This is a genomic window from Paraburkholderia ginsengiterrae (assembly GCF_001645125.1).
Taxonomy (GTDB): domain Bacteria; phylum Pseudomonadota; class Gammaproteobacteria; order Burkholderiales; family Burkholderiaceae; genus Paraburkholderia; species Paraburkholderia ginsengiterrae.
Genome location: NZ_LXKA01000055.1, coordinates 1 through 57425, shown reverse-complemented (window position 1 = coordinate 57425; position 57425 = coordinate 1). Strand labels below are relative to the sequence as shown.

Below are 57425 nucleotides of genomic sequence, written 5' to 3'. Positions count from 1 at the left end.
CGGCCGATCCGCCTCGCCTGGTATTGCCTCGCGTTGCCGGCGCTCACCGTCAGCTACCTGGGGCAAGGCGCATTGCTGCTGCGCGATCCGAGCGCCGCAGCCCGTCCGTTCTATACGACCGTGCCTCCGTCGCTGCTGTATCCGATGGTGGTGCTGGCCACGCTTGCCACCATTGTGGCGGCTCAAGCGCTGATCTCGGCGGTGTTCTCCCTGACGCGGCAGGCCGCGCAACTCGGCCTGTCGCCTCGTGTGACGATCAGGCACACCTCGTCCAGCACCGCCGGGCAGATCTATCTGCCGGGCCTCAACTGGGTGCTGATGATCGGCACCATTGCCGTCGTGTTGGGGTTCCGTACCTCGGATAGCCTGGCGGCCGCGTTCGGCATTGCCGTGTCGACAACCATGGCGATCACCACCATGCTGTTTGCCGCCTATGCGCGCGTCCGGCTGCAGTGGCCGGTGTGGCGCATCGCACTGGTCGCCGGCGTGTTCATGGTGGTGGATCTGGCGTTTGTCGCGGCGAACGCCATGAAATTCGCGGATGGCGGCTGGCTTCCGCTCAGCATCGGCGCAGTCACGTTCCTCGTGTCGACGTCCTGGCTTATAGGGCTGAGGGCGTTGCAAGAGGCACGCCGGGATTCGGGGCTGCCGCTGGACGCATTCATTGCGAGCATCGCCGCTGCCCCGCCCCATCGAGTGAGCGGCACGGGCGTGTTTCTGATGGCCGCGGGTAACTCGGTCCCCGTCACCTTGCTGCATCACCTCAAGCACAATCAGATACTTCACGAACAGGTCGTGCTTCTCACCTTGCTGACCGAGGAAATCCCACGCGTTGAGCCCGCCGAACGCTTCACGGTGAAGCGGCTGGAACAGGGCTTTGTACGGATCGAAGGCCGTTACGGCTACCTCGAAATGCTCGACGTGCCGCAACTGCTCGCGCAGGCCCTGCAGTGCGCGGGATGTCCGGCCTATGAGGCGATGATGACCACGTTCTATCTGGGGCGCGAGTCGCTTGCGGTACAGACGAAGCAGCGCCCGTTACGGCACATGCTGTTGAGCCTGTTCAGCCGGCTGCGCAAGAATGAGCTGGATGCAACGGCGCACCTGGGCTTGCCGCCCAACCGTGTCGTCGAGATGGGAGGGCGGCTGGATCTGGTCTGAGGGTGCGGTGAACGCCCGCCTCCTCTGGTTTGGTCTTGTATGCCTATTCCTGTATCGGCTCGACGAGGTCCGGCCCATCCGGACCGGGCCGGTTAACCTTGCGTGACACAGGAAACCAGATGAACGCCTCAGGCGGCTGCGCCTTTGTTTCCGCAAGTTGAACCGCACGTTCCGCAGACGTTTCAGGATTCAGGTACTCGCGAGCGACATCTGCCGAGAACACGACTGGCCGCCGGTCGTGGACGTCCACCAGACCGGCGCCCGCCTCCGCTGTCACGATCACGAAACCGTCGAATTCCCGTGGCTCCCTGTCCGGGAGAACATTTGTCAGACCGGCGACATACAGCGGTTCGCCGCTTTTCGCTTGAATGGCATAGGGCTGCTTGCCGTTGCTCTCGGTCTTCCATTCATACCAGTAGTCGGCCGGCACGAGGATGCGCCCGTTTTTCCACATCGCCGCCCATGCCGAACTCCCCGCTTTTTCGAGCTTGGCATTGACCATCTGCGGAATGCCCTTTGCGACGGCCCATGCGGGTCGATAGCCCCAATGCACCAGTCTGACGATGCCGTCGGGATAGATAACGGGCTGCCGGCTACCCGGCGCGGCATTCCAGCTTGGGGTATCAGCGGGCGGCGCGTCGTTCAGGAGCGGCCAGCGATTGTCGCGGTCGCTTGCAAGGGGAATCAGGTAGTCGATCCCGTACCGGGCTCGAGCGTAACGGCCGCACATGGGTGCACTCCTGGTGTCGGGTAGTGCCGGTCAAATGCCCTGCATGGATGATCCTACCACCCGGCGCTTGCCGTCGGCGTCGCGCCTTTTCGGTCTTTCATGCGTCGGTCTGGACAAACTGCCGGCGGTACTCCGCCGGGCTGACACCGACTTTCCTGCGAAAGTGATGACGCATGGTGGTCGCTGTTCCGAGGCCCGCGCGCGTCGCGATCTGCTCGATCGAAAGTTTTGAACTCTCCAGGAGTTCACGGGCGACATCCAGGCGCGTGCGAGTTATCCATTCCGCCGGCGTCAGGCCAGTCGTTGCCTGAAAGCGGCGCAGGAACGTCCGCTCGCTCATCGCGGCCAACCGGGCGAGATCGACGATCCGCATCGGCTGATCGATCCGGGCCCGCATTGAATCCAGCAACGGTGACAGCGATCCGGCATCACGCCTGTTGACCGGCGTTTCCACAAACTGCGCCTGTCCGCCGTCACGGTGAGGAGATATGACCAGCCTGCGCGCCACCTGATTGGCGCGCGCGGGCCCGAAATCGCGTCGAACGAGATGCAGACAAAGATCCAGGCCGGCCGCACTCCCCGCCGATGTCAGGATCTGGCCTTCGTCGACATAAAGCACGTCCGGGTCCACTTGAATCAGCGGGTAACGGCGTCGCAAGGCTTCGGCGTATCGCCAATGGGTCGTCGCGCGCTTGCCGTCTAGCAGACCGGTTGCCGCCAGCACGAATGCGCCTGAGCAGATGGATAGCAGACGTGCGCCGCGGCTGTGTGCTTCGCGCAGCGACTCGATGACCCGCGTCGGAACGGGATCGTCGGGACTTCGCCATCCCGGGATGATGATCGTGCCCGCCGTGACCAGCCGATCCGCGGCGCCGTCGCTCTCGATGGTCAGGCCATACTGGCTCTTCACCTTCTTTCGGTCGACTGAACAGCTTTCGAAGCGGTACCAGTGCGGCTCGAACTCCGGCCGGGGCAAGCCGAACACTTCCGCCGCACAGGAAAATTCAAATACGCACAGGCCGTCGTAAACCAACGCGGCCACGAGCGGATTGAAGGCTGCGGACTGCTTGACTCGCTTTGGCATGATTTGATCGTTAAACGGCGATTTCGCCAATTGTGCACGCCGGGCCCTGTTGAAACAATAGTGACCGTCAGCCACCCAGGAGATACACCATGTCCAACGCGGTAACCCTCGTTCCAGCCGCACCGTCGGAGCTTGCCATTCAGCACTTCGAGTCGGAACTCATGTTCGAAACCGATTGCTGGGATACGCATGACGCCATGCGCAGTCCCGAACCCGGATTCATCCTGCTGGACGTTCGGAGTCCTGCCATGTTTGCCAGGGGACACGTTCCCGGTGCAATCAATCTTCCGCGAGGGAAGATTGTCGCGTCCCGCATGGGCGCTTACCCAAGCGACACGTTTTTCGTTACGTACTGCGCCGGCCCGCATTGCAACGGTGCCGCGCGTGCCGCTGCGCAACTGGCGCGGCTGGGATTTCCGGTGAAGATCATGGCAGGCGGGATAACCGGCTGGATCGATGAAGGTTTCGAGTTGGAGTCGGATGACGTTGCCTGAGCGGCGTCATCCCAACACCTTAGGTCTGTGCGGCTCCCCCACCGGGCGCCGCACAAGACGCACAACCTGACAAAACCCCACTCCCACCTTACAAATTGCCGTGATATGATGCGAATCATTCTCATTTACAAAGACGCCACATCAACCGGTCTGGCGCACACGGCAAGCCATGTCGGCAAACCCTTCGACTCTGCATCACGAGATGCAGGCGCTCTACAGCGATCATCACGGCTGGCTTCACGCCTGGCTGCGCAAGAAGATCGGCTGCACGCATCGCGCCGCCGACCTCGCGCACGACACGTTTCTGCGCCTGCTTGCCCGTGACGAGCCGCTCGTCTTGCACGAACCGCGGGCCTTCCTGACCACGGTCGCGCAACGTGTGATGGCCAATCACTGGCGCCGCGAGCAGATCGAACGCGCGTATCGGGAGGCATTGGCCCACGTGCCGGAACAGTTCGCACCGTCACCGGAGGAGCGCGCGCTGCTGCTCGAAGCACTGTGCGAGATCGACAGCTTGCTGGAGCGCCTGCCGGTGGCCGTCAAGCGTGCGTTCCTGCTCGCCCAGCTGGACGGTTTGAGCCACGCCGACATCGCCGAGCAACTGAAAATTTCCATTGCCACGGTAAAGCGCCACCTGGTGCGCGCCGGCGCGCAGTGTTTCTTCGCGTTGAGCGTGGCGTGACGCGCGTGCCGCATGAACGCTAGCGTGCGCCCCGACATTCCGCGGCACATCGCCATGCGCGCCGTCGAGTGGTGGATGGAGCTGCAATCCGGCCGGGACATGCGCGCGCAACAGATAGCGCTCGCGCAGTGGCGCGCCGAGCATCCCGATCACGAACGCGCCTGGCAGCATATCTGCCATGTCGGCGGCCGTTTCCGCGGTCTCGCCGACGCCACCGGCGACCATCATGGCCCGGCCGCCGCACGCGCTGCACTCACGCACGCTGGCACGGCTCGGCGCCGTTCCAGCGTCAAGGCCCTCGCGACGCTTCTGCTCACCGGTGGCGCGGCATGGATGGCGAGTGAACACGTGCCGTGGCGCGCATGGAATGCCGATGTACACACCGCGCTTGGCGAACGCCGCACGCTCACTCTCGCGGACGGCACGCGCATCACGTTGAACACAGACACCGCAATCGACGTGCGCTTTACCGCGACCCAACGGCGCTTGCGTCTCGTCAGCGGCGAAATCATGGTCACGACCGGACATGCGGGCGGCGAGCAGCGGCCATTCATCGTCGAGACCGCGCAAGGCAATCTGCAGCCGCTCGGCACGCGCTTCGCGGTCAGACAGCAAAGCATGCTGTGCCGTCTCGACGTATTCGAAGGCGCGGTCCGGATCGAACCAGCCGACGCACCCGGTCTCGCACCGATCGTGCGTGCCGGGCAGCGCGTCCGCTTCACGCGCGCCGTCGTCGGCGCGCCGAAGTCGATCAGCGAAAACGAGGCGGCGTGGACCGACGGCCTGATCGTTGCGAGCGGCATGCGGCTCGGCGATTTCGTCAGCGAACTCGGGCGCTATCGCGCGGGGCACCTGAGCTGCGAGGAGGCCGTGGCCGGTCTGCGCCTGTCGGGCACCTTCCCGCTCGTGGATACCGGCCGCGTGCTCGACACCGTTGCCCGCACCTTGCCCGTCGAGGTCGTATTCATCACGCGCTACTGGGTCACCGTGCGCGCGGCTTGAGACTCACGGGCACCGCTCTCGCGTCACCCGCGCAAAAAATTCAAAGAACTGTGAGCTGTTTTCGAATCTCGCGTGACAAGGGAGATGAGAGCAACACATCGTCTATCTTCCTGCGAGCTTTGAACATGGGACAGTATCGAAAGACCGGCGCCGGCCGAGGCAGGCGCGGCAGTCGTGGCGCGTTACGCATGCGGCCGCCGGCCCGCTTCGCACGGCAACTCGCAACGGCTGCGCTGCTTTCGACCGGGCTGCCGTTCAACGCGACGCTCGCGGCCGAACCCACCGCCAATGCTCCGGCAGCGAACGGAGCACCGCAGCGCAGGAGCTACGACATTCCGGCCGGACCGCTGGAAGGCGCGCTCAATCGCTTCGGCCGTGAGACCGGACTGCTGCTGTCGTTCCCGGCCGCGCTGACGGCGGGGCGCACGAGCGAAGGCCTGCATGGCGATTACGCCGTACCGCAAGCGCTCGAGCACCTGCTGCGCGGCACGGGACTCGGCGCGGTGCAACAGCCCAACGGTGGTTTTACGCTCGTCGAACATGCCCCCTCAGCGGCGAACGATAGCCCGGACAACCCGGGCACCACCCTCCCCGCCGTGGCCGTCACCTCGCAACTGGTGAAAGCCGGCAGCTACCGGCCGCCCGCCGAAGCCAACGTGACGCGCTCGGACACGCCCGTGCTCGATACGGCACAAGCCGTCAACGTGGTGCCCGCGCAAGTGCTGCGCGACCAGCGTCCGCGCAATCTCGACGAAGCGCTCGCGAACGTGAGCGGCATTGTGCAAGGCAATACGCTCGCGGGCACGCAGGACACGCTGCTCAAGCGCGGCTTCGGCGGCAATCGCGACGGCTCGATCATGCACAACGGCATGCCGCTCGTGCAGGGACGCGGCCTGAACGCGGCGGCCGACAGCGTCGAGGTGCTCAAGGGGCCAACTTCGCTGCTGTACGGGATCATGGACCCCGGCGGCGTCGTCAACGTGGTGAGCAAGCAGCCCCTGCTCACGCCCTATCACGCGATCTCCGTACTCGGTTCGACCTACGGCCACGGCCGCAACGGCGCGGGCGCGACGCTCGACACGACAGGCCCGATCGGCGGTTCGGGCCTCGCCTACCGGCTGATCGTGGACGAAGCCGAAGACCAGTACTGGCGCAACTTCGGCGAGCATCGCGAGACGCTCGTGGCGCCGTCGCTCGCATGGTACGGGCGCGATACGCAGGTGGTCGCGTCGTATGAATATCGCAACTTCATGTATCCGTTCGATCGTGGCACCGCGCTCGATCCGAAGACCAACAAGCCGCTTGCGATCTCGAGCCGCGAACGTCTGGACGAGCCCTTCAACGAGATGGACGGCGAATCGCATCTTGCACAGCTCAGCGTCGATCATCAGATCAACGCAGACTGGAAGGCGCATGCCGGCTACAGCTACAACCGCGAAACCTATGACGCGAACCAGCTGCGCGTGCAGGGCATCAACAGCACCACGGGCGCCGTGTCGCGCAGCAACGACGCGACCCACGGTGCGCTGAGCACGGACAGCTATGCGATTGCCTATGTGGACGGTCATTTCGACATCGGCGGATTGCGCAACGATCTCCAAGTTGGCGTCGACGATGAATACCGGCGCATCTATCGCCGCGACCTGCTGCGCCAGGCCACGAAATACCCCTTCAACTATTTCAATCCGATCTACGGACGGGAAAGCCCGGCGACCACGGTGTCGGCGAGCGACAGCGATCAGACCGACACGCTGCACGACCGGTCGATCTTCGTCCAGGACAGCCTGCATCTCACCGACAAGTGGATTCTGATCGGCGGCGCACGCTTTCTGAGCTACAACCAGATCGCGGGCAAGGGCCGGCCGTTCGTCGTCAACACGGATATCAACGGCAACAAGTGGCTGCCGCGCGCGGGCGTGGTGTACAAGTGGACCGACACGGTGTCGCTGTATGGCAGCTACACGCAGTCGCTCAAGCCGACCTCGACCATCGCGCCGCTTTCGTCGGGCGTCGTGATCGACTCGTCGGTGCAGCCTGAGGAAGCTACCTCCTGGGAGTTAGGCGCGAAAATGGCGATGCCAGGCGGCCTGACCGGCACGCTGGCGCTCTTCAATATCGACAAGAAAAACGTGCTGGTGCAGCAGTACAACGACACGACCAAGCAGACCGACTGGCGCACCGCCGGCCGCGCGCGATCGCGCGGCGTGGAGCTCGATGTGGCCGGACAGATCGGCCAGCACTGGAGCGTGATCGCGAGCTACGCCTACCTCGACGCGAAGACCACCGAAGATCCGCTCTATGCGGGCAACCGGCTCTGGAATGCGCCGAACCAGACGGCTTCGCTCGCGGCGGTCTATGACTTCGGCGCGATCCTCGGCGGCGACCAGTTGCGCGTGGGCGCGGGCGCACATTACGTCGGCGCGCGGCCGGGCGACTCGGCCAATAGCTTCACGCTGCCTTCGTATACGGTCGCGAACGCCTTCGCCACCTACGACACGAAGCTCGGCAACCGCCATCTATCGTTCCAACTCAACGTGAAGAATCTGTTCAATACAACTTACTACCCGTCGAGCGTCAACAAGTATTTTGTCTCGGTCGGCGACGCACGCCAGGTGTCGCTGCTTTCCACGCTCGAGTTCTGAGCCACGAGAACCGTGCGCAACAACTGCGCGTTCGATCGATCAACCTGGAATGGGACATGCCATGAAGCTTCTGAAGTGCCGCACCGAGCCCGGCCTTGCGTTCACCCGCCAACGCCGCCGCTTGCTTACCGTTGCCGCTGCGGGCCTCGGCGTCTTGCTCACCGTCACGCCACCAGCCGCACGGGCAGCGTCGCGCGGAAGACCCGGTGCGGGCAAAGCCGTTGTGATGGTCATTCAACTGAATGGCCCAAACCTCGCCGTCGATCAGAAGATCGCCGCACACCTCGGCGCACGCGGTTACAGCGTGCGCCTGATCGATCAGGCCGCGCCGCCCGAAGCGGCAGGCGATGCGGATCTGGTGATGATCTCGTCGACGGTATCGTCCAAACAGGTGGCGAGCGGCTGGCGCTATCTGGCCAAGCCACTGCTGACCTGGGAAAACGATCTGCTCGACGACTTCGCGATGACGGGCAAGCGGCACGACGTCGATTTCGGCGAGGCGGACAAGGAGCGCTACCTGTGGCTCGTCAATGCGCCTCACCCGATCGCGGCGGGCTTGCCGGCGGGCGTGACGAACGTCTACGGCAAACAGGCCGCGGTGAGCTGGGGCAAGCCCGGCCTCGGCGCGGCAATCATCGCCACTCTCTACGGTCAGCCGGAGAAAGCGGCGATTTTCGCGTACGAGAAAGGCGCGACGATGGACTATGAGTCACTGGCGCCGGCACGCCGAGTGATGTTTTTCCTGAACAACGACACGTTCGGCAACCTCTCGCCGGCCGGGACGAGCCTGTTCGATGCGGCGCTGGACTGGGCCGTCGACGCCGCATCCTCGCACAGCTGAGGTCCGCTGAGCGGATCAATTGGCAGCCGAAGCCGGATTCGCCACCGGCACGCCGGCTGTGCTGACCGCGCTGGCGCCGTCCGTGTGATGCTGGATCGCATAAATCTCCCGGTTACGCGCGATCTCGGCATCCGAGGGCGGATAGTCGCTCTTGGACGTCGGCACCAGCCCTTCGGCCTGGGCCTGCTGCAACTGCTGGATCACTTCGGCGTGCGTGAGCCCCGACGAGGTGGTTTGCGCGAAGGCATTCGCGCCGAACGTCAAACTGAGTGCGGTAATGGCAAAGGCGGTAAACAGTTTCATGATGTCTCTCCGGTAATGTGCAAGAAATGAGTGGGCTGAACAACGCTTCCCATTCTTGTCATTTCACCTGTCCGGGTACTGACCCGAAGATTACGGTTTTGTTATCCAGCCCTCGCCTCGTCCAACTCCCCGCGTTCCACCGCCCGTTCGCACCGCCATTCAGATGACAAAACGGTAATCTAGCCGTCCGCAGCCCGTAAGCGCCTCCCCGCCACACTCCTGACTCAAGAAGCACGCGTCACGCATTCCGGCCACGCCGGACCGACGCCCGCCTCCACCCGCCTCTCATCAGGAAATCGTCATGTGGATCGTCAAGCTCGCGCTGCGCCGCCCCTATACCTTCGTGGTCCTCTCCGTGCTGATCTTTATCGTCGGTCCGCTCGCCATCTTGCGCACGCCGACCGATATCTTTCCGAACATCGATATCCCGGTGGTCAGCATCGTCTGGACGTATAACGGCTTTTCCGCGCAGGACATGGCCAATCGCATCACGTCCAACTACGAGCGCGCGCTGACCTCCGACGTCGACGATATCGAGCACATCGAATCGCAATCGCTAAACGGCGTCTCGGTGGTGAAGATCTTTTTTCATCCGGGCGCCGATATCAATCGCGCGATCGCCGAGGCCGCCTCCAACTCCGCGTCGATCCTGCGCGTGCTGCCGCCGGGCACGCTGCCGCCGAACATCATCACGTATAACGCCTCGACGGTGCCGATCCTGCAGCTCGGCCTGTCCAGCGACACGCTCTCCGAACAGCAGCTCTACGACCTCGGCAACAGCCAGATCCGCACGCAGCTGGCGACGGTGCAAGGCGCCTCGGTGCCGCTGCCGTTCGGCGGCAAGGTGCGGCAGATCATGGTCGATATCGATCCGGCCGCGTTGCAGGCCAAAGGCCTCGCGCCGCTCGACGTGGTCAACGCCGTCAATGCACAGAACCTGATCCTGCCGGGCGGCACCGCGAAGATCGGCACGAAGGAATACAACGTGCAGATGAACGGCAGCACCGACACCGTGGCCGCGCTCAACAATCTGCCGATCAAAACCTCGGCCGGCGGCGTGGTGTATGTGCGCGACGTGGCCCACGTGCGCGACGGCTACGCGCCGCAGACCAACATCGTGCGCAGCGACGGCAAACGCGCCGCGCTGCTCACGGTGGAAAAATCCGGCAGCACCTCGACGCTCACCATCATCCAGCAGGTCAAGGCGATGCTGCCGCATATCGCGGCCGGTCTGCCGAGCGCGCTGCATATCACGGCGCTCTCGGATCAATCGGTGTTCGTGAAGTCAGCGGTTGCGGGCGTGGCGCGCGAAGCGGTGATCGCCGCCGCCCTCACCGCGCTGATGATCCTGCTGTTTCTCGGCAGCTGGCGCGCCACGCTGATCATCGCGGTGTCGATTCCGCTCGCCGTGCTGACCTCGCTGATCGCGTTGTCCGCGCTCGGGCAGACCATCAACATCATGACGCTCGGCGGCCTCGCGCTTGCCGTGGGCATATTGGTGGACGACGCCACGGTCGCCATTGAAAACATCACGCACCATCTGGAGAACGGCGAGCCGCTGCACGACGCGATCCTGAACGGCTCGGGTGAAATCGCGGTGCCGACCTTCGTCTCCACGTTGTCGATCTGTATCGTGTTCGTGCCGATGTTCCTGCTCTCCGGTGTCGCGCGTTATCTGTTCGTTCCGCTCGCCGAAGCGGTGGTGTTCGCGATGATCGCGTCGTACTTCTTTTCGCGCACGCTGGTGCCGACGCTCGCGATGTACCTGATGCGCGCACGCAGCAACGCGCCGGTGACCGGCAACGGGCCGATTGCGCGTCTGGTCCGCTTTCAGGCCGGCTTTGAACATCGTTTCGAACTGCTGCGCGCCCGTTATCGTGGTGTGCTCGGTGCGGCGATCGCGAGCCCGCGCCGCTTCGTCGCGATCTTCCTGCTGCTGTGCATCGGCTCGCTCGCGCTGGTGCCCTTCGCGGGCCGCGATTTCTTCCCCGCCGTCGATACCGGCGAAATCCGCCTGCATCTGCGCGCGCCGACCGGCACGCGTATCGAAGACACCGCGCGCATCACCGACGAAGTTGAAGCGCGGGTGCGCGACGTGATTCCGAAACAGGAACTGGCGGCCATGCTCGACAACATCGGCGTGCCGGTGAGCGGCATCAATCTGACTTACGACTCATCCGACCCGATCGGCCCGGAAGACGCCGAAGTGATGATCACGCTCGCGCCGAAGCACCGCCCTACCGCGCAATACGTGGCGACGCTGCGCACTACGCTCGCCAAGGATTTCCCCGGCGTGACGTTTGCGTTCCTGCCGGCCGACATCGTCAGCCAGATTCTCAACTTCGGCTTGCCCGCGCCGATCGATATCCAGATTGTCGGCAATAAGCTCGACGCCAACCGCGCCGTGGCGAACCGCCTGCTCGAGCAGCTGCGCGGCGTGCGCGGCCTTGTCGACGCACGGATCCAGCAGCCCGGCGACGCTCCCGCGATCAACGTCAACGTCGACCGCACGCGGGCGATTCAGGCCGGCCTGTTGCAGCGCGACGTGTCGCAGAATCTCCTGACCGCCTTGTCGGGCAGCTCGCAGACTTCGCCGAACTTCTGGCTGGATCCGAAAAACGGCGTGAGCTATCCGCTCGTGGCGATGATGCCGCAGTACGACATCAACTCGCTGCAGTCGCTCGCCAACATTCCGGTCGCACCGAGCGGCGGCGCCAATGCCGCGGGCACGTCGGGCCCGGCCATTCCAGGCGCCCCGGCGCCGCAGAACCTGCTCGGCGCGCTGAGCACGCTGAACCGCGGCACGCAGCAAGCGGTCGTCTCGCACTACAACGTGCAGCCGGTGCTCGATATTTTCGCGTCCGCACAGGGCCGCGATCTCGGCGGCGTGGCTACGGACGTGACGCGGCTCGTCGACCAGATCCGGCCGCAACTGCCGCCGGGCGCGTCGATCGTCGTGCGCGGCCAGGTGCAGGCCATGCACGATTCGTTCAGCGGCCTCGCGAGCGGGCTCGTATTCGCCATCGCGCTCGTCTATCTGCTGATGGTCGTCAACTTCCAGTCGTGGCTCGATCCTTTCATCATCATCAGCGGCTTGCCGGGCTCGCTCGCCGGTATCGCGTGGATGCTGTTCAGCACCGGCACGAGCCTGAGCGTGCCGGCGCTCACCGGCACCATTCTGTGTATCGGCATCGCCACGGCCAACAGCATTCTGGTCATCAACACCGCGCGTGAATTCCACCACGGCGGCAAGCCGCCGCTGCAGGCCGCGCTCGAAGCCGGGTTCAGCCGCTTCCGTCCCGTGCTGATGACCGCGCTCGCCATGCTGATCGGCATGCTGCCGATGGCGCTCGGCCTCGGCGACGGCGGCGAACAGAACGCGCCGCTCGGCCGCGCCGTGATCGGCGGCCTCGCGCTCGGCACCGTGTCGACGCTGTTGTTCGTCCCCGTGGTCTACGGGATGGTGCATGCGTGGCTGGACAAACGCCGCGCGGCCCGCGCTGATAAACACGAATCCGGCCTTCCGGCCCGCACCCTTTGATTACGACGAGACCCTGTCCATGAACGATTCATCACTTCCGCCGGAGCTGGACGAGCGGACCGCCGAGGCGGCCGGATCCACCACGCAATCCAGTGCTCAACCCGGTACCGAGCCCGGCACCCAGGCACCGCGCCGCCGGCTCTGGCCGTTCGCGCTGGCCGGACTCGCCGCGGCGTTGCTGATCGTCGGCATCGTGCCGCGTCTGCATGCCAGCGCCGCACTGACTCAGCAAACGCAGGCGCAAAGCATGGTCAGCGTGTCAGTCGTCACGCCGCGCGCCGCGCCGACCTCCAACGAACTGCTGCTGCCCGGCGCCGTCACGCCATTCGCGGATGCCTCGATCTACGCGCGCACGAGCGGCTATCTGGCGCACTGGAACACCGACATTGGCACCGAGGTCAAGAGCGGCCAGACCCTCGCGACGATCGAGGCGCCGGACCTCGACGCGCAACTGCGCCAGGCCCGCGCCGACGAAGCCACCGCGCAAGCCAACTTCGACTACGCGAAGACCACCTCGGACCGCTGGCAGGCGATGCTGAAAACGCAGTCCGTCGCGCAGCAGGACGCCGACACCAAAGTCAGCGACATGGAGGCGCGCCGCGCGATGCTCGCATCGGCGCAGGCCAATGTCGCGCGTCTCGCAGAACTGGTCTCGTACGAGAAGATCACCGCGCCGTTCGACGGCGTGATCACCGCGCGCAACGTCGACGTCGGTGCGCTGGTCACGGCGGGCGGCACGCCGGGCACCGCGGGCATGACGGGCGAGCTGTTCCACATCCAGCAGACCGCCGAGCTGCGGGTCTTTGTCGACGTGCCGCAGAACGAGGCGCCGTACGTCACGCCGGACACCCAGGTGTATCTCACGGCGCAACAGTATCCGGGCCGCCATATCGCCGCGAAGGTCGCGCGCAGCACCGGCTCGATCGATCCGTCTAGCCGTACGCTGCGCGTCGAGGTGGATGTCGACAACAAGGATCACGCGCTGCTGCCCGGTGCTTACGTGCAGGTGCATCTGCAGTTGCAATCGGCCACGCCAGCGCTCGATCTGCCCGTCAGCGCCCTGCTGTTCCGGCCGGACGGTGTGACGGTCGCCGTAGTCGACAGCCAGGGCCGCGCGCAGTTGAAGACCGTGCATATCGGGCGCGATTTCGGCACGCACGTGGAGATCACCACGGGCCTCGCCGCCACCGACCGCGTGATCGACAACCCCGGCGATTCGCTGAGCTCCGGTCAGATGGTGCAGATCGCGCCCGCCACGCACAGCCAAGTGCGCCGTTAAAAGGAGGATCCGGCGATGTTTTCCCTGTCTTTTTCACGGCCGATGGTGCGCCGCACGCTCGCCGCCGCGATTATCGGCACGCTGCTCAGCGCGTGCACGACCCTGCCGCCCTATCAGCGTCCAAGCGCCGAGATCCCCGCGCAGTACGCAGGCACGGCGGCCGGCTGGACCCAGGCCGCACCGGCCGATGCGGCGCCGCGCGGCCCATGGTGGACGATCTTCGGCGACCCTGTTCTGAACCAGCTCGAAGCGCGCATCGACGTGTCGAATCAAACCGTGCTCAAGGCGGTCGCACAGGTTCAGCAGGCGCGTTCGATGGTGGACTATCAGCACGCCGGCTTCGTCCCGACGGTGACCGCCGGCGTCGGGGTGGACCGCACGCGGCTTTCGCAGAATGTCGAAGGAAAATCGCTCGCGGGCCAGACCGTGCCGGATTATTCCGCCGGCGTGGCGGCGAGCTGGGAGCCGGATCTCTTCGGCCGGATCCGCGACAGCGTGGCCGGCGCGAAAGCCGACGCCCAGGCGAGCGAGGCGGACCTCGAAGGCGTGCGCCTCTCGATGAGCGCCGATCTTGCCATCGACTATTTCTCGCTGCGCTCGCTCGACACGCAGAAGAAGCTGCTCGACGACAGCGTGAAGGCCTACGCTGCGGCGTTGAACCTGTTGCAGCAGCAGCTAAAGAACGGTGCCATCGACGCTTCCGCCGTCGCCCAGGCCACGGCGCAACTCGAAGCGACGCGCACGCAGGATACCGACATCGACGTGACACGCTCGCAAATGGAGCACGCGATCGCCACGCTGATCGGCGAACCGGCGTCGACTTTCACGCTGCCGCCGAACGGCTCGGCTGTCGCGGCGCCGATCATTCCGGTTGGCGTACCGTCGCAACTGCTGGAACGCCGCCCCGATATCGCCGCCGCCGAACGGCGCGTGGCGTCGGCCAATGCCCGTATCGGCGTGGCGCACGCGGCGTTCTATCCGAATCTGGTGCTGTCGGCGAGCGCCGGGCTGGAAAGCACATTTTTTGCGCCTTGGCTGACGGCGCCCAGTCTCTTCTGGTCGCTCGGCTCGCAACTGGCCGGCACCTTGTTCGACGGCGGTCAGCGCAAAGCGACCCTGCACGGCGCAACGGCGCAATACGACGGCGCGGTGGCCGACTATCGTCAATCGGTGCTGGTGGCGTTCCAGCAGGTCGAGGACAATCTCTCCGCGCTGCACGCGCTCTCCGATGAAGCCGCCAGCCAGCAGCGCGCCACCACCGCCGCCGATCTGTCGTTGAAGCTCACGACGAATCGCTTCAACGCGGGCGCCGTGAGCTATCTCGACGTGGTGACCGCGCAGACGATTGCGTTGACGAATGAGCGCACCGCGGATCAGATCGCCGCGCGGCAACTGGAGTCAAGTGTGTTGCTGGTCAAGGCGCTGGGCGGAACGTGGGGTGCGTAGTTACCCCCCTCGGCACAACCGGAGGCACACTGGCCGTGTGCGCGGCAGGCGTCACCCGCCGCGCCGGAACGTCAGCACGAAGCGCGTACTCTTCGCGTCGCTCTGTGCCTGCACCGAGCCGCCATGCAGCTCCATGATCGATCGCACGATGGCAAGCCCGAGCCCCGTCGATCCCGTCGAGCCTTGCGACAGGCCCGATGACGGCAGCGCACTGCGTGACGGATCGACCCGGTAGAAGCGGTCGAAAATGCGCTCGAGATGTTCGGCGGGGATCGGCTGCCCCGGGTTCTCCACGCTCACGCGCACCTGGTCGACCGTGGCGCTCGCGTCCAGCACAATCTCCCCACCCTGTGGCGTATAGCGAATCGCATTGGCCAGCAGATTGCTCACCGCCCGGCGGAACAGTTCGAGATCCGCCGTCACGCTCGCCGTGCCGCTGACACGTAGGCGCACACCGGCTTCGTCCGCGATTCCTTCGAAGTAGTCGGCGATATGGTGCAACTCCTGACCTGCGTCGAACTCGCGCATGTGCTTGACGAACTGCGGATGCTCGGCGCGCGCGAGAAACAGCACGTTTTCGATCATTCTCGACAGCCGGTCGCATTCCTCCACATTCGAGGCGAGCAACGACTCGTATTCGTCGACGGAGCGCGGCCGCGCGAGCGCCACTTCGGCGGCGCCGCGCATATTGCTAAGCGGCGTGCGCATGTCGTGCGCCAGATCGGCGGTGAAGCGCGACAGGTTCTGAAAGCCGCGCTCGACCCGCGCGAGCATCGCGTTCAGCGACTCCACCAGCGCCTCGAGCTCTTGCGGCACGCGCGCCACCGCAATGCGCGTGTTGAGGCGGTTCACGGTCACGAGGCTCGCGCTTGCCGCGATGTCCCGTACCGGGCGCAGCGCGGCGCGGATCAGCAGGTAGCCGAGCAGCATGGACAGCAGCACGCCGGACACGCCCGCGATATGGAGTTTGTCGCGGTACTGGTCCAGCAGCCGCCAGCGGTCGCTCATGTTGCGCGCCACCAGCACGCTGGCCGTTTCGCCGTTGCCGAGGCGCGCGTCCGTGAGAATGCCGCGAATCGGCGCACCATTGCGGCCGGTCCATTCGCCGATGTCGGCTTCGGTAATACGGTCGGCTGCGGCCACGCGCTTGAGCTGCGGCAATGCCGCAAACGTGGTGGTGAAGGTCGCCGCGCCGCTGGCCGTAGCGGGCATCGCGAACGACGCCGCGATATTGTGTTCGAGCGCGCGGTTGCCGCTGGGATCGAACACTTCCATCGACATGGCTGCGTTGCCGAGCACGATGCTGCTCAAACGCTCATCATGCTCGCGAATGCCCAGAGGCGACTCCAGTTCTTCCGCGAGGCGCCGGGCGTGGCGCGCGGCGAGCACGATGTCGAGATCGTCCTGCGCCTTGATCTGCTTCTCGAGCGCGAGGTACAGGAAGCTGCCGACGAGCACGAAAACCGCCAGGGTAGTCGCGCCGAACGCCAGCGCGAGCGCCGCGGCGAGCGAGCGGCCGCGCATCAAGCCGCGTCCTTCAGTTCGAGCACGTAGCCCACGCCGCGCACGGTGTGGATCAGCTTCACGTCGAAGTTATCGTCGATCTTGGTGCGCAACCGGCGGATTGCGACTTCGACCACGTTGGTGTCGCTGTCGAAATTCATATCCCACACATACGAGGCGATCTGCGTGCGGCTCAGCACTTCGCCCTGACGGCGCGCCAGCAGTTGCAGCAGCGAAAATTCACGCGGCGTGAGATCGATGCGCGTGCCGCCCCGCTTCACGCGGCGGCGATTCACGTCCATCTCCAGATCGCCTACCTTGATCAGTTCGCTTTCGCGCGGCGGGCCGCGGCGCGCGAGCGTGCGCACGCGCGCCAGCAATTCGACGAAGGCAAAGGGTTTGACGAGATAGTCGTCCGCGCCGAGCTCGAGGCCGCGCACGCGGTCGTCGACGTCGTCGCGTGCGGTCAGGAACAGCACCGGCGTGGTGCGCGTGCTGCGCAACGTTTTGACGATCGTCCAGCCGTCCATGCCGGGCAGCATCACGTCGAGCACGATCACGTCGTAGTCTTCTTCCTGGGCGAGGATCAGCCCTTGCGGGCCGTCATTCGCCACGTCGACCGCGTAGCCGGATTCTTCCAGACCTTTCTTCAGGTACGCCGCTGTTTTCAGCTCGTCCTCGATCACCAGGATACGCATCGATTGCTCCGCCGTTTCTTGACGGTGAAATGATACCGTCAAGCACGCCGGCGGATGGTAACGATCCCGTAAGGAAAGCGGCTGGCGCAGCGCGCCACCTGTGCCGCGGATGTTCTGGGTGTCAAGCCGGCTGCGTCGGCTGCGTCGTTACGCTCTGTGGGACGGCATGGCCGGCGCGTGAGACGAGCCTGGCTCATCTGCGTGCGGCGCCGCAGCGCCGGGCCGCCACGGCGTCTTTGCGTGCGCGATGAGACCCCGCACCGCATTGCGCGCATGCGCCGCCAGCAGGCCCCAGTGCGTATTGATGGTGCGCACGGTCCACGCGGTGCTGGTCTGACCGCGAGACCAGTAAATCTTGAAGTCCTCGTTGCCCACGCCGAAATCGAGGTCGTAGCCGCTCTCGAAGGCCCACTTGACGCATTGCTCGATCGTGATCAGTCCCGGGCAGCATTTACCGTAGTGCGGATCGAAGCCGGCAATGACCGCGCTGGCACACGGATTCCCCAAGGTCACGACAATCGCGGATACCGGCGTTTCGTCGAGCGTGACCACGATCAGGCGCGCGATCGACGGCACCTCGCTGGAATAGATCAGTTTGCCGAGGAAGCGCTCGAACTCGGGCGAATCGAGCCACTCGCTCCACTTGCCGGTTCGCTCGCTCCAGACGCGCTTGCATTTGAGCATCCATTCGATAATGGCCGCCGTTTCGCTTTCTTCGGCCGGATCGAGCATGCGCACGGCAACCGTGCCTTCCTTGGACAACTTCTTCGCGAAGCCGCCGGGCCGCTTGCCAAACAAGGTGCCGAGCGTCCGGCAATAGTCGTCCCAGCTGCCCTGCCCGCGCAATGTCGCGGCGGACACGGTGTACGGCTCGGCAACCAGCACCCTGCGCTCGCGCGACACCAGCGACCACAGTTCGAGCCCCTCGCGCACGTAGGACAGGTGAATGAAATCGGCGCCGCAACGCTTGCGCGCGACGTCCCACGCGCCGGCCACGAGTTCCCCGGTTAATTCGTTGTCCTCGACGAGCACGCTCGTCAGGTCGCCGCCCTCGGGTCCGAGCGGCACGAGACAGCGCCACAGCAGGCGCCTGATGGTGGCGAGCGGCCAGACCAGCACCAGCTTGCCGTCGTCGCGGCAGACGATGCACTTGAGCTTGCGCCCATGCGGCTTCGACACGTACTTCCATGCCAGCCAGCAAAAGCCGAATGACTGATAGGCGTAACCGTGAGCCTGCGACCACAGCGCATCCCATTCGGACTGCAAGGCGCGAAATTCAGCTTCGCCGCTGATCACCTCGTAGCGCCGCGCAGACTGGGTTGTCCCGTCCATGTTGCCTCGCATCATGCCGTGTCCGCTTGCGTGTCTTCGAGCAGGACGCCGCCGGCGCGGACAGAAACGGATGATAAAAGCATGCGCCGAGCCGGCATTGCGCTGTGTGCGGCGGCGTACGCTGTGCGTCGGCGTGGCGCCGGATTCGCCGTTGCGGCGTCAGTCTCGCGGCTGAAATGGCCTGCTCACCCGAAGCTGCTATTCTTGCGTCTCTCCCGACCGTCAACCGGTCGCCTGCCGCCTCCGGGCGGCGCTCCCAAGCGGTGCTTGCGCGCTCGGCACTCGCGAAACAGGAATTGGCATGTTCGGCTTTCTGCGCGGCTTTTTTTCCAACGACCTGGCCATTGACCTCGGCACGTCGAACACCCTGATTTACATGCGCGGCAAAGGCGTCGTGCTGGACGAACCGTCGGTGGTGTCGATTCGCCAGGAAGGCGGCCCAAACGGCAAGAAGATCATTCTGGCCGTCGGCAAGGAAGCGAAACAGATGCTCGGCAAAGTGCCGGGCAATATCGAAGCGATCCGCCCCATGAAAGATGGCGTGATCGCCGATTTCAACATCACCCAGCAGATGATCAAGCGCTTCATCCAGATGGCGCACGAAACACGCATGTTCGCGCCGTCGCCGCGCATCGTCATCTGCGTGCCGTGCGGGTCCACCCAGGTGGAGCGGCGCGCGATCAAGGAGGCCGCGCACAGCGCGGGCGCCTCGCAGGTCTATCTGATCGAGGAGCCGATGGCCGCGGCCACCGGCGCGGGCTTGCCGGTCTCGGATGCGACCGGTTCGATGGTGGTCGATATCGGCGGCGGCACCACCGAGGTGGGCGTGATCTCGCTCGGCGGTATCGTTTACAAAGGCTCGGTGCGCGTGGGCGGAGACAAGTTCGACGACGCGATCGTCAACTACATTCGCCGCAACTACGGCATGCTGATCGGCGAGCAAACGGCTGAAGCGATCAAGAAGGAAATCGGCTCCGCGTTTCCGGGCTCCGAGATCAAAGAGATGGAAGTCAAGGGCCGCAATATGTCCGAAGGCATTCCACGCAGTTTCACGGTGTCCAGCAACGAGATTCTCGAAGCGCTGACCGATCCGCTCAACCAGATCGTTTCGGCCGTGAAGATCGCGCTGGAGCAGACGCCGCCGGAACTCGGCGCCGATATCGCCGAGCGCGGCATCATGCTGGCGGGCGGCGGCGCGCTGCTGCGCGATCTCGACCGCCTGCTGGCTGAAGAGACCGGCTTGCCGGTGTTCGTTGCCGAAGAGCCGCTGACCTGCGTGGTGCGCGGCTCGGGCATGGCGCTCGAACGTATCGAGAAGTTCGGCGGAGCGTTTTCGTACGACTGAGCCTGGAACGGGCAAGGCACTCGCGCTGCCTTGCCCGTTCCCGCCCATTCCCATCCATTGCACGCCGGCTGCTAAGAATCGGCCAAATACTTCGTTGCTCGCGGCTTGCCTCCTCCCGTACCGTTCTCTGATTGCGCCCCGCGCGCTCTATTTTCGGAGAACCCATGTCCGCAGTTGAATCGCCCACGAACCCGGCTCACACCGTCGCCGACGCCGCGCAACTTTTCGGCGACGACCCGCTGACCCGCCGCTTCGCGCCGGTCTTCGCCCGCATTGCCGAAGGCGCGGTCAAGCGCGAGCAGGATCGCGAACTCGCTTACGCACCGGTGGAGTGGCTCCGTGAAGCGGGCTACACCAGACTGCGCGTGCCCAAACAGTATGGCGGCGAAGGCATCTCGCTCACGGAGTTCTTCGCGCTCGTGACCCGTCTCGGCGAAGCGGATTCGAATCTGCCGCAAATTCTGCGCGTGCATGGCGCCTTTATCGAATCGCTGCTCGAACAGGACGATGAAGCGCTGCGCGAGCGCTGGCTCACGCGGATCGCGCAAGGGGCGATTATCGGCGGCGCGGTGTCCGAGCGCACCGAGATCACCGGCAACAGCGTGCGTCTCACGCAAACCGGCGATGCGTGGCATCTCGACGGCGAGAAGTACTACACCACCGGCACGCTCTACGCGGATTGGGTCGACGTCACCGCGCACGACGGCGTGAGCGACGTGCGCGTGCTGGTCAAAACCGACGCGCCGGGGCTCGAACGCATCGACGACTGGGATGGTTTCGGGCAACGCCTCACCGGCAGCGGCACCACGCGCTTCACGCACGTGCCGGTCTCGCAAGAGAATCTCTACCGCCGGTATGACGCGTCCGAGCCGCGCCGCAACAGCCTGCTCACCGCGTATTACCAGGCTTTGCATGTGGCGAATCTCGCGGGCATCAGCCGCGCGGCGCTGCGCGATGCGGTCGCCTTCACGCAAGCCAAAACCCGCACCTTCGGCATGCCGGGTGAATCGAGTCCGCGCGACAACCCGCTGGTGCAGCGCGTGATAGGCCGTCTGGCGAGCCTCGCTTACTCGACGCAGAGCGTCAGCGCGTCACTTGCACAGGCGCTCGAAGACGTGACGGTGGCGCGGCAGGCGGGCCGCACCGGCGAGCAGACTTATATTCACCTCGATATCCAGACCTTCCAGGCTCAGCAGATCGCCATCGAGCAGACGCTGCAGGCGGCCACCCTGCTGTTCGAGGTGGGCGGCGCCACGGCCACCAGCGAGACGCGCCGCTTCGACCGCTACTGGCGCAACGCGCGCGTGCTCGCATCGCATAATCCGGCCATCATCCGCGAGGCCGCGATCGGCGGCTTCTATCTGAACGGCAAGGCGCATGACGAGCGCTTCGGCGTGGCACGGCAAGCGGCGCCGGTGCAGTAGCGCCAACGCTATGGCGGCGCGCGGCGCGCCGTCTTCATGTGGCACAGTATCGTCAGACGCATGCGCCAAGCTTGCGCCACCCAACAGCCCTGACGAGCGACATGAAGAATCTGCCGGCCTACGCGCCCCCGGTTGACGAAAACGAGCTACTGCTGAAATGGATCCGCCGCGCGCGCGAATCCCAGATGAGCCACTACGACATGGCCGACCTGCTCTCGGCGCGCGACCGCCAGGTCGGCTGGCTGGTGACCGCGCTGACCGCCTTCGTGGGAACGGCGGTGTTTGCCTCGCTGAATTCGGCCGCGGTCTCGCCGCAACTGCGGATCGCGGTCGGACTCGTGAGCGTGACGGCCACTGTGTCCGCCGCGCTGCAGACGTTTCTGCGCTACGCCGAGCGCGCGGAGAAGCACCGCGCTGCCGGCGCGCGCTACGGCGCCGTGCGCCGCAGACTCGAAGCAATCTACTCCGGCGACGCCGATGCGCGCGACGGCCACTATCTCACCGCGATCCGCGACGAACTCGACCGGCTCGCCGAAGACTCGCCGAACGTGCCGCCGCGCATCTTCCATCGCACCCAGCGCACGCTCTCCACGAACCCGCAGCGCAGCCGCGACGTCTGAGCCCACCCTTCCGCTCGCCGTGCCGGCTGCCCGCATTCAGGCCTGGCGGCAACATCGCCGGGCGGTCGCTTAAGCGTTACTTAAGGTAACGTCCCGCACCATCGGCTATGGTCGGATGGCCTCATTTCATTCGCGCGCCGGCCGTTATCCAATCGAAAGGCAATATTCGCGCTCCTGAACGCGTGAAGTTACAGCTGCCTTGCCATTGCATTCAAGTGCTTATGGTATTGTCCGACCTGCGCTTTAACGCGCGTGTCACACTCAATCGGGCAGCGTCATTGCGCCCTTAAAAAAATATCATGGAAGTACAAAACGCCCGACGCTGGGCACCTCGGGGAACGCGCGCCTGGCTCGCGGCAGCCGCTGCATTGGCGATTGCCGGCGGCTTGCGCCTGTTGCTCCACCCGTTTATCGGCCCGTTCCTGCCGGGCACCGCGTTTTGTATCGCGGCCTCGTTGATCGAGTATTTTTTTGGCCTGGCGCCGGCGCTGGTCGTCATGCTGCTCGGCCTGTGCATTGCCGACTATCTGTTCGTGCCCCCTTACGCGGTCATCACCGTGTTCGATCGCGCGGATCTGGTTCTGCTGATTTCCTATCCGCTGGTCACGCTGCTGGTCATCGCGTTGATCGAGCGGTTGCGGCGCTCGCAGTTTCGCGCGGAACTGATCGCCTCGGTGGCGCAGTCGCGCTATGAAATGCTGCTGCGCCACGATAACGAACGCATGCTCGCGCGCCGCGCGGTGGACGAAACGCACCGCCTGCTGCGGCACCTCTCGCATCACCACCGGACCTTCATTTTCATTCAGGCGCTCGAGCGCAATGCATTGCAGCCGTCGGCGGAGGGCAAACCGCACGGCGCGCTGCCGCGCCTGCCCAACGAGATCGCCCCCGGCCCGCGCTTTGCGGATGTGCATCCCGACGACATTCACCGCCTGAGCAAGGCACTGTACCCAGGCAGCCATCGCGTGCGCCTGAAAACCGGCGACGGCGCATTGAAGCTGACCGATTGTATGTGCGAGCGGTTCACGACCCATGCGGGCGACTTCCTCGTGCTGCGGATCGGAGCCTGACAACGTGAATCAACCGAGCCCCCTCTTCCTCGACGGCGATGGTCACGCCGTGCTGATGTTGCACGGCCTGTCGAGTTCGCCGCTGGAATTGCGTTTTCTCGCGCGCTTTCTGAACGCGGAAGGTTTCACGATCTGCGCGCCCCTGTTGTCCGGCTATAGCGCGGGTTCCGACGAAGCCGCGATGGAAGTCTGGATCGAGGCCGCCGTGCGCGAGTACGACGCGCTCGCCGCGCGGTTTGAGCGCGTGTCGATTTGCGGGCTGTCGATCGGCGCGGCGCTCGCGCTTGCGCTGGCACAGCGCCGGCCACAGGCGCAGTCGCTCGTGCTGCTGTCGCTCACGCTCTCGTACGACGGCTGGGCGATCCCGTGGTACCGCTTCCTGCTCAACTGGGCGTATTACACGCCGATGCGCAAGCACTGGCGCTACCGCGAGCAGGCGCCGTTCGGCCTGCGCAACGAGGCGCTGCGGGCCAAGATCGCGCGCGCGATGCAGCGCAGCGACTTCAGCGAAGTCGGGCCGTCCACGATCTCGCTGCCGGCGTTGCATGAGGCGAGCCGCCTCGCGTCGAAGGTGCGCACGCTCGTGCATGACGTCAGGACAGACTGCCTGATCGTCCACGCGATCGACGACGAAACCTCGAGCCCGCGCAATGCCCGCTTCGTGGCCCGCCATATCGGCGCGGCCTTCTTACGCACAATCTGGCTGGATGATTCGTATCACATGATTACGTCGGACAACGAGCGCGAAATCGTCGCGCGCGAAACCGCGCTGTTCCTTCGCGAAAGTGAAGCCGCCCGCAGCGGCGACGACAACGGCAAGCAGGTCGTTTCGAAGGCGCTCGCGCGCCGCCTCCGGCAGCTCGCCGCGCTCGGCAAGGAGCGCGCATGAGGGCGCTCACGCAGTACAAGGCGGTGCGCGGGGCGCAGGTGTCGAGGCTGTCGTTGCTGGTGGCCGCGGCGCTGGGTCTCGGCGCCGCGCAAGCCGCCCATGCGGACGATGCAGCGGCGGGCACGAATGCAGGTACGAGCACGGACTCGAGCCCGACCACCGGCACGGGCGCGTCCACCGAGAGCAAATGGAAAATCGGTGTCGGCCCCGGCCTCGTGATCACGCCGAGATATCCGGGCTCGCGGCAGTTGAGCTACATACCGTTCCCGGCGCTCGACATCTCTTACGACGACCGGTTTTTCTCGCAAGGCCCGGACGTGCTCGGCGTGAATGTGCTGCGCGGGCCGGCGTATCACGTGGGCGCTTCGCTGAGCTTCGATTTCCAGTCGCGCAAGGAGTCGGACGATCCGCAGCACCTGCATGGTCTCGGCGATGTGGACGGCGGTCCCAAGCTGCGCCTGTTCGCCGACTATACGTGGTGGGCGTTCACTGGCTCGGTGCAGCTGTATCAGGACATTGCGGGGAATCACCAGGGCACGACGGTCAGTACCGACCTGGTGGCCTCGGCGCCGGTGGGCGGCTGGCTGTTTTCCGTCGGCCCGGGTGTGACGTGGGCGAACGGCACGTACACGCGGACGTTTTTCGGCGTCTCGGGACAGCAAAGCGCGGCCTCGGGATTGCCCACGTACAACACCAGCGCCGGAATACGGGACGTTCATCTGAACGCCCAGGTGACGTATGATTTTTCCCGCCACTGGAACGGCTCGGTGGCCGCAACTTTCGGGCGCCTCGAACATAACGCGGCGAATAGCCCGATCACCGAAAAGCGCTTCGAGCTGAATACGATCGCTTCCGTGAACTACAAGTTTTAAGCCGCGACTTTCTGTTGGCGATTCGCCTTTTGCGGGTTCAGTGTGAGCAAAAGGCGAAGGAGGTCTTATTCGGCGGCTGATTCGCCCGCCGTGAGATCGCTCGCGTCGATCCCCAACTCTGCGGCCATGCGGCGCACCACGGCCTGAAGCCGGCTCACTTCGTCGGCGAGCCGTTTCTGTTCGGCCTTCACTGCCTCGAACGCGGACAAAGGCACCTCCTCGTCTTCACCCCCTGGCTGCGCCAGCTCGGCCGCGCTGACTTCCCCGCAGAGCAGATGCATCCAGCGATTCTCACGCTCGCCCGGCGTGCGCGCGAGCTTCACGACTCGTGGCGGTTCGTTGGCGGCGAGTTCGTCGAGAAAGGCTTCGACCGATGAGATATCGGCAAAGCCATGCAGCCGCGCGCTGTTCAGGCGCAGTTCGGCAGCCGTTTGCGGCCCGCGCAGCAGCAAGGTGGTGAGCAACGCCGCCGACTGGCTCGGCAAACCCAGCACCCGGTTCAGGTTGTGCTCGAAGCGCGGCACGCGGCTGCTGCTGCCCTCCATCACCAGGCTCAGCCGCTTCAAGCCGTCGACGGCTGTCAGCACTTCGGCTTCGGTGGCGTTCATGACCGGCGAGCGGCCGGTTTTCTGATTGCAGCCCAGGGTCAGCGCGTTCAGCGACAGCGGATAACTGTCCGGCACCGTGTGCTGCTTTTCGACGAGCACGCCGAGCACGCGCCCTTCAAGCAAGGTCAACGCGCGAATCGAAGGACGGGAGGTGGCGTCAGGAGTGGAATTCATGGATGACGTTGCGGCACAGTCGCCGGAGCTCGTGGATGATGGGCCGGGCGGCGCCTTCTGATGGGTGGGCTCTATCATAAACGGCCCGAGCCGTGGCCGGGCACGAATCTGCGCAACGGCGCGGCGCACGGCCGCGGTTGCGTCGTCATCGTCCTGACGCGGTAGCATGGGAACCGGCACGGCAACTCGCTGTGCGCTTTGCACCCGCCTGGGCGCGGATTCTGGAGAGCAGAGATGATCAAACATGCATTGTTTGCACGGCTCGAAGCAAAACCCGGCAAGGAGCAGGCCGTCGCGGACTTTCTCGCGGCCGGTCTCGATCTGGCCAATCAGGAGGCCACCACCCCGATCTGGTTCGCTTTGCGCCTCTCACCCACCACCTTTGGCATATTCGACGCGTTTTCCTCCGAAGCCGACCGGCAGGCACACCTGAACGGTCCCATTGCGCAGGCACTGATGGCGCACGCGGGTGAATTGCTTGCCAGCCCGCCGGTCATCGAGCCGATCGACGTGCTCGGTCTGAAGAACCAGGCGGTACAGGGATAACCAGGGAGAGAAAGCATGTTCGAGCAGGAACTGTTCGCCGGCTGGGGGGACATGGACTTCAATTCGCACATGAAGAACACGGCCTATCTCGACAAGTCCGCCGACGTTCGAATGCTTTACTTCGCGGAGCAAGGGTTCTCCATGACGGAGTTCATGCGGCTGCGCATCGGTCCCGTCGTCATGAAAGACGAGATCGAATATTTTCGCGAATTTCACCTGCTCGATCGCATGACCGTACGCCTGACGATGGCGGGTCTTTCGAACGACGGCAGCCGGATGGTCATCCGCAATGAGTTCTTTCGGGGTGAGACGCTGGCCGCGCGGGTCACGTCCACAGTAGGCTGGCTCGATCTGACCAACCGTAAGCTCACGTCCCCACCCGAACCCTTGCTGCGGGCGCTCGACAAGATCGACAAGATCGAAGACTTTGTCGTGCTGCCGGGGAGCGTCAGGTAAAGCGCGCGACGAGGCCTGTGACCGACTTATGGCGGATGCGGTTTGTGTAGGGGACGTGCAATCAGACGTCCTGCCAAAGAATCGAACTGATCAGCCAGCGGTCATCGATCCGACAAAGCTGGATGAACTTGCGCCCCTCGCCACCGTAGGGTGCGCCATTCAGCATGCCCGCTTTTCTGTAGTGAGAGCAGTGGCTGGCAATGCTGTCGAATGCGGTTGTCTGGCCATCGACTTCCCACTCGTGGAATTCCGTGAGCGTCCCGTCTGAAAGCATGGCGGCGCGTGGCGCGATAAAAGCGTCTGTCGTCCATGTTTCGATGCGATCGGGCGTCAGGCGTGTAATCGTGGCCTGGGCGGTGAACATTTGGCGAAGTTCCGCGATCGCCGGCGGTCGCGAATTTCGATTGTCGAAGGCGGCATAGAACGTTGCGATCAATCTTTCAATCTCAGGCAAGGAACGGCTGTTCACTCGAATCTCCATCCGTTGTTGTTATATCGCTGGCGCGGCATCACACAGCGTAACAGAGCAGGAACAGACAGCCGGTATCGCTACGGAACCGCTCGTCGACCGTGCCTTGCGCCGCGACACCGCTCCAGCCGCCCGCCAACACGTGCCCGTTCTGAATCGCCTCGCCTTCCAGCATGAAGATAAACTCGGGCCCATCATGCCGATGATCCGGAAAGACCACGCCAGGCTCGAAGCGTACTAACTGCATTGCGCGTCCATTCACCTTGCCGAGATTTTTCACCGTGACCCCACGGGCTGCTTTCGAGTCCAGCCATGGCGCGACGTTGCTGTCGGTGAAGGTGAATGCCGCTTCTTGTTGCGCGCTCATGATCGCCGCTCCGGGGCCGGGATTCCGGCGAGTATGCTCCGCCCGGCTCCGCTACGCGGCAAGCGCCGCGTCCACCGCGGGCAGATAGTTGCTGAACCCGGCTTCGACGAGCGCCACGCGTGCCCGCGCGAGTTCACTCAGCGCATCCTTGCTCGAACCGTCCTGCAGCACGTGGGCCAGCGCGCGGCCGCGCATGACGAACAGTTCCGCCCACGGCAGCGGCTCGACGCGGGTGTAATCTTCGAGCGCCGCGGCATAGCGCAAGGCGCCTTCCGCGTCGCCGGCGGACAACGTCGCTTCGATCGCGTCGCGGTAGTACCACAAATGATTGTGGCCCACCGCGCCGCGCTGCAACATCCGCGCGCCTTCGGCGAGCAGGCTTGCGCGCTCGCCGTCGTCATCGACGGCACGGCTCAGTGCGCTCACCGTCTTGGGTGCGCTGAACTGCGGCCCCACCTCGTGGCAAATCTTCAGCGCTTCGCGCAGCAATTCGGCCGCCTCCCGCAGACGCCCGCTGTCGAGCAGCACCCGCGCGCGCATTTCCAGATTCTGCGCCTCGAAACGGCGCGCCCCGAGTTGACGGATGATCTGCGTCTCACGCTCGAGATGGATCAGCGTAGCCGGCAGATCGCCCATTTCGCAGCAGACAAAAACCCCTAACGTTTCGCACAGCATCTGCGCCCGGGGCTGACCGACCAGCGCCGCGGCGCGCGCGGCGGCATTGGCTTCCTCGCGCGCGGCGCGGGCCTGATTGAGATAGATCCGGCTGAAGCCGGTCATCGAGCGATTGGCGACCTCGATGCGGCCGAAGCCGTGTTCGCGGCTCAACGCAACGCATTGGCTGAAATGTTCGAAGGCGGTGCGCATGCGTCCTTGCGCGTAGGCGGCGTCCGCAAGACCGCCGAGCGCACGCGCCTCCGCTTCCGGCAAGCCGAGGCGCCTTGCATAGGCGAGTCCGCGCTCATGTTCGGCGCGGCAATCGTCGATCCGGCCAAGCGGAAACAGGATGTTGCCGCGCAGGTGATGCAGCCGCGCGAGTTCCGGCACGCGATCCAGCCGGTGCGCCACTTGCTGAGCCGCGTCGAGCAGCGTAAGCGCTTCCGCGAGGCCTTCGCTGACCCGCAGCCCTTCGGCGAGCCCAAGCTGGGATTGGCAAAGACTGGCTTCGTCCGGCGCGCCGGCAACCGCTTCACGGTAAGTCGCGATCGAGGCGGCAATGTCGCCCAGATCGCGCTGCAATTCGCCCTTGATGCAAATCAGCGCGTGGCGATCCTCATCGCCTTGCACGATTTGCAGACCGCGCTCGACCAGCCGGAATGCCGCGTCGGTGAAATAGGCCGCGCGTTGCGCTACGGCTGCGTCCAGATACGCGCGAGGCGCCCGCTCGTCTTCGGCGCGGTCGAGATGCTGGGCACGCAGCACGGGATCGGTCGCCGCAAACCAGTCGGCGGCGAGGCGATGCAGGTCGCGCCGGCGCGAGCGCAGCAGCGTCGAGTAGGCACTCTCCTGAATGAGCGCGTGGGCGAACAGATAATCTTCGCCTTCCGGCAAGACGAGCGCGTTGGCGACGAGTCCGTGGCACACGTAGTCCGGCTCATTGATCAAGCGCCGCAGCAAGGCAAGTCCGAAACGCTGCCCGATGACCGCGGCGGCCTGGAAGGCTTCGCGGTCGCGGGCCGTCAGCCGGTCCATGCGCGCCAGCACGAGGCTCTGGATCGTCGCGGGAACCGCCTCCTCACTGCCCTCCTCGGCGTTGTGCAGCAGCTGCTCGAGGAACAGCGGATTGCCGCCGGCTCGCGCGACGCAGGCAAGCGCGACACGCTCGGTGGCATCGATATACGTGCCGGCGAGGCTCAGCGCTTCATCGCCGCGCAGCGGGCCGAGGTCGATCGTGGCGAAAGGAGTGCCACGGCAACCTGCGCGCCATGCCGCGTCGAGCGGATCGCCCTCTACGCGCGAGGTCATCACCAGCAGCCCCGGACCGCCCGCAATCGCCGCGGCGAGCGCGCCCAGATCGCCGAGCACCTGCGGATCGGCCCAATGCAGGTCCTCCACGACGATCATGATCGGCCTGCGCCGGCATACGTCCGCAGTGATCGCCGCGATGACCGCGCGCTTGCCGCGTGTGCGCGCGGCGTTGTCCATGGCGTCGTAGAGCGTGCGCCATTCGCCGGTTTGCGCGAGGTCGAGAATGTCGTGGAGAAACATCAGCTGATCGGCGCCGACGGCCCCCGATGCGGCAAGCCGTGCGGCAGCCGCGCGCTGTTCATCCGGCCCGTCCGCGGGCCGCAGGTCCAGCAGGCTGCCGACAATGGCGCGCACCGGATCCTGGCCCTTGCCCACGCCGAAATCCAGCACGAGCGCGCGGTGGCTGGCAAAGCCCAGCGTTTCGACGAAACGGCGCATCTCATCCACGAGCCGCGTCTTGCCGATGCCCGCTTCGCCTCGGACATAGACGACATGGCCCGCCCGCTGTTCGAGGCACGCGCGGGCGAGGCCCTTGAACTGCTCGAGTTCGGCCTTGCGGCCGACAAACACGCTGCGGCTTGCCGTGACGGGTTCAAAGGCGAGACCGCGCAAGCGCCACACGCGCACCGGCGAATCGATGCCCTTGAAGCTCATCGCGCCGCCGGCGTCGCACAGCACGCCCTCACCGAGCGCGCGATGCACGCTCTCCGAGAGCAGCGTTTCTCCGGGACCGGCGGCGGCAACCAGCCGGGCAGCCAGATTCACGGAGTCGCCCAGCACCGTGTAGTCGCGCACGTCCGCCCGTTCCAGCGGCCCCGCCAGAACTTCGCCGCTCGCGATGCCGACGTGCGCTCTCAGCTGCGGCGACGCGCGCTCGCACAGTCCATTAAGTGCCTCATGAATCTCCAGCGCGGCACGCACGGCGCGCAGCGGATCGGTGTCGTGCGCGCGCGGTGCGCCGAAAATCGCCATCACGGCGTCGCCGATGTGCTTGTCGATCGTCCCGCCATAACCGAGGACGATCCCGTCGACGAGTGCCGTATAACGCCCTGTCAATTCGCGCAACTCTTCGGGATCGAGCGTTTGCGACAGCGCGGTAAAACCGCACAGATCGGCAAAGAGAATGGTGACTTGCCGGCGCTCGCTCGCGGGTGAATTCACCGCGGCCGGTTGCGCGCCCGGCGGAGCGCCGTGCTGCGCGGCGATCGCCGCCAGCAGGCGTTTGCGGTGCCCGAGCGAGAGAACGCCGAGCTCTTTCAGATCGGCGTCGTCGAGCTGCGCCAGCATCGCGAAGTCGATGTCGTTGTCGGCAAATGCCGCTGCGTATTGCTCGAGGCCCAACGCCTGCAGCCACTGACCGATATCCATCGCCGCCGCCCAATCCGGTACGCTCGACCACCCATACCGGGCAGTGTACGTCCAACGTGAAGGAGGCGGATACGGGGTACCGGCGACGACGTGGATGCCGATTCGGCCAAAACCACGGTGGCTTGCCGCAGCACACCAGACGCCGGGTTTGACACTGGTTGCGGCGACGCCGGATACTGCATCGTGTACCGGCCATGGTGTCCGGAGGCGCACACTCGAGTCGCGAGACGCAACGTGCAGTCGTTCGTCCTCCGGAACGATCGGTGAGGGTCGACCAAGACCCAACGGCAGCGCGCCACGCGAACCGCACGGCCGAGGCGAGATTCCGTCCGCCCTTACCGGGGAGCACTGTGAAGCCAGCCACGACAGTTCCGTCACCCGATGCCCGCGCCGGGCCGCGCATGACGGGCCTGCTCGGCGACCTGTCGGCCGGCATGGTATCGACCCTGGTCATGCTCTGCTACGCCATGAGCCTGGGCACGCTGATCTTCAGCGCGGATCTCGCCCGTTACGCCGGGCTTGGTGTTCCCACGGCGTTCATCAGTTGCGTGGTGACGGCGCTGGTGATCTCGCTGACGAGCTCGATGCGCGTGAACATCGGCGGACCCGACGGCAACGCAACGGCGTTTCTTGCCGGTGTGGCGGCCGGTGTCGCCAGCAGTGTGCGGGCCGACGGCGGGACGCCGCAGACGATTCTGCTAACGGTGCTGATTACCATCGCGCTGTGTTCGGTGGTGACGGGAATCATTCTGTATGCGGTTGGTTCTTCGAGGCGCAGCCGTTCGCTGCAATTCCTCCCCTACCCGGTGCTGGGAGGCTTCCTCGCCGGCACCGGCTATCTGCTGATGGCGGGCGCGTTTCGCGTCGTGACCGGCGAGCCATTGAACTGGCACAGCCTGGCGCTGGTGACGCATCTGAACTGGCTGATGTGGACACCCGCCGTGCTGGTCTGTGCGTTGGCCACGCTGCTGGCGCGCACCTCGAAACACGCCGCTGCCCTGCCGATTACGCTGGCATTCGGCGTCGCGCTGTTTTACCTGCTACTGCCTGTTGCCGGCCTGTCGATCGACGACGCCCGCAGCGCCGGGTTACTGCTGCCGCGCGTGGCGGCACATCCGTTCCGTCTTCCTGAGTTGCATCTGCCTACATCGCTGGGATCCCTGGCACATGGCGGCGTCGACTGGTCAGCCATCGCCGCGCACTTGCCGGAGACGCTCATGGTCACGTCGATCTCGGCGATCACGATCCTGATGAATTCGACGGCGATTGGCGCGGCCACCGGCGAAGACATCGACCTGAACCGCGAGATGCGCGCGGCCGGCATCGCCAACATCGCGAGCGGAATGTTGGGTGGGATGGTCGGCTACCAGTCGTACAACCGGTCGATGCTCAACGCGCGCGCCGGCGCGTCGAGCCGCATGGCGGGCGTATTCGCCTCCCTTGCGTGCCTGCTCGTGCTGGCCGTCTGGCCCGGCCTGGTTGCGCTTTTTCCGGTGCCGGTGCTGGTTGGGCTGCAGTTATTCATGGGACTGCGGCTGCTGATCCAGTGGCTGGTCGGTGCGTATAGCAAGCTCAACTGGCACGAGTATCTGCTCGTGCCGCTCATTCTGGGCGCCATTGCGTTCTACGGCGTCGTCGCCGGTGTGATAGCCGGCATCATTGCCGCATGCGTGATGTTCGCACTCTTGTATGGCCGCGTCAGTTGCGTGCGCATGGAGTTCGACGGCAGCACGCGCACGTCGAATGTCGAGCGCAGTATCGAAGCAACGCAACGGCTACGCGAACTCGGTACGCAGGTGTGTGGAACGTGCCTGCAAGGATTCCTCTTCTTCGGCACGGCCAATTCGATCTTGCAGCGCGTGCGCGAAAGGCTGACCGCACACGGTCCGAAACGCATACGTTTCGTTGTCCTCGACTTCGCTTCGACCTCCGGCATGGACGCGTCGGTATCGCTCAGCTTCGTCAAGCTCAGGCAGCTATGCGCGACGCGCGACGCGGACCTGGTGCTGATGGGACTGCCCGCACGCTCGCGTGAGTTGCTCATGAAAACCGGCACGCTGAACCTGCGGATTCACGAATTCGCTACGCTGGATGCGGGACTGGAATGGGTCGAAGATACGTTGCTGGCGTCGGACCCTCTCGCTGCGCCCGATGTCAGCGAGGGCAATATGGACTTCGAGGCACTTCTCGCGCCGCATTTCACGTCAGAAGCGCTAAACAAGTTGTTGACCCTTCTGGAGGTGCGCGAACTCGATGCGGGGCAAGCGGTGTTCCGTCAAGGCGAACCCGGCGATGCGATGTACTTTGTCGAGCGCGGCCGGGTGACGGTGTTATTGCCGCTTGCGCGCGGCCGGTCTCTCAGGCTGCGCTCGTTCGGACAGGGGACGATAGTCGGCGAAATGGCGGTGTACACGCAGCAGGCGCGCAGTGCGGATGTGCTCGCCGAGGGGCCCGCGCGCGTCCGGCGTTTGACGCTCGAGTCGCTGCATACGCTCGAACGCGACGATCCGGTGACCGCCCAGCAGATTCATCGCTTTGTCGTCAAGGTCATGGCTTCCCGGCTGGCGGTGGCGGACGAGGCGTTGCGCGCCGCTCACTAGTTGGTCCGGCATCCCCCGCGTCAGCGCCGCGGAATTTGACGTGGTCGATGAACGCGCGCAGTTTGGGCAAGACCTGATTTCTGCCAGAGTGGTACAGAAATACGCCTGGCGTGATCACCGCGAAGGGCGTTAGCAACGCCTGCAAACGCCCGTCCGCAAGCGCCGCGGCGGCAACCGGGCGCGGCACCTGTGCGAGCCCCACCCCTCGAATCGCCGCGCCGACGAGTGTCGGATAGTCCTGCGCGATGAGCGGGCCCGCGACGATGGCCTCGACCGGCTTGTTGCCGTCGACGAAAGACCAGGGCGCGATCGACCCGTTCGTGCGGCGCAAGCGCAGACAGGCATGGTCACGCAGATCCTCGATGCGCTCCGGCCGCGTCCGCCCCGTCAGATACTCCGGGCTGCCAACTACCTCGAACGGAAACGGCGGCGTCAGCCGTACCGCGACCATGTCGGCCTCGATGAACTGGCCCATCCGGACGCCTGCGTCAAACCCTTCCGCAGCGAGATCGACGAACTTCGCGTTGGCAACGATCTCGACTTCGACCTCGGGATAGGCACGGCAGAAGGACGCGACCAGCGGCTCGAGCACCGTGGGCATGACGGAACTCGGCACCGAGAGGCGCAGCAGCCCGGACGGCCGCTGCCCGAGTTCACGCGCCACCTCGCCTGCCGCGACGAGTTCCTCGAAGGCGGGCTTGGCCCGCGACAGGAACCGTTCGCCGGCTTCGGTCAGGCCGACACTACGCGTTGTGCGAACGAAGAGCGCTGCGCCGATGCGCGACTCGAGTACGCGCACCGTCTGACTGATTGCCGAAGGCGTGACGCCAAGTGCTGCCGCCGCCCGCCGAAAACTGCGGTGCTGGACAACACTCAGGAACGCCTCGACGCCGTCGAGCGCGCCTTGCCGGACTGTGAAGTTTTGCTTCATAACGCGTCGATATTAGCGTGGATAGTCACTCGCAGGAAGCGATCCTACACTGAGCTTGCGGATCGGGAATTCCGCGCTCTGCCGGACTCCGATCACCGATAGCTCCTGAATTGACGAGGTAACCTGCAATGACTGATCGCCTTGATGGCGTGCGCGACCACTACCGCGCAACCGGCCTCACCGAGCGGCTGAAAGCGGTGCTCGCTGCCTTTGGCCCGGAGGACCAACCGCTCACGCCCCAGCAGCTGGGCACGCTCGACCAGTTTCACACCCGCGGGCTCGCCGCGACCGTCGAGCTTGCCAGGCTCGCCGGGATTACGGCCGGCAGTGCGGTGCTCGACGTCGGTTCGGGCGTCGGCGGGCCGGCACGCTTTCTGGCCGCGGCCTATGGCTGCAAGGTGACCGGCGTCGACCTCAGCGAGCCCTTCGTGGACGCCGCGCGCTACCTGACCACGCGCACCGGACAAAGCGCGCAGGTGGCGTTCCAGACCGCCAGTGCACTGGAGCTTCCCTTCGACGACGCCCGCTTCGATGTCGTGCTGCTTCAGCATGTGGCGATGAACATCGCCGACCGTGCGCAGCTCTACCGCGAGATGCGGCGCGTGCTGAAGCCAGGCGGCAGGTTTGCGACGTACGACGTCGTGCTGAAGGGCGGCGAACCTCATTATCCGCTTCCGTGGGCACGCACGCCGGCAACGAGCTGGCTCCTCGAGGCCGGGGTGACGCGCGAGGCAATCGAAGCGGCCGGTTTCCGCACGCTGACCTAGCAAGACGACACCGAGGCCGCCAAAGACTGGGCGCTTCAAATGCGCGCGTCGGGGCCCGCGCCGTCGCCCAATCTCGGCGTGGTCATGGGGCCGGAATTTGCACAACTTGCCGCCAACCTCGGACGCAATCTCATGGAAGGCCGGCTCGGCATCCTGAGCGCGGTGTTCGAGGCCGCGTCGACCCATTCCTGACAGGAGTTCCGCCATGTCGACCGAAACGCTTTTCCGCATCCATCTCGTTCTGGGCTACGTTGCCTGGCTGCTTTGCTTCGTGCCGTATGGGCTGCCCAGGCTCAAGTCGATGGATCGCGCCGACGCGCAACGCGCCATCGCGACGCTGCATAGCTTCCGCTTCTTCGGGCTGGTCTTCATGCTGCCCGGCGTGGTCGGCCCCAGCCTGCCGGCCAGCTTCACGCAGTTCGCCGCTTATGGCGACTTCGCAACCGGCGTGCTGGCGATGCTGGCGCTGCTCGCCTTCAGGATCCGTCCGCTCTTCTGGGTTCTGGTGGTCGCGTTCAATCTCGTGGGGGCGGTCGACATCCTCGTCGACTATTACCACGCGACCCGGATCGACCTGCCTTCCATGGCGGGGCAGCTGGGCTCGATGTACGGGATTCCCATCCTCTACGTGCCGCTGCTGATGATCACGCACTTCGTGGCGTTCTACCTGCTCTTGCGTCCTCAGTCCAAGGAGGGGTGGACCTTCTCGCGCGATGTGGCGGCGTTGTAGATCCGTGCATTGACTATTTTCCATATTCAGGATAATTTCCCGAATATGGAAATCACACCTTCCGACGACGACACCATCGACCGTCGCATTGCCCAGCGTCTGCGGGCGCTGCGCGCCGAGCGCAACTGGTCGCTCGACGACCTCGCGCGGCTCAGCGGCGTCAGCCGCGCCACCCTGTCACGCCTGGAGAACGCCGCCGTCAGCCCCACGGCGAGCGTGCTCGGCAAGCTCTGCGTCGCGTACGGCTTGCCGATGTCGCGCCTCATGCACATGGTCGAAGAGGACTTCGCGCCGCTGGTGCCACGCGCCACGCAGCCGCTCTGGACGGACCCCGGCGTCGGCTTCAGGCGGCGCTCGGTATCGCCGCCTGCGCAGGCGCTGAGCGGGGAGGTACTGGAGTGCGAGCTCGATGCCGGTGTGCACATCACGTACGACGCCTCGCCGCGGCCCGGCCTCGAACATCACCTACTGCTGCTCGAAGGGCAACTGCAAATCACGGTCGACGGCCATAGCCATGACCTGCGGCCAGGCGACTGCCTGCGCTATCAGCTATTCGGCCCCAGCGCTTTCATGACGCCCGCGCACAGCGCGGCCCGCTACCTTCTCTTTATCGTGTGAGCCAGCATGAGCGTCTCTACCGTCACGACCATCGCCACCTTTTCGGACAATGACCTCGTACAGCATCTAGCCGAACTCGGCGCCTTGTTGCAGGCCTGCGTCCACAACGGCGCCAGCGTCGGCTTTGTGATGCCGTTCGGCGTCGATGAGAGCGAAGCGTTCTGGCGCGGCAAGGTGTTGCCTTCGTTGCGCGCGGGCGGGTTGATGCTGTTCGTCGCGCGTCAGGGCGACGCGATTGCCGGCACCGTGCAACTCGATTACGACACGATGCCGAATCAGCGGCATCGCGCGGAGGTGCGCAAGCTGCTGGTTCACCCCGCATTCCGCCGCCAAGGCATCGCGAGAGCCTTGATGACCGAACTGGAGCGCCATGCGCATGCACTGCAACGCAGCCTGCTCACGCTCGACACCCGAACCGGCGATCACGCCGAGCCGCTTTATACCGCGCTGGGATATCGGACGGCCGGGGTGATTCCAGGCTACGCGCGCGACCCGCATCATCAAGCGTTCGACGCGACCACCATCATGTACAAAACGCCAGGCGGATGACACGCCGCGCCGCTGAGCGGGCGCGGAATCTGATAGATCCGCAGACAAAACCGATTGCGCACTGCATCGCACGAAACACTTGCGGCCGATCTTTTTGAAAGGTATTGTCACACCGTTCTGCAATGCAGCGCGGGAGAGATCGTCAGACGTTCGTGACGACGCCGACGGAGCAACCGCCCCGGAAACTCTCAGGCAAAAGGACCGCGCAGCAGGAACATCTGGAGAGCGGCGCATGGAATGACCCCGTGCGCCCACCGAAGGGGATTCCCCGCATACGGCCTGCTATCACACAATGGGTCCGACTGCCGCGGGAAGAAACTCTCAGGTACATGGACAGATGGGGCATCGACGCCGGTTTCGACACGAAATCGACACCGGTGATGCTCAACTACTCTGGACCATGACATGTCACGAATCGCCATTATCGGCGCCGGCATTACCGGCGTCACGACCGCGCACGCCCTCGCCCAACGCGGCCACCACGTCACCGTGTTCGAACGCCATCGCTATGCGGCAATGGAAACATCGTTCGCCAACGGCGGCCAGCTATCGGCCAGCAATGCCGAAGTCTGGAACAGCGCGGCCACCGTGCTGAAGGGCCTGCGCTGGATGCTCACACGCGACGCCCCACTGCTGCTCAATCCCGCGCCCACCTGGCACAAGTACTCGTGGATGGGTGAATTCCTGCGGCAGATTCCGCACTATCGCGCGAATACCGTCGAAACCGTACGCCTCGCGATTGCCGCGCGCGAGCACCTGTTTTCGATCGCCGAGAAGGAAGGCATCGACTTCGATCTCGAACGGCGCGGCATTCTGCACATCTACAAGACCCGCAAGGAATTCGACGCCGCCAGCAAGGTGAACGAACTGCTGCGCGAGGGCGGACTCGACCGCAGCCCGGTCACGGCAAGCGAGTTGCAGCGCATCGAACCCACGCTGCAAGGCGACTTTTTCGGCGGCTTTTTCACGCCTTCCGATTCGACCGGCGATATTCACAAGTTCACGCGCGGACTGGCTCAGGCATGCGAGCGGCACGGCGTTCAGTTTCATTACGACGCGCAGATCACGTCGATCGAACAGCCCACCGAAGGACAGTTCTCGCTGATGGTCGATCTCGAAGGCGAATCGCAGCGCTTCGGTTTCGAGCGCATCGTCGTCTGCGCCGGCGTGAAGAGCCGCGACTTCGCGACGATGCTGGGCGACCACGTGAACATCTACCCGGTCAAAGGCTATTCGATCACGGTCTGCCTCGACGACGAAATCAGCCAGCAGCGAGCGCCGTGGGTGAGCCTGCTCGACGACAGCGCGAAAATCGTCACGAGCCGGCTCGGCGCGGACCGTTTCCGCGTGGCGGGCACGGCGGAGATCAACGGCTTCAATCGGGATATCCGCTCGGACCGGATCGCGCCGCTGGTCGATTGGACGCGCCGTTATTTCCCCGAGGTGTCGACCGCGCGCGTGATTCCCTGGGCCGGTTTGCGCCCCATGCTGCCGAGCATGCTGCCCAAGGTCGGCCAAGGGAAGCGGCGAGGTGTGTTCTACAACACCGGGCACGGACACCTGGGGTGGACGCTCTCCGCAGCGACGGCGCAGGCTTTGGCGAGCGCGATTCAGTAAGCCCGGCCCGGCGGCATGGCCTGTGGCGGCTCACTGCCGCCGCGGGCGCCGTCGCGATCGCCGTGAAGCACGGCAAAATGATCTCTATCTGCTAGTGTTCTTCCAACCGCATCACGTCGGTGGAGAACTCATGGCACACGTCCGGGTAGCGAAGCACCACGCGGAGCGCGCCGGCAACGCCCGCATGAGCGATGCGCAGATCGCCGCGGAAGTGACGCGGCGTCTCGCCTGGGATGCCGCGGTCCCGCGCAACGCGGTGAAAGTCCAGGTCTCGCGCGGCCGTATTACGCTGCGCGGCGAACTGCGAGGCGATTGGCAACGCATGGCGGCGCTTGAAGACGTGACGCGCCTTTACGGCGTGACAGGCGTCGCGGATCACACGGTCGTCAAGGCGAAATGACGTCAGCCGATCCGCGTCAGCATGCTGAAGACCTTACATTTCCATTTAAGTGCAAGCGGCGCGAATTTCACGCCGCGGCACTTGCGCCATGCTTTAAGTGCGTATTAAGTTTAGGCGTCTAGCCTGTTGGTGCCGCATGCGCGTTGACGAACCGCATCTGGCCGCATATGGCACATCCCGCCTTGCCCGGCCCTTACCTGAACGTACAACCATGTCGACACCCAGCAGCTTCAAAACAGCCTTGATCGCCGTACTCTCCCTCGTGCTGTTGTCTGCCGGCATCGCCGTGCTGGTCGGCGTATTCGGATTGCTGATCCGGCTGTTCGGGCACGGCTGAACGCCGCCGCGTGCGTGCCGCCAATATGCGCGGGCACGCGTGAGGGTACCCGGCGCCTGAGCCGCCCTCCTTACCCTTTGCCGCCCAGGAGCGACTCGATGTCGATCTCCGCCAGTTCGCCGATCCGCTCGATTGAGACGTCCGCGGGCTGATTGCTCAATATCTCTTTCGGGTCGTGCGCATAGTGCCCCTGGCGCGGAAAAACCGTGGTCAGCTTGTCGCCCCACGCCTTCTTCATGGCCGACAGGATGCGCAGCTTGTCATCCACCATCACGTAGTGGCGCGCCGGATAGCACGCCATGACCTGGTCGAGCATCAGCTCTTTGTGGATGTAGATCAGCACCCGCCCCTCGACTTCGTCCCATAAGCCCGAGCGGGCGATCTTGCGCGGCTGGAACACCACGTCGCCATCCGAGAGAATCACCGTGGGTCCGCGCGTGGCCACATGGCGGAGCGCATCCAGCGCGCCCGGATACAGCCGGTTCGCGAACGGGTAATCGATCAGGAACGACGACATCAGCAACAGCCGCGTGTCCCGTGGATGCTCCTGCCGGTAGCGCTGCAACGCGCCCAGGTAGTCGGCGTAGCCGAGCACTCCGCGCAAGTCCTCGAAGATTTGCCAGTACCGCGCGGCGTTCTCTTCGCCGAACTCCGCCATCATGTGCCCGCGCAGGTCCGCAAGCACATGATCGTTGTCGAGCAAGGTGTTGTCGCAGTCGAACAGAAACACAACGTCATGCGGCGTGGAGGTGGTGGCTTGCATCGTGTCTCCTCGTGTCAGCTTTTTTGTCCGTTAGACGGCGTGGCCGCTTTCTCGACGTGTCCGCCGAAATCGTGGCGCATCGCCGAGAGCACCCGGTTCGCAAAATCATCCTCGCCACGCGAACTGAAGCGCGCAAACAGCGCCGCGCTCAGCACCGGCGTGGGCACGCCCTCGTCGATGGCGGCCGCGACCGTCCAGCGCCCCTCGCCCGAATCCGATACGCGTCCTGCGTAGCTCTGCAGCCTGGCGTCGCTGACGAGCGAGCCCGCGATCAGATCGAGCAGCCACGATCCGATCACGCTGCCGCGCCGCCAGACTTCGGTGACGTCCGCGAGATTCAGATCGTACTGGTACAACTCGGGGCGGCGCAGCGGCGATGTTTCGGCGTCGACCTCCCGCGCGTGTTTACCGGCGTCGGCGTGGTGCAGGATGTTCAGGCCCTCTGCATACGCGGCCATCATGCCGTACTCGATGCCGTTGTGGACCATCTTCACGAAATGTCCCGCGCCCTGCGGCCCGCAGTGCAGGAAGCCCTGCTCTGCCGTGCTCGCGCCGGCGGCCCGGCCAGGCGTGGCTGGAGCTGCGCCCGCGCCTGGCGCGAGCGTCGCGAAAATCGGCTCGAGCCGCTTCACGACCTCGGGCTCGCCGCCGATCATCAGGCAGTAGCCGCGTTCACGGCCCGCCACGCCGCCGCTCGTGCCGACGTCCACATAATGAAGCTGGCGCGCGGCCAGTTCGGCGCCGCGGCGAATGTCGTCGTGATAGTAGGAATTGCCGCCGTCGATCACGATATCGCCCGGCTCCAGCAGCGGCACCAGTTTGTCGAGCGTTGCGTCGACCACGCCGGCCGGCACCATCAGCCACACCGCGCGCGGCTTCTCGAGTTGCGCGACCAGCTCCTGCAGCGACGCGGCACCGGCCACGCCCTCCTGTTTCAGCTTGTCCACCGCCGCCGTTTGCACGTCGTAAGCGATGCATTGCTGACCGCCCTTCGTCAGGCGCCGCACCATGTCGGCTCCCATGCGTCCCAATCCAATCATGCCTAGCTGCATAGCTCGCTCCTGAAAGTACCTGGTTCGCTGCTCGACCTGCTTCGTTGTACCGCTTCGTTGTACCGCATGAGTGATCGAAAGACGATACGCCTCTTTGCCGATGTTTGGCTCGCCACGAGGTTGCCGGCGCTCCACATCTTGCGGCGCTATTCCCTATTGCCGGCGGCTCTGAAGCTTTTCATATTGCGAGCGCACAAAACGCTTGATGGCCTGCCACATCAGCGGGTAACGCTCGCCCGGCACGGCGAACAGCACCAGCGCACCGAGTGCCAGCAAGCCGCAGACCAGAAAGGTGCCGCGATAGCTGAACGCCTGCACCAGCAAACCCGACAACACGCCCGAGAGGATCGAGCCGACCCGCGCGGCGTTGAAGAACAATGCCGTGGCGCGGCCCGGCGCGCGCGGCATCAGATCCTGCACATAGGTCATGCCGAGGCACGAGGTCACGGCCACCACGAACGCGTTGAGTATCTGCATGGGGATCAGCACGTGGACACTGCCCGCCACCGCCATGCCGACGAAATACAACGCATGCACGGCGGCGCACGCGGCAAGCCAGTTCGGCTTGTGCAGCACCGCCGACTTCGCCCCGAGCGCGAGCATCATCGGAATTTCCATCAGGGCGCCGAGGCCGAGCATGATGGATACGTCCAGATGCGTGCCGTTCAGGCCATGCACGATGTAGAGCGGCAGCACGATCATGGTGGCGTTCGCGGCGAGCCCGAGCAAGGTGAGCGCCGCCACCGCGCGGCCAATGTCGTGGGCCGACGCGACGCCGGGCAGGTGCTCGTGCGCGTCTTCGCCGGGCGTGGTCAGCGGCGGCACCGTGATCGAGGCCGACGGTTCCGATGCCGTATCTTCCACCGTGTGATCGCCGAGATGGCCTTGCGGCTCGCGCATGCGCCACACGATCGTCGCGCAGGCCGCGAAGCTGGCCGCCGCGAACAGGAAGAGCCCGTAGAAGCTGCTGGCGGCGAGCACCAGCGCGCCCACCGACGGCCCGAACACCCACGCCGCCGACAGGATGGTCCGCAAGGTCGCGCTGGCGAACACGCGCTCGGCCGGGTCCGCGACCGGCAATGCGGCGCGGCTGAACGAGAACACCATCGAAATGGCCGAACCGCCCGCGCCGATAAAAACGATCCCGATCACCAGCAGCAATCGGTAGTCACGCACCACGCATAAACAGAGATAGCCGAGCGTGGCGGCCACCAGCGCCGCCAGCAGCAATGGCCGGTGCCGTCCGCTCGCGTCGCTCCAGCGGCCCGCGAGCGTGCTGGCCAGCACGCCGCTCGACGCGATCAGCGTCATGAACACGCCGAGCCTGAACGGCGTCATGCCGGCGCGTTCGACGCCGAACAGCGAGAGATACGGCGCGGTGAAGGACATCGCCACCCCGAGCATGAGGGTGGCGGCGGCGAGCGGCTTGAAGCCAGGAATGCGCAGCAGGTCGAAAAAGCGTGAGGTTTTCAGCACGGGGGCGATGAGTCAGAAGGCGCGAGGCGCGCCGCGGACCTCGTGGCTGCGAGGCCGCAATAACCGGGGCATTATCATCCCGGCTTGCGGGCGCGTAAACCCGCATCGCCCTATCCCAAATTTGAATCTTCCGGCCGGCGCCCCGCTCACTGACGATCTCCGGCATAGCTGCTACTCTTGGCAAATCCACCGGCAGGGGATGCCGCGCCAACCACGCTACGCTCTCCTGCCTGAACAGATCAAACCGCTTCGGAGCACGCATGACCACCGCGACTGCCTATTCTTCCCACGCCCCGTCCCGAGCCGAACTCGACGCCCTGCCGGGCGACACCATTGTCGAATTCGGCGCGAACTGGTGCGGCATTTGCCAGGGCGCGCAAGCGTCGATTGCGAAAGCGCTCGAACCTCACGCGGGCCTGAGGCATCTGAAGATCGAAGACGGTCCCGGCCGGCCGCTCGGGCGTTCGTTCAAGGTCAAACTGTGGCCCACGCTGATCCTCATGCGCGACGGCGCCGAAGTCGCGCGGGTGGTCCGCCCCGCCAGCGCGACGGACATCGAGGACGCTTTCGCGACCCTTTGACCTTTCAACCTGACGCGGCGCACGCCGCCCGCCTGTTACCTGTCGCAAGATGCTTGGTTGAGAGACTGCTGCAAGATTTCATCCGCCAACCGGATCAGAAGGAGCACACCTCATGGACACCCGTAGCGAATTGCAAGCCACCGTCGAAGCCATGGCGCAACCCGGCAAGGGACTACTGGCCGCCGACGAAAGCGGCCCGACCATCGCCAAACGCTTCAAGACGATCGGCCTCGAATCAAGCGAGGAAAACCGCCGCGCCTATCGCAATCTGCTGCTCACCACGCCGGGGCTCGGCGAGTTCATCAGCGGCGTGATCCTGTACGAGGAAACGCTCGGCCAGAAGGCGGACGACGGCACGCCGTTCCCGCAACTGGCCGCGAAAAACGGCATCGTGCCCGGCATCAAGGTTGACCTCGGCAAGATTCCCCTCGCCCTCGCCCCCGGCGACGAAATCACCGAGGGCCTGGACGGCCTGGCCCGGCGTTTCGTCGACTACAAACGGCAAGGCGCGCGTTTCGCCAAATGGCGCGCGGTCTACAACATCACCGCCAGCCTGCCGAGCCGGCTGGCGATCGAAGCGAATGCAGATTCGCTCGCGCGCTACGCGGCCATCTCGCAGGAAGCCGGCATCGTGCCGATCGTCGAACCGGAAGTGCTGATGGACGGCGAACACACGCTCGCACGCAGTGCCGAGGTCACCGAGGCCGTGCTGCATGAGGTGTTCCATGCTTTGCACCGGCATCGCGTGGTGCTCGAACACATTCTGCTGAAGCCGAGCATGGTGATTGCCGGATTGGACCACGCGCAGCCGTCGACGGTTGCGGAGATCGCCGCGCATACCGTGCGGGTGCTCAAGCGCACCGTGCCATCGGCGGTGCCGGGCATCGTGTTCCTGTCAGGCGGGCAAACGCCTGAAGAGGCCACGGCAAATCTCGACGCGATGAATCGCCTCGGACCGCTGCCGTGGAATCTGAGCTTCTCGTATGGCCGCGCGTTGCAGGAGCCGCCGCTGCAGGCCTGGAAAGGCCAGGCGAGCCAGGTCGCCGCCGCGCAGCAGGCGCTGCTCAAACGCGCGCGTCTGAATAGCGCCGCCGCTCTGGGGACGTATGAGGCTGCGCAGGAAAAGGGCTAACTGACAGACGAATTTCGAGGCGAACCTCGAGGCCAGGTTCGAAGCTGGCTTCGGCGGGCCCGACTGACGCGCGCCCTGCGCTTCGGGTTTTGCGAACTTCGTTGCGAACTTCGTTGCGGGCCGCTGTGCGGACTTTACGGCCCGCAAGCCACCAGCGCGTGCAGTTCGTCGATATTGAACGGTTTGGCGAGTATCGCCACGCCCAGCCGGCGCGCGCGTTCGAGTTCGTCAGCGTAGCCGGTCATCAGCGCGATCTTCTGCGAAGGCCATGCGCTGCGCACTTTCTCCGCGAGGTCGATGCCGTTGAGCTTGCCCGGCATCTGGATATCGGACAGCACGAGTTCGAAACGCGCGCCGCCCGTGAGCACGTCGAACGCCTGGTCGGCAGTCGGCTCATGGCGCACCTCGCAGCCGAAGGTTTCCAGCACGGCAGCCACCCCTGCCGCCACGTCCTCGTTGTCTTCCACCAGCAACACGACGCCGGCCGCGGCGGGCACCGCCGGCTGCGCCGCGTCGGCGCCGGCCGCGCCCTGGCGCTTGCGATGGCGCGGCAAATAAAGCCTGACGGTCGTGCCGCTGCCCGGCACGCTGTCGATCTTCGCGGTGCCGCCCGCCTGTTCGCACATGGAGAGCACCTGGGCGAGACCGAGGCCCGCGCCCGACCCGCGCAGCTTGGTGGTGAACAGCGGCTCGAAGGCGCGCCGCACCACCGCCTCGGGCATGCCGACGCCGTCGTCGGAACAGGCAATCAGCACGTATTCGCCATCGGGCAGCAGCGTATCGCTGCCGACCAGCCGGTTGTTCTGGCAACGGATCACGAAGCGGCCGCCGCGCGGCATCGCATCGCGCGCGTTGACGACCAGATTCATGATCGCGAATTCGAGGTCGGTCGGATCGGCCAGCACCGGCCACACGTTATCGACCAGGTTCAGCGCCAGTTCGATGTTGTCGCCGAGCGCCGCGTCGATCAGCGGCGCTGCGGCCGGCAGCCAGCTCGCGAGGTTGAGCGGCTGCTGTTTGAGCGGCTGCTTGCGCGCCACGCTCAGCAAGCGCCGCGTCAGCGATTCGGCCGTGGCGGTGGCGCGCTCCACCGCGAGCACTTCCTTTTCAAGGTTGGTGTAGCGCTTGAGCCGCGCAAGCTCGGTGTTGGCCGAGACCACCATCAGCAGATTGTTGAAGTCATGCGCGACGTTGGCGACGAGATTGCCGAGCGCGCCCATGCGTTGCAGCTGCCGGCTCGAGGCTTCGGCCGAGAGGCGCATCGCCACTTCGCCCTGCCAGCGCTCCCACGCGCGGCGCTCGCCTTCCAGCTGGCGCAGCGAGAAGAACACCAGCAGCCAGATAGCCATGCAGGGCACCGCCGTGAGCACGGCGATCAGGATGAAGTGCCCGCGCCACGCGGCGACAATGGACGACGTGGCATAAGCGCTCATGACGTAAAGCGGATAATCGCCGACGCGGCGAAACGCCAATAGGCGTTCCACGCCATCTACCGTCGAATTCAGACGGACATGGCCGAACAGCTGCTTGTCCCGCAACGCCTGGGTGAACGCGCTGTGCGCAGTGGGCTTCGCGCCTGCCGGCCACGGCGGATAACGCACCAGCAGATTGCCGTCCTGGCGATACAGGCCCAATGCCAGCGCCGGATCGCCATTCGTCAGATCACGATAGAAGCGCGAAAAGTAATCGCGGCGCAGCGCCACCGAGACCACCCCGAGGAACTGGCCGTCCGCGCCCACCCGGCCGGTCGAGGTGATAAACACGTCGTTCTGCGACACGGGGCCAACCATTGGCAGCGAAAAATACGGTTGCGGGCGCATCGCTTTCGCCATCAGGAAGTCGTCGCGCTGACCAATCGACACGGCCGGCGCGGGAAATGTGCGGCTCGACACCAGCAGGTCGCCGTCCACGCCGAGCAGAAAAATGGACGACACTTGCGGGAAATCGCCGCCGATTGCCCGCAAACGGTCGTGCAACAAGGCGTCACCCGAGCGGATTTGCGCGTCGTTTTTGTTGCCGAGCAAGTCGACAATGCGCGAGGACATCTGCTGGTCGAGGTCGAGCACCTTGACGGCCTGCTCCTCCGTCACCCGTGCCAGGCGGTCGATCATGTCGTTGGAATCGGCAATCCTGCGCTGGTAGTCCAGATAGCCGTAACCCGCGAGACACACCAAAGGAAACACAATCGACACGGCAAGCACGGTCAGCAGCATGCGCCGCGTGGCCGCGAAATTGCGCGACGGCATCGGGAAATCGACTGTGACACGTTCCGCACGCTGCACGGGGGCGATCTCCATGAAAGGTCGATACAGGTCAGGAATGCTATTGCACGCAGCGTGCCAGGCCCTGCGCGCACGCTGGTTCCCGTTCCAAGGATTTACCGGAATTTACCGCACTTCAGCCGTTCGCCCTAGCCAGGCGGGCAGAACCCCGTTTGGTTTAAAACAACAGCCAGGTCCACCGCCGTCAGAACCTTGCCTGAGGCAACCCTGGACCACACGGAGTTATTTACTCAACATACCTAATTAATTGGCTGTGAAAAAAGCCTGAAACCGGCACTCCGCACCACGCGTTTTACCCTAGAAATTTGCCTTTCAAATCTCGCACGGTCTTTTACAGTCTCCTGCCACCTGGACTGCCGCCGCCGATTCAAGCACCCGCAACAGGCGTTCAGGCGTGAGCGGTTTGGCACAATGCGCGTCGAAGCCGGCGGCCTTGGCGCGTGCCCGGTCGTCGCGCGAGGCATAAGCGGTACAGGCGATCAACAGCATGTGCGAGGTTGCCGGATGCGCGCGCAAACGCCGTGCCAACTCCAGCCCATCGAGCCCGGGCATCTTGATGTCCAGCACGACCGCGAACGGCTGCCACTCGCGAGCCATGTCGCACACGGCGAGCGAATCGACCAGCGCGCGGCACTCGAAGCCGTCAGCCGTCAGCACCATCTGCAAGGCTTCGGCCGCTTCCCGGTAGTCGTCCACCACGAGGACGCGCCGGTGCGATGTCATCGCATAGCGGATCGGACGCCATACCACGACGTCGTCGCTATCTTCCATTCGGTCGTCGAACGTCACCCTCTTCTCCCATGGTTTTTTCCATGCGTGGCGGTGCGCGCTTTACCCTGCAATCCGTGCGCACGCCATCGGACTCTTGTAGTGAGGCTACCATCGTTATGCGCGGAAAAAATGGCGAAACGTGACGAAAACCCGTCTACGCGTTAGGGATTTGTACTCAGCGGGTTATCCCGCACGGGGCTGGCATGCCGACTGGAAAGTCAATTCAGCATGCATGGAAATGGGTCCTTCACGGCCGCTTCATGACGCTGCTTGGACGCCGAAAACGATTTCAAACACCCGTATCGTCACACCGCGCGCAGCCGCGAATTGTTCAATTTTTTAGCGTGTTTGGCATGCCATGTCAGATCACATGGCGTGAGGTGCCTTCGTTATTTGATTTGCAATGCGAAATATTTTTCAACCACCATGAATTAGCCAGGCGGGATCAATGCGGATTGCATGTCAGGCGCAACTCATCAGCGCGCGTGATGGCACGCGGCCCGTGGCTTCATCGAAAGACTGGGGTAACATTCGCATGGATGCTGGACGAGGCGCACGCCTCGCTGATCATCGATTCAATCCCGGCAGACATCAGGACCTGACAATGAGCATCACGCAGCACGATAAGCAGCACGATCACAAACAGACTTCCGGTAACGGCACACGCACCATGGTGCGGGCGCACGCGCGGTCAACCTGCGCGGCTGTCCCGTTCCAGTGAGTCTGTAACCCGATGCAAAGCACGGACCGCCCGTTACCTTCCGCCGATGCGCTGTTCGAACATGCCGCGTGCGGCCTGCTCGTGACCGACACAGACGGCCGAATCTTGCGCGTGAACGCGACCTTCTGCGACTGGCTCGGCTATAGCGCGGCGAAGCTCGCCGAGGGTGCGCAACTCCAGGATTTGCTGAGCGACGGCGGCAAGGTGCTCTACCGGACGCACTGGGCGCCGCTGCTGCAAACGCAGGGTTCGGTGGACGAACTCAAGCTCGACATGATGCATCGCGACGGCCATGCGGTGCCGATGCTGCTCAACGCCGTGCGCCGCCGTCACGGCGAAACGGACTATCACGAAGTGGCGGTCGTGGTGGTCGAAGACCGCCACAAGTACGAACAGGAATTGCTGCTCGCGCGGCGCAACGCCGAGGCGTCGGTGGCCGCACATCAGCGCGCGCAGAAAGAGTTGCAGGAAAGCCGCGACGTATTAAGTCTCGCCATGCGTGGCGCGCGCATGGGCGCATGGTCGCATGAGCCGAAGTCGGGAAAATTCTGGTGGAGCCGCGAACTGGAAGCGCTCGCCGGTTATGCCGAAGGACGCCTCGCGAACACGCGGCGCGGTTTTTTCGAGCTGATTCATCCCGGCGATCTGCTTGCACTCAACGAGGCGGTCGATCATGCGGTGCAAGCCGGCGACGACTACGTCGCCGAATTCCGCTTCCTGCATGCGAGCGGTGACTGGTGCTGGATGGAGGGCCGCGGGCGCGCCACTTACGACGCCCAGGGCGAGCCGCTGATGATCTACGGCCTCGGCATCGACATCACCGAACGCAAGGAAGCGCAAACCGGGCTGCTGCGCCAGGCGGCGATTTTCGAGCACCTGAGCGACGCGATCGTGATCACCGATCTGCGCGGCAATATCACCGACTTCAACGGCGGCAGCGAACGCATGCTGGGTTATCGCATGCGCGAAATTCTCGGCAAGCCGGTCTCGCTCTTCCTCCCGCCTGAGCATGCCCAGCGCATCCGGCGGGAAGCGCTCGCCGCGCTGGCCGCCGACGGCACGTGGCGCGGCGAACTGCCCTTCGTGCGGCGCGACGGTTCGCACGGCGTGTGCGAAACGGTGGTCAAACCGCTTGCGAACGCGCGTGGCGACATCTACGGCGCGGTCAGCATCAATCGCGACATTACCGAACGCAGGCGCACCGAGCAGCAACTCAAGCGGCTCAATCTCGAACTCTCGAAAGCCGATCGCCGCAAGGACGAATTCCTCGCCACGCTCGCGCACGAACTGCGCAATCCGCTTGCGCCCATGCGCAATGTGCTCGAGATTCTGCGTCTGAAAGAGTTCGCCGACCCGCAATTGAACTGGTCGCGCGACGTGTTCGACCGGCAATTGCAGCATATGACGCATCTGGTGGACGACCTGCTGGAAGTGTCGCGCATCACCCAGGGCAAGCTCGAGTTGCGCAAGCAGCGGCTCGAACTCGCACGCGCGATGCAATCGGCCATGGAAGCCGCACGCCCGACCGTGCAGGCGTCGTCGCATCATCTGAGCGTGACGCTGCCGCGCGAGCCGCTCTATCTGATCGCCGATCCCACGCGCCTGTCGCAGATGATCCTGAACCTGTTGAACAATGCCGCCAAATACACGCCGCCTGGCGGCAGCATCTCGCTCGCCGCGCAACGCGAAGGCGACGAAGCGGTGATCATCGTGCGCGATTCGGGCATCGGTATTCCTCGCGAACATCTGGACAGCGTGTTCGAGATGTTTTCGCAACTCGCACCCGCGCTCGATCGCTCGCAAGGTGGTCTCGGCATCGGCCTCGCGCTGGTGCGCGGCCTTGCCGAGCTGCATGGCGGCACGGTCGCGGCGTACAGCGGCGGCGCGGGCAAGGGCAGCGAGTTCGTGATTCGCTTGCCGCTGTCGAAAGACGCTGCCCTGCCGTCGGACAGCGCACCGCCCGAGATGCGGCAGGCGGCCGGCCTGCGTGTCGTGATCGTGGACGACAACGCCGACGCGGCCGACAGCCTCGCCATGGTGCTCGAACTCGAAGGTCACGAAGTGCGCACGACCGGCGACGGTCTCGCGGGCCTCGATCTGGTCGATGCCTTCGCCCCGCATGCGGTGATTCTCGACATCGGCTTGCCGAGCCTGAACGGTTACGAAGTGGCGCGACGGATTCGCCTCGGCCACCCGGACGCCGGCATCCTCCTGATCGCCGTCACCGGCTGGGGCCAGCAGCAGGACAAGCAGACCGCCGAGGCGGCCGGCTTCGATCATCACTTCACGAAGCCCGTCGATCCGCGGGCGTTGCAGCGCGTATTGACGCGGCAGCGGGTTTGAGCGGCGCGTTTGACCAGTGAATGCGGCTGTTAAACTGACGCGATATTCGCCAGCCGTCTGTTGCCTATGCTCGATCACATCGTTTCCATATTCGCCACGCTCCCGGTTCATGCCGTCTTGAGCCCCCTGGTCACGCCAGCCCATGGTTGACGAAGCCCTGGTCACACGTGAACTGGCGGCGCGCGGCATCGTGCCGGATGCGAGCCAGCGCGCCGCGATTGCCGCGCTCGTCGGGCTGGCGGGCGTGGGTGGCGCGGGTGGCAAAAGCGGAGAAAGCGGAGAAAGCGGAGAAAGCGGCAAGCACGCGCGCCCCGGCACGGCGCTCGCGCCACAGGGCGTGTATTGTCACGGGCTGCCCGGGCGCGGCAAGAGCCTCGTGGTCGATACGGTTTTCGAACTGGCTCAATGCCGCAAGCGGCGCCTCCATTTCCACGAGTTTCTGCGCGAGATGAACCGGCGGCTCGTCAGCGAACCACGCGGCGACGACCGCCTCGGTTCGGTCGCGCGTCAATGGCTCGACGGTATCGACCTGCTGTGTTTCGACGAATTCCACGTGCACGATATCGCCGACGCGTTCCTGATGGGCCGCTTTCTCGACACCGCGATCAGTCTCGGCACCCGCATTGTGCTCACGTCAAACGATGCGCCCGACGGCCTGCTCCCCGACCCGGAGTTTCACGAACGTGTCCTGCCGGCCATCGAACAGATCAAACGCTTTTTCACCGTGATTCATTTCGACGGCGAGCGCGATTATCGTTTCGGCGGTGAGCAGGCGCACGCGCCGCGTTTCTTCGCGCCGCTCGATCCATCCAACAGCGACGCGCTACGGCAAATTTTCGTGCGCCACGAAGGCAGCGATACATTGCAACCGGTCACGCTGAGCGCGGCAGGCCGGCCGCTCGCCGCACGCGCGGCGGGAGCGGCCTTGCTGTGGGCGGACTTCGAAAGCCTGTGCGTGGCGAGCCGCTCGCACCTCGACTATCTGGATCTCGCCGAGCGGTGGCACGGCCTGATTCTCGACAATCTGCGCACGGATTGGCTGGCTCAATCGCACACGCTGCAACGGCTGGTCTGGCTGGTCGACATCTTCTACGACCGCAAGCGCGCGTTGTTCATTGCTTCGGATGCCCCTATCGAAGCCGCGCTCAGCGGCCTCGAAGGCGCGCACGATCTGTCGCGCACGCTGAGCCGGCTCGCTGAGATGAAATCGCGCGCTTATCGCAGCACGCTCTCGGGCGTGGGCAAGGACGTGGATGCGATCCCGGCGCACAGGCCGGACGAAACCTGAGCGCCCCACCCCACGCCTGACCTTACACCGACTGCGCTCGCGCGATCTGCTGCTTCGCGACCTCATACACGTGATCCGGCGTGAACCCGAACTTCTTCTTCAGATCGGACAGCGGCGCGGACGCCCCGAAGCTACGCATCACCACCTGCGCGCCGAGCCGCCCGGTATAGCGGTCCCAGCCAAGCGAAGCCGCCTGCTCGACGGCCACGCGCGCGTCCACCTCCGGCGGCAGCACCGAGTCCCGATACGCCGCGTCCTGGCGCTCGAAGATATCCCACGACGGCATGGACACGACGCGCGCCGCAATACCCTCGCCCGCGAGCTTTTCGTACACGTCGACACAGAGCGAGAGTTCGCTGCCGGTCGCCATCAGGATCACCTTGGGCTTCTGCCCGGCGGGCGCATCGGCAAGCACATACGCGCCCCGGCGCGTGCCGCTGGCGGCGGCATAGCGGCTGCGGTCGAGCGTCGGCAACGCCTGCCGCGTGACGACCATGCACGACGGACGGTGCGGATCGGCCATCGCGACACGCCACGCCTCAGCCACTTCGTTGGCATCGCCCGGACGCAGCACCGTCAACCCAGGCACGGCGCGTAGCGAAGCGAGTTGCTCGATCGGCTGATGCGTCGGACCATCCTCACCCAGGCCGATCGAGTCGTGCGTGAACACATAAATGGCCGGCACTTCCATGATCGCCGAGAGGCGGATCGGGGGCTTCATGTAGTCGCTGAAAATCAGGAAGGTCGAACCGTACGGCCGCAGTTTCGACAGCGCGAGGCCATTCACCGCGGCGCCCATGCCGTGCTCGCGAATGCCGAAGTGCAGATTGCGCCCGCCGTAGCTATCGTGTTCGAAACTGCCCGCGCCTTCGAATTTCAGATTGGTCTTGGTGGACGGTGACAGGTCGGCCGCGCCGCCAATCATCCACGGAATGCGTGCGGCAATCGCGTTGAGCACCTTGCCTGACGATTCGCGCGTAGCCATGCCCTTCGGGTCCGCCTCGAATGTCGGAATGCCGGCGTCCCAATCCGCCGGCAATTCGTGTGCGTCGATCTGCGCGAACTCGCGCGCGAGTTCCGGGTAGCGCTTCTGGTAAGACGCGTAGTTCGCCTCCCATTGCTCGCGCGCCGCCTTGCCGCGCGCGCCGATGCCCTGCGCGAAACGTTCGTGCACACCGTCGGGCACGTAGAAGAATTTGTCTTCCGGCCAGCCGTACGCCTTCTTGGCGAGCGCCACTTCGTCGGCGCCGAGCGGTTCGCCGTGTGCCGCCGAGGTGTCCTGCTTATGCGGCGCACCCCAGCCGATGATGCTATGCACCACGATCAGCGTCGGCCGGTCCGTCACGCTTTTCGCTTCGACGAGCGCGGCTTCCAGCGCGGCGGTGTCGTTCGCGTCGTTCACGTGCAGCGTGTGCCAGTTGTAGCCGCGAAAGCGGCTCTCCACGTCGTCGCTATAGGCAAGGTCGGTGTGGCCCTCGATCGTCACGCGATTGCTGTCGTAGATCCAGATCAGATTTGACAGCTTCAGATGGCCCGCGAGCGAGGCCGCCTCATGCGAGACGCCTTCCATCAGGTCGCCGTCGCCGCATAGCGCGTAGACGCGATAATCGAACAAAGCCGCATCCGCCTGATTGAAGCGGCTTTCGTACCAGCGCGCGGCCATCGCCATGCCGACACTGTTGCCGAGCCCCTGCCCCAGCGGCCCGGTCGTGGTCTCCACGCCGCTGGTCAGCCGGTACTCGGGGTGGCCCGGCGTTTTGCTGTCGATCTGGCGGAAATGTTCGATGTCGTCGAGCGATACCGCGGGCCCGCCGGTCGGCTTGCCGTCCTCATCCACGGCTTTGACGTTGGCCAGATGCAGCAGCGAATACAGCAGCATCGACGCATGCCCCACCGACAGCACGAAGCGGTCGCGGTTCGGCCAGTGCGGCTCGTCGGGGTCGTAGCGCAGATGGTGCTGCCACAAGTGGTAGGCCACCGGCGCCAGCGCCATCGGCGTGCCGGGGTGACCGGAATTGGCCTTCTGCACAGCGTCCATCGAGATCGTGCGGATCGTGTTGATGCACAACTGGTCGAGGGCGGGATCGTTTTGCATGAGGACACTCCTTGTTCCGGCGGATGAGATGACAGGAGCGCGCCGCCGACGCTGCCCTAGAACTGATGCAGCACGCCGACATAAGCGCCGGTTTGCGATTCGCCGACGAGCGGATTCGTGTTACCGGCCGCATCGCGCGGCGACGCTTCAAGTGAAAAATTCGAGTTGCTGCCGTTGTTCACGTAGCCCAGCGTGCCGTACAGAAAAGTGCGCTTCGACAGGTTATAGGTGGTGCCGAGCACGTACATCATCGCGTGGCCGGACGGATCGTGCGCGGTGTCGCCCGAGCCGTCGCCGACCTTCACGTAATAGCCGCCCGCCGTCACGGCCCAGCGCGGCTGCACGTTGTAGGTGGCGCCGAGCCAATAGTAATTGGCGGTGTCTGCCACGCCGGCCGGTGAATCAGGCGCCGAGTAATGCGTATAGGCACCCTGAATCTTGAATGCGTCGAAACGCACGTTCGCGCCGACGAAATACTCGCGCGACGCCGTGAAAATATTGCTGAAGCGCCCGTTGTTGTCGCGCAGTTCGTCATAGATGCCGCGCACATCGAAGAGCGGCGAGTGATACGTCAGCATGATGCCGTCCGAGCGGCCGAACTCGCCCGCGGCACCGCTGTTGAACGCGCCGGGCTGATTGCCGAAAGAGTATTGCCCCTGCACGTCGAAGCCGTGGAACACCGGACTGTGATATTCGATGTTGTTGCTGGTCTGCTGCCAGTTGCGTCCGCGCACGAGCGACGCCGACGAAAACGCCTCCTGCACGAACGGGTCGAATTCCCATACGCCGTCGCTGTCGATAAACAGATTACGGCCGGCCTGCAGCGTGCCCCACTGCTCGCTCTTCAGCCCGACGAACGCACGCCGCGACCAGAGCCGTCCGCCGCTCGTCGTGCCGTTCATGACCTGCAAACCGGTCTCGAGATTGAAGATCGCACTCAGGCCTCCGCCCAGTTCTTCATTGCCTTTGAGGCCCAGCATGCTGGTGCCCCAATCGCCGCCCTCCGCGCTCCAGCGGGTCGAACTGCCACCCGCGCCATTGGCGATGTGATTCAGATATTCCAGCCCGGCGTCGAGGCGGCCATACAGACTCACGCTGGTTTGCGCGCAGGCCAGCGGACTGGCCACCGCCAGCGCGGCAGCGAATAGGGTTGGTAGTCTCATTGTTTTGTCGTGAATTGTTCTTGGTGCAAGCCCCCATGCAGTTTCCGGGTTGCTTGCAGGTGGAAAGGCGCCGCACGGGGCATCGAAAGCCAATCAAGATAAGATAGTCGGTCATTCGGCCTCCGCCAAATCGAACAGTCTCTTTTGTGATCGACCATCCCCCGCAATGAACGCGCCTGATCTGCCCGAAGACGACAACCTTGGCCTTTACCAGCACGCCACCGAAGCCGGCGCGGAATGGTGGCGCGTGAGCGTGGCCGACCGGCCGGAAACCTACCGCCTCGAACATGGCGTCGATAACGGCAGCGGGCCCGGTCCGGTGGATATCGACCTGGTGGTCGATGCGGAAAACCTGCGCGCCAAGCTGAAGAAATGGCGCCGCGAAGGGTTTGCGATCGACACGGACAGCGCCTCGGGCGAACGTTCCACGGCCGCACGCGTGGCCTTCATGCCGCAGTTGCAGCGGGCCGCCGCACTCGCCGCGGCGGCGAAGCAGCGCGAGGCGAACGGCCTCGACGCCGGCATGGGCACGACCGTGCGCATCGGCCACGTGGACGTGCCTTGCGGCGCCGGTCATGCGCTCGTGCCGGCCGTCAATCCTGCCTATCTGTTCGCGGAGCGCTTTAACGACATTGTCGAAGACATCGTCGAAAACCGCCGCGTGATGCTGATCGGCCACACCGGCGCCGGCAAGACCAGCCTGATCGAACAGGTCGCGGCGCGCTCACGGCACGGCGTGCTGCGCTCCAACATGAACGGCCAGACCACCGTCGGCGATTTTGTCGGTTTCTGGACGGTCAAGGGCGGCGAGACGCTGTGGGTCGACGGTGTGCTGCCTACTGCCATGCGCGAAGGCCTCTGGCTGATCGTCGACGAAATCGATTTTGCCGAGCCGTCCATTCTCGCCGCGCTCACCGCCGTTCTCGAACCGCGCGGCCGCCTCGTGCTGAAAGAAAAAGGCAATGAGATCGTCGCGCCGCATCCGGCGTTCCGGCTGTTTGCCACGGCGAATGCGGTCGGCGCGATGAGTCAGTTCCGGCATCTTTATCAGGGCGCCAATCTGATGAACGAGGCATTTCTCGACCGCTGGCGGGTCTATCTGCTCGATTATCTGACGCCCGCGGAAGAGGCCAACGTGCTGATCAGCACGCTCGCCCCGCACATGACGCGCCCGCTCGCCACCACGCTCGCCGCGATTGCCGCCGACTGCCGCGCGGCGTTCGCCCGCGAAGATCTTTCCAGCGCGTTCTCGACCCGGCGCCTGCTCGACTGGGCCGAATTGATGTTGCGCACGGGCGACCCCGAACGCGCCGCCGGACCGGCCATCTATTCGAAGGTCAGCCCGGAAGACGCCGCGCTGATCCGCGGTATTGTCCGCCATCACATCGCCCCGGCCGCCTGACGTGAACGTGAGCGCCACGCATGCGACGCGCGAGGCCCGCGACACGCGCGGCTTCGCGTTCGAATCGACGCTCGGCAAGGTGGCGCGCGTGCTGACTGGGCAATATGGCGTGGCGGTCGTATTCAGTCCGGATGGACCGCGCGTCGAGCCCGGACGCATTGTGATTCCCGACTACGAGCTGAATGCCGGCGTCGAGCGCGACGTGCTGATCGGTTATCTCGATCTGCTGGTCGCGCGCGCCAAGCATGCCTCGCTCGCGCAACTCGACGCGCTGCCCGCCGGCGTCGCCGCGCGGCTCGCGCAAGTGATCGAAGACCGCCGTGTGTGCGCTCAACTGCTCGACGAATATCCGGGCGCGCGCTGGTTTATCGGCAAACTGCGCCTGCATGCCGCCGAACGCGTGCGGCAGCGCTGGCCGAAGCTGCATTGGCGCGACCGGCTGGTCTGGCTCGTGGAGCGCGCACTGTGGGACGAAGCGCCGGCGAGAACCGAAGCGGTTCCGTCGCTCCTCGCAACGCTGCATGCCGCGCAGGATGTGCTGCAGGAGGCCCGTGCGAGCCGCTCGACCGCGCACAGCATCGCCGCAGCCGAAGCCTTCGTGGCGCGCGTACGGGCGTTGTCCGCGGGCGACGTCAACAGCATGGCGTTCACCGCGGACCCGGTTGAGGACCTCGACACGGAAACGGTGGCCGCTCCCGCTGCGCCGCCCGATGACGACGACACCATGCTGCCCGATCATGACGCCACCAACGCGCCGCCGTCCGGGCGAAGCGGCGGCGGCGAGGCAGACAACGCAATCGGCATGGGGCAGTCGCCTGCCAATGAAGACGCGCCGTCCGCCCGCACCGAAGGCGAAGCGGGCAACGCCCTCGGCGGCTCGTCGCGCGCGCGGG

49 protein-coding genes, 1 pseudogene and 1 riboswitch (1 of these 51 running past the window's edge) are annotated in these 57425 nt (G+C 65.0%); of the genes and pseudogenes, 32 read left to right on the top strand and 18 right to left on the bottom strand.

The window, feature by feature from the left end; translation table 11 throughout:
- Positions 1-1161 carry the 3' portion of a potassium transporter Kup gene (locus A6V37_RS03865; protein ID WP_064264883.1) on the top strand. Its footprint begins 705 nt before the window's first position, so 1161 of the gene's 1866 nt are visible here — the last part of the coding sequence; the start codon falls outside the window, past its left edge; it ends in the stop codon at positions 1159-1161.
- 43 nt (positions 1162-1204) lie between these two features.
- Here A6V37_RS03865 and A6V37_RS03860 read toward each other — a convergent pair whose 3' ends face one another.
- Positions 1205-1891, bottom strand: a complete 687-nt coding sequence (locus A6V37_RS03860; RefSeq protein ID WP_064264882.1) for an SOS response-associated peptidase — start codon at positions 1889-1891, stop codon at positions 1205-1207.
- 97 nt (positions 1892-1988) lie between these two features.
- Positions 1989-2975 carry a transcriptional regulator FtrA gene (gene ftrA / locus A6V37_RS03855; protein WP_064265036.1) on the bottom strand — a complete coding sequence of 329 codons (987 nt, stop codon included), beginning with the start codon at positions 2973-2975 and terminating at the stop codon, positions 1989-1991.
- Positions 2976-3064: 89 nt separating this feature from the next.
- Here ftrA and A6V37_RS03850 point away from each other — a divergent pair, with 89 nt between their 5' ends.
- The 5 genes from A6V37_RS03850 (at position 3065) to A6V37_RS03830 (ending at position 8636) form a co-directional block, all read left to right on the top strand.
- On the top strand, positions 3065-3469 hold the full coding sequence (locus A6V37_RS03850; RefSeq protein ID WP_064264881.1) for a rhodanese-like domain-containing protein: 405 nt from the start codon (positions 3065-3067) through the stop codon (positions 3467-3469).
- 169 nt (positions 3470-3638) lie between these two features.
- Complete coding sequence (locus A6V37_RS03845) at positions 3639-4151, top strand: sigma-70 family RNA polymerase sigma factor (RefSeq protein ID WP_064264880.1); 513 nt, start codon at positions 3639-3641, stop codon at positions 4149-4151.
- Between the two features lie 12 nt (positions 4152-4163).
- The gene (locus A6V37_RS03840) at positions 4164-5153 is read left to right on the top strand and encodes a FecR domain-containing protein (RefSeq protein ID WP_064264879.1); all 990 of its coding nucleotides are present in this window, start codon (positions 4164-4166) and stop codon (positions 5151-5153) included.
- A 188-nt stretch (positions 5154-5341) separates the two neighbouring features.
- Positions 5342-7795, top strand: coding sequence for a TonB-dependent siderophore receptor (locus A6V37_RS03835; protein ID WP_064285789.1), 2454 nt, complete (start codon positions 5342-5344; stop codon positions 7793-7795).
- A 61-nt stretch (positions 7796-7856) separates the two neighbouring features.
- Positions 7857-8636, top strand: coding sequence for a hypothetical protein (locus A6V37_RS03830; protein WP_064285788.1), 780 nt, complete (start codon positions 7857-7859; stop codon positions 8634-8636).
- A gap of 15 nt (positions 8637-8651) precedes the next feature.
- Here the strand turns inward: A6V37_RS03830 and A6V37_RS03825 are convergent, their stop codons facing one another.
- On the bottom strand, positions 8652-8939 hold the full coding sequence (locus tag A6V37_RS03825; RefSeq protein ID WP_064264876.1) for a DUF4148 domain-containing protein: 288 nt from the start codon (positions 8937-8939) through the stop codon (positions 8652-8654).
- Positions 8940-9240: 301 nt separating this feature from the next.
- On the opposite strand from A6V37_RS03825, the gene A6V37_RS03820 reads away from it, so the two are divergent.
- The 3 genes from A6V37_RS03820 to A6V37_RS03810 are packed head-to-tail and all read left to right on the top strand — an operon-like array spanning position 9241 to position 15205.
- Positions 9241-12480, top strand: a complete 3240-nt coding sequence (locus A6V37_RS03820) for an efflux RND transporter permease subunit (RefSeq protein WP_064285787.1) — start codon at positions 9241-9243, stop codon at positions 12478-12480.
- A 19-nt stretch (positions 12481-12499) separates the two neighbouring features.
- On the top strand, positions 12500-13759 hold the full coding sequence (locus A6V37_RS03815; RefSeq protein ID WP_064285786.1) for an efflux RND transporter periplasmic adaptor subunit: 1260 nt from the start codon (positions 12500-12502) through the stop codon (positions 13757-13759).
- Positions 13760-13774: 15 nt separating this feature from the next.
- Complete coding sequence (locus A6V37_RS03810) at positions 13775-15205, top strand: efflux transporter outer membrane subunit (protein ID WP_064264873.1); 1431 nt, start codon at positions 13775-13777, stop codon at positions 15203-15205.
- Between the two features lie 51 nt (positions 15206-15256).
- Here the strand turns inward: A6V37_RS03810 and A6V37_RS03805 are convergent, their stop codons facing one another.
- The 3 genes from A6V37_RS03805 to A6V37_RS03795 all read right to left on the bottom strand — a co-directional run bounded on the left by A6V37_RS03805 (position 15257) and on the right by A6V37_RS03795 (position 18753).
- Positions 15257-16729: a heavy metal sensor histidine kinase gene (locus tag A6V37_RS03805; protein ID WP_064264872.1), complete on the bottom strand. Its 1473-nt coding sequence runs from the start codon at positions 16727-16729 to the stop codon at positions 15257-15259.
- Positions 16729-17406, bottom strand: coding sequence for a heavy metal response regulator transcription factor (locus tag A6V37_RS03800; protein WP_064264871.1), 678 nt, complete (start codon positions 17404-17406; stop codon positions 16729-16731). Before A6V37_RS03800 ends, A6V37_RS03805 begins: the two co-directional genes overlap by 1 nt.
- A gap of 147 nt (positions 17407-17553) precedes the next feature.
- Positions 17554-18753 (bottom strand): GNAT family N-acetyltransferase, encoded by a 1200-nt coding sequence (locus tag A6V37_RS03795; RefSeq protein WP_242665690.1) that lies wholly within the window; start codon positions 18751-18753, stop codon positions 17554-17556.
- Between the two features lie 286 nt (positions 18754-19039).
- Between A6V37_RS03795 and A6V37_RS03790 the strand changes: the two genes are divergently transcribed.
- The 6 genes from A6V37_RS03790 (at position 19040) to A6V37_RS03765 (ending at position 24958) form a co-directional block, all read left to right on the top strand.
- Positions 19040-20083 carry a rod shape-determining protein gene (locus A6V37_RS03790; RefSeq protein ID WP_064264870.1) on the top strand — a complete coding sequence of 348 codons (1044 nt, stop codon included), beginning with the start codon at positions 19040-19042 and terminating at the stop codon, positions 20081-20083.
- A gap of 164 nt (positions 20084-20247) precedes the next feature.
- The gene (locus A6V37_RS03785) at positions 20248-21507 is read left to right on the top strand and encodes an acyl-CoA dehydrogenase family protein (RefSeq protein WP_064264869.1); all 1260 of its coding nucleotides are present in this window, start codon (positions 20248-20250) and stop codon (positions 21505-21507) included.
- 101 nt (positions 21508-21608) lie between these two features.
- Entirely contained in the window at positions 21609-22127 is a 519-nt protein-coding gene (locus A6V37_RS03780) for an SLATT domain-containing protein (protein ID WP_064264868.1), read from the top strand.
- A gap of 299 nt (positions 22128-22426) precedes the next feature.
- On the top strand, positions 22427-23197 hold the full coding sequence (locus tag A6V37_RS03775) for a DUF4118 domain-containing protein (protein WP_064264867.1): 771 nt from the start codon (positions 22427-22429) through the stop codon (positions 23195-23197).
- Between the two features lie 55 nt (positions 23198-23252).
- Positions 23253-24086, top strand: coding sequence for an alpha/beta hydrolase (locus tag A6V37_RS03770; RefSeq protein WP_242665692.1), 834 nt, complete (start codon positions 23253-23255; stop codon positions 24084-24086).
- Positions 24083-24958, top strand: coding sequence for a MipA/OmpV family protein (locus A6V37_RS03765; protein WP_064264865.1), 876 nt, complete (start codon positions 24083-24085; stop codon positions 24956-24958). The genes A6V37_RS03770 and A6V37_RS03765 overlap by 4 nt, the downstream gene beginning before the upstream one ends.
- A gap of 65 nt (positions 24959-25023) precedes the next feature.
- On the opposite strand, the gene A6V37_RS03760 is transcribed toward A6V37_RS03765, so the two are convergent.
- Entirely contained in the window at positions 25024-25740 is a 717-nt protein-coding gene (locus A6V37_RS03760) for a YceH family protein (protein ID WP_064264864.1), read from the bottom strand.
- 234 nt (positions 25741-25974) lie between these two features.
- Between A6V37_RS03760 and A6V37_RS03755 the strand changes: the two genes are divergently transcribed.
- Both A6V37_RS03755 and A6V37_RS03750 read left to right on the top strand, forming a co-directional pair.
- Positions 25975-26286, top strand: a complete 312-nt coding sequence (locus A6V37_RS03755) for a putative quinol monooxygenase (protein ID WP_064264863.1) — start codon at positions 25975-25977, stop codon at positions 26284-26286.
- A gap of 15 nt (positions 26287-26301) precedes the next feature.
- Positions 26302-26742 (top strand): thioesterase family protein, encoded by a 441-nt coding sequence (locus A6V37_RS03750; RefSeq protein ID WP_064264862.1) that lies wholly within the window; start codon positions 26302-26304, stop codon positions 26740-26742.
- Between the two features lie 61 nt (positions 26743-26803).
- On the opposite strand, the gene A6V37_RS03745 is transcribed toward A6V37_RS03750, so the two are convergent.
- Genes A6V37_RS03745 through A6V37_RS03735 form a run of 3 tightly spaced genes read right to left on the bottom strand, consistent with a single transcriptional unit; the run spans position 26804 to position 30914 of the window.
- On the bottom strand, positions 26804-27211 hold the full coding sequence (locus A6V37_RS03745) for a hypothetical protein (protein WP_082902531.1): 408 nt from the start codon (positions 27209-27211) through the stop codon (positions 26804-26806).
- A 40-nt stretch (positions 27212-27251) separates the two neighbouring features.
- Positions 27252-27578, bottom strand: a complete 327-nt coding sequence (locus A6V37_RS03740) for a cupin domain-containing protein (protein WP_064264860.1) — start codon at positions 27576-27578, stop codon at positions 27252-27254.
- A gap of 51 nt (positions 27579-27629) precedes the next feature.
- Positions 27630-30914, bottom strand: coding sequence for an adenylate/guanylate cyclase domain-containing protein (locus A6V37_RS03735; RefSeq protein WP_064285785.1), 3285 nt, complete (start codon positions 30912-30914; stop codon positions 27630-27632).
- Positions 30915-31264: 350 nt separating this feature from the next.
- Here A6V37_RS03735 and A6V37_RS03730 point away from each other — a divergent pair, with 350 nt between their 5' ends.
- Positions 31265-33514, top strand: a complete 2250-nt coding sequence (locus A6V37_RS03730) for a SulP family inorganic anion transporter (RefSeq protein WP_423213083.1) — start codon at positions 31265-31267, stop codon at positions 33512-33514.
- Here A6V37_RS03730 and A6V37_RS03725 read toward each other — a convergent pair.
- Positions 33462-34445, bottom strand: a complete 984-nt coding sequence (locus A6V37_RS03725) for a LysR substrate-binding domain-containing protein (protein WP_064285784.1) — start codon at positions 34443-34445, stop codon at positions 33462-33464. The two genes, A6V37_RS03730 and A6V37_RS03725, sit on opposite strands and share 53 nt — an antisense overlap.
- A gap of 128 nt (positions 34446-34573) precedes the next feature.
- On the opposite strand from A6V37_RS03725, the gene A6V37_RS03720 reads away from it, so the two are divergent.
- From A6V37_RS03720 to A6V37_RS42745, 8 genes are all read left to right on the top strand, one after another.
- Positions 34574-35212, top strand: coding sequence for a class I SAM-dependent methyltransferase (locus A6V37_RS03720; protein ID WP_242665689.1), 639 nt, complete (start codon positions 34574-34576; stop codon positions 35210-35212).
- A 39-nt stretch (positions 35213-35251) separates the two neighbouring features.
- The gene (locus tag A6V37_RS42025; protein WP_242665688.1) at positions 35252-35404 is read left to right on the top strand and encodes a hypothetical protein; all 153 of its coding nucleotides are present in this window, start codon (positions 35252-35254) and stop codon (positions 35402-35404) included.
- Between the two features lie 13 nt (positions 35405-35417).
- Positions 35418-35942: a hypothetical protein gene (locus A6V37_RS03715; protein WP_064264856.1), complete on the top strand. Its 525-nt coding sequence runs from the start codon at positions 35418-35420 to the stop codon at positions 35940-35942.
- Between the two features lie 45 nt (positions 35943-35987).
- Positions 35988-36560, top strand: coding sequence for a helix-turn-helix domain-containing protein (locus tag A6V37_RS03710; RefSeq protein WP_064264855.1), 573 nt, complete (start codon positions 35988-35990; stop codon positions 36558-36560).
- Positions 36561-36566: 6 nt separating this feature from the next.
- Positions 36567-37109, top strand: coding sequence for a GNAT family N-acetyltransferase (locus A6V37_RS03705; protein WP_064264854.1), 543 nt, complete (start codon positions 36567-36569; stop codon positions 37107-37109).
- Positions 37110-37229: 120 nt separating this feature from the next.
- A riboswitch (glycine riboswitch) is annotated at positions 37230-37323 on the top strand.
- 191 nt (positions 37324-37514) lie between these two features.
- Complete coding sequence (locus A6V37_RS03700; protein ID WP_064264853.1) at positions 37515-38726, top strand: D-amino acid dehydrogenase; 1212 nt, start codon at positions 37515-37517, stop codon at positions 38724-38726.
- Between the two features lie 130 nt (positions 38727-38856).
- Entirely contained in the window at positions 38857-39126 is a 270-nt protein-coding gene (locus tag A6V37_RS03695; RefSeq protein ID WP_064264852.1) for a BON domain-containing protein, read from the top strand.
- A 211-nt stretch (positions 39127-39337) separates the two neighbouring features.
- Positions 39338-39463: a hypothetical protein gene (locus A6V37_RS42745; protein WP_278185250.1), complete on the top strand. Its 126-nt coding sequence runs from the start codon at positions 39338-39340 to the stop codon at positions 39461-39463.
- A gap of 70 nt (positions 39464-39533) precedes the next feature.
- On the opposite strand, the gene A6V37_RS03690 is transcribed toward A6V37_RS42745, so the two are convergent.
- Genes A6V37_RS03690 through A6V37_RS03680 form a run of 3 tightly spaced genes read right to left on the bottom strand, consistent with a single transcriptional unit; the run spans position 39534 to position 42754 of the window.
- A complete protein-coding gene (locus A6V37_RS03690; RefSeq protein ID WP_064264851.1) occupies positions 39534-40226 on the bottom strand; it encodes an HAD family hydrolase in 693 nt (230 codons plus the stop codon).
- A gap of 14 nt (positions 40227-40240) precedes the next feature.
- Positions 40241-41413, bottom strand: a complete 1173-nt coding sequence (gene gnd / locus A6V37_RS03685) for a phosphogluconate dehydrogenase (NAD(+)-dependent, decarboxylating) (protein ID WP_244174027.1) — start codon at positions 41411-41413, stop codon at positions 40241-40243.
- A gap of 18 nt (positions 41414-41431) precedes the next feature.
- Positions 41432-42754, bottom strand: coding sequence for a sugar efflux transporter (locus A6V37_RS03680; protein WP_064264849.1), 1323 nt, complete (start codon positions 42752-42754; stop codon positions 41432-41434).
- A 260-nt stretch (positions 42755-43014) separates the two neighbouring features.
- Here A6V37_RS03680 and A6V37_RS03675 point away from each other — a divergent pair, with 260 nt between their 5' ends.
- Complete coding sequence (locus A6V37_RS03675; RefSeq protein WP_064264848.1) at positions 43015-43335, top strand: thioredoxin family protein; 321 nt, start codon at positions 43015-43017, stop codon at positions 43333-43335.
- A gap of 112 nt (positions 43336-43447) precedes the next feature.
- Positions 43448-44467 carry a class I fructose-bisphosphate aldolase gene (locus A6V37_RS03670; RefSeq protein ID WP_064264847.1) on the top strand — a complete coding sequence of 340 codons (1020 nt, stop codon included), beginning with the start codon at positions 43448-43450 and terminating at the stop codon, positions 44465-44467.
- A gap of 134 nt (positions 44468-44601) precedes the next feature.
- Here A6V37_RS03670 and A6V37_RS03665 read toward each other — a convergent pair whose 3' ends face one another.
- The gene (locus A6V37_RS03665) at positions 44602-46764 is read right to left on the bottom strand and encodes a hybrid sensor histidine kinase/response regulator (RefSeq protein WP_064285782.1); all 2163 of its coding nucleotides are present in this window, start codon (positions 46762-46764) and stop codon (positions 44602-44604) included.
- A gap of 297 nt (positions 46765-47061) precedes the next feature.
- A complete protein-coding gene (locus tag A6V37_RS03660; protein ID WP_207547555.1) occupies positions 47062-47538 on the bottom strand; it encodes a response regulator in 477 nt (158 codons plus the stop codon).
- Between the two features lie 715 nt (positions 47539-48253).
- On the opposite strand from A6V37_RS03660, the gene A6V37_RS03655 reads away from it, so the two are divergent.
- Positions 48254-50584 carry a hybrid sensor histidine kinase/response regulator gene (locus A6V37_RS03655; protein ID WP_064264845.1) on the top strand — a complete coding sequence of 777 codons (2331 nt, stop codon included), beginning with the start codon at positions 48254-48256 and terminating at the stop codon, positions 50582-50584.
- Positions 50585-50726: 142 nt separating this feature from the next.
- On the top strand, positions 50727-51872 hold the full coding sequence (zapE, locus tag A6V37_RS03650) for a cell division protein ZapE (RefSeq protein WP_064285781.1): 1146 nt from the start codon (positions 50727-50729) through the stop codon (positions 51870-51872).
- Positions 51873-51894: 22 nt separating this feature from the next.
- Here zapE and tkt read toward each other — a convergent pair whose 3' ends face one another.
- Complete coding sequence (gene tkt / locus A6V37_RS03645) at positions 51895-53967, bottom strand: transketolase (protein WP_064264843.1); 2073 nt, start codon at positions 53965-53967, stop codon at positions 51895-51897.
- 56 nt (positions 53968-54023) lie between these two features.
- The gene (locus A6V37_RS03640; protein ID WP_064264842.1) at positions 54024-55130 is read right to left on the bottom strand and encodes a porin; all 1107 of its coding nucleotides are present in this window, start codon (positions 55128-55130) and stop codon (positions 54024-54026) included.
- Between the two features lie 166 nt (positions 55131-55296).
- Here A6V37_RS03640 and A6V37_RS03635 point away from each other — a divergent pair, with 166 nt between their 5' ends.
- Both A6V37_RS03635 and A6V37_RS03630 read left to right on the top strand, forming a co-directional pair.
- Positions 55297-56532, top strand: coding sequence for an AAA family ATPase (locus tag A6V37_RS03635; protein WP_064264841.1), 1236 nt, complete (start codon positions 55297-55299; stop codon positions 56530-56532).
- Between the two features lie 7 nt (positions 56533-56539).
- A pseudogene (locus A6V37_RS03630) lies at positions 56540-57425 on the top strand (cobaltochelatase CobT-related protein); the annotation flags it as partial.

Excerpts from the sequence above, each read along its gene's own strand:
- A6V37_RS03790 (WP_064264870.1), top strand. The coding sequence starts at position 19,040 with ATGTTCGGCTTTCTGCGCGGCTTTTTTTCCAACGACCTGGCCATTGAC.
- A6V37_RS03720 (WP_242665689.1), top strand. The coding sequence starts at position 34,574 with ATGACTGATCGCCTTGATGGCGTGCGCGACCACTACCGCGCAACCGGC.
- A6V37_RS03820 (WP_064285787.1), top strand. The coding sequence starts at position 9,241 with ATGTGGATCGTCAAGCTCGCGCTGCGCCGCCCCTATACCTTCGTGGTC.
- A6V37_RS03815 (WP_064285786.1), top strand. The coding sequence starts at position 12,500 with ATGAACGATTCATCACTTCCGCCGGAGCTGGACGAGCGGACCGCCGAG.
- A6V37_RS03810 (WP_064264873.1), top strand. The coding sequence starts at position 13,775 with ATGTTTTCCCTGTCTTTTTCACGGCCGATGGTGCGCCGCACGCTCGCC.
- A6V37_RS03725 (WP_064285784.1), bottom strand. The coding sequence starts at position 34,445 with ATGAAGCAAAACTTCACAGTCCGGCAAGGCGCGCTCGACGGCGTCGAG.
- A6V37_RS03705 (WP_064264854.1), top strand. The coding sequence starts at position 36,567 with ATGAGCGTCTCTACCGTCACGACCATCGCCACCTTTTCGGACAATGAC.
- A6V37_RS03715 (WP_064264856.1), top strand. The coding sequence starts at position 35,418 with ATGTCGACCGAAACGCTTTTCCGCATCCATCTCGTTCTGGGCTACGTT.
- A6V37_RS03640 (WP_064264842.1), bottom strand. The coding sequence starts at position 55,130 with ATGAGACTACCAACCCTATTCGCTGCCGCGCTGGCGGTGGCCAGTCCG.
- A6V37_RS03710 (WP_064264855.1), top strand. The coding sequence starts at position 35,988 with ATGGAAATCACACCTTCCGACGACGACACCATCGACCGTCGCATTGCC.
- A6V37_RS03670 (WP_064264847.1), top strand. The coding sequence starts at position 43,448 with ATGGACACCCGTAGCGAATTGCAAGCCACCGTCGAAGCCATGGCGCAA.
- A6V37_RS42745 (WP_278185250.1), top strand. The coding sequence starts at position 39,338 with ATGTCGACACCCAGCAGCTTCAAAACAGCCTTGATCGCCGTACTCTCC.
- A6V37_RS03765 (WP_064264865.1), top strand. The coding sequence starts at position 24,083 with ATGAGGGCGCTCACGCAGTACAAGGCGGTGCGCGGGGCGCAGGTGTCG.
- A6V37_RS03655 (WP_064264845.1), top strand. The coding sequence starts at position 48,254 with ATGCAAAGCACGGACCGCCCGTTACCTTCCGCCGATGCGCTGTTCGAA.
- A6V37_RS03860 (WP_064264882.1), bottom strand. The coding sequence starts at position 1,891 with ATGTGCGGCCGTTACGCTCGAGCCCGGTACGGGATCGACTACCTGATT.
- A6V37_RS03835 (WP_064285789.1), top strand. The coding sequence starts at position 5,342 with ATGCGGCCGCCGGCCCGCTTCGCACGGCAACTCGCAACGGCTGCGCTG.
- A6V37_RS03740 (WP_064264860.1), bottom strand. The coding sequence starts at position 27,578 with ATGAGCGCGCAACAAGAAGCGGCATTCACCTTCACCGACAGCAACGTC.
- A6V37_RS03695 (WP_064264852.1), top strand. The coding sequence starts at position 38,857 with ATGGCACACGTCCGGGTAGCGAAGCACCACGCGGAGCGCGCCGGCAAC.
- A6V37_RS03750 (WP_064264862.1), top strand. The coding sequence starts at position 26,302 with ATGTTCGAGCAGGAACTGTTCGCCGGCTGGGGGGACATGGACTTCAAT.
- A6V37_RS03760 (WP_064264864.1), bottom strand. The coding sequence starts at position 25,740 with ATGAATTCCACTCCTGACGCCACCTCCCGTCCTTCGATTCGCGCGTTG.
- ftrA (WP_064265036.1), bottom strand. The coding sequence starts at position 2,975 with ATGCCAAAGCGAGTCAAGCAGTCCGCAGCCTTCAATCCGCTCGTGGCC.
- A6V37_RS03840 (WP_064264879.1), top strand. The coding sequence starts at position 4,164 with ATGAACGCTAGCGTGCGCCCCGACATTCCGCGGCACATCGCCATGCGC.
- A6V37_RS03700 (WP_064264853.1), top strand. The coding sequence starts at position 37,515 with ATGTCACGAATCGCCATTATCGGCGCCGGCATTACCGGCGTCACGACC.
- A6V37_RS42025 (WP_242665688.1), top strand. The coding sequence starts at position 35,252 with ATGCGCGCGTCGGGGCCCGCGCCGTCGCCCAATCTCGGCGTGGTCATG.
- A6V37_RS03785 (WP_064264869.1), top strand. The coding sequence starts at position 20,248 with ATGTCCGCAGTTGAATCGCCCACGAACCCGGCTCACACCGTCGCCGAC.
- A6V37_RS03675 (WP_064264848.1), top strand. The coding sequence starts at position 43,015 with ATGACCACCGCGACTGCCTATTCTTCCCACGCCCCGTCCCGAGCCGAA.
- A6V37_RS03665 (WP_064285782.1), bottom strand. The coding sequence starts at position 46,764 with ATGGAGATCGCCCCCGTGCAGCGTGCGGAACGTGTCACAGTCGATTTC.
- A6V37_RS03690 (WP_064264851.1), bottom strand. The coding sequence starts at position 40,226 with ATGCAAGCCACCACCTCCACGCCGCATGACGTTGTGTTTCTGTTCGAC.
- A6V37_RS03800 (WP_064264871.1), bottom strand. The coding sequence starts at position 17,406 with ATGCGTATCCTGGTGATCGAGGACGAGCTGAAAACAGCGGCGTACCTG.
- A6V37_RS03735 (WP_064285785.1), bottom strand. The coding sequence starts at position 30,914 with ATGGATATCGGTCAGTGGCTGCAGGCGTTGGGCCTCGAGCAATACGCA.
- A6V37_RS03850 (WP_064264881.1), top strand. The coding sequence starts at position 3,065 with ATGTCCAACGCGGTAACCCTCGTTCCAGCCGCACCGTCGGAGCTTGCC.
- A6V37_RS03845 (WP_064264880.1), top strand. The coding sequence starts at position 3,639 with ATGTCGGCAAACCCTTCGACTCTGCATCACGAGATGCAGGCGCTCTAC.
- tkt (WP_064264843.1), bottom strand. The coding sequence starts at position 53,967 with ATGCAAAACGATCCCGCCCTCGACCAGTTGTGCATCAACACGATCCGC.
- A6V37_RS03795 (WP_242665690.1), bottom strand. The coding sequence starts at position 18,753 with ATGATGCGAGGCAACATGGACGGGACAACCCAGTCTGCGCGGCGCTAC.
- A6V37_RS03805 (WP_064264872.1), bottom strand. The coding sequence starts at position 16,729 with ATGCGCGGCCGCTCGCTCGCCGCGGCGCTCGCGCTGGCGTTCGGCGCG.
- A6V37_RS03635 (WP_064264841.1), top strand. The coding sequence starts at position 55,297 with ATGAACGCGCCTGATCTGCCCGAAGACGACAACCTTGGCCTTTACCAG.
- A6V37_RS03775 (WP_064264867.1), top strand. The coding sequence starts at position 22,427 with ATGGAAGTACAAAACGCCCGACGCTGGGCACCTCGGGGAACGCGCGCC.
- A6V37_RS03780 (WP_064264868.1), top strand. The coding sequence starts at position 21,609 with ATGAAGAATCTGCCGGCCTACGCGCCCCCGGTTGACGAAAACGAGCTA.
- A6V37_RS03770 (WP_242665692.1), top strand. The coding sequence starts at position 23,253 with ATGTTGCACGGCCTGTCGAGTTCGCCGCTGGAATTGCGTTTTCTCGCG.
- zapE (WP_064285781.1), top strand. The coding sequence starts at position 50,727 with ATGGTTGACGAAGCCCTGGTCACACGTGAACTGGCGGCGCGCGGCATC.
- A6V37_RS03755 (WP_064264863.1), top strand. The coding sequence starts at position 25,975 with ATGATCAAACATGCATTGTTTGCACGGCTCGAAGCAAAACCCGGCAAG.
- A6V37_RS03830 (WP_064285788.1), top strand. The coding sequence starts at position 7,857 with ATGAAGCTTCTGAAGTGCCGCACCGAGCCCGGCCTTGCGTTCACCCGC.
- A6V37_RS03825 (WP_064264876.1), bottom strand. The coding sequence starts at position 8,939 with ATGAAACTGTTTACCGCCTTTGCCATTACCGCACTCAGTTTGACGTTC.